This window comes from Pseudomonas sp. R28(2017), assembly GCF_002112505.1.
In the GTDB taxonomy this organism is placed as follows: domain Bacteria; phylum Pseudomonadota; class Gammaproteobacteria; order Pseudomonadales; family Pseudomonadaceae; genus Aquipseudomonas.
This window is the reverse complement of sequence record NZ_NEHW01000006.1, coordinates 55,624-111,842: the sequence shown is the minus strand read 5'-3', so window position 1 is coordinate 111,842 and position 56,219 is coordinate 55,624. Positions and strand designations below refer to the sequence as shown.

Here is a 56,219-nt window from a genome sequence, read left to right as displayed (position 1 = left end):
AATGCCCAGCATGCGGTCGTGGTCGCCCCACACCAGCTCGACCGGGTCGGTGATCCATTCCAGCAGCGGCAGCGCGGTGTCGGCACGCAGCTGGTCCCAGGAGGGCACGAAGGCCCGGCAACGGGCGTAGCCGGCGCCCATGCGCTGGTACTGCGCCGGCGTCCAGCGCTGGCTGGAAAACCGGCCGGCGAACCAGTGCGGCTTATGGCTAAGCAGCCCGTGGATGGCCTTGCGCAGCGGCAGCGGCGACATCAGTGCCGGCAGGCGCCGCTGCCAGAGGAAGGCGCCGACCGGGGCCAGCAGCACGCTGCGGCTGAAATGCCCGGGGCGACGCTGCAGCGCATGCAGCACGATCAGCGCGCTGACGCCAACGGCCATGATCGCGTGGCCGCGTTCGGTCAGGCCGAGCAGGGCTTGCGCGTATTCGTCCAGGCTGGTGCAGGGCGGCGCGGGGTTGTCGCCGAAGCCGGGCAGTTCCAGGGCCTGCACCCGGTAGTGGCGAAAGTGCGGCACGGCATCGTCCCACCAGTCGGCGGCGCTGCCGTTGCCGGCCAGCAGGTACAGCAGTGGCTTGCTCATCGATGCTCCTCAGGCCAGGTCACGCAGTGCGCTGTCCAGGGTCGGGTAGCGGAAGCGGTAGCCGGCCTGCTCCAGGCGGCTTGGCAGCACGCGCTGGCCGTCGAAGAACAGCTCGGCCATTTCACCGGCCAGGGCCCGCACCGGTGCTGCCGGGATATGCAGCCACACCGGGCGCTTGAGCAGTTGACCAGCAGTGTGGGCGAAGGTGGCCTGGCTGACCGGCTCGGGCGCGACCAGGTTGTAGGTGCCCTGCATGTCGCTGTCGGCCATGGCGCGCGCCATCACTGCCAGCACATCGTCACGGTGCACCCAGCTCATGATCTGCTGGCCATCGCCCATGCGCCCGCCCAGGCCCAGGCGAAACGGCATCAGCAGGGGCGTCAGCGCACCGCCCGGGCCGAACACCACGCCCAGGCGCAGCACCACCTGGCGGGCGCCCAGGGCGCTGGCCGGGCTGGCCGAGGCTTCCCAGCGATCGCACAATTCGGCCATGAAGCCATCGCCTTTGCTGGCGCCTTCGTCCAATGGCTGGCTACCGTCGCGCACGCCGTAATAACCGATGGCCGAGGCCTGGATCCACAGCGCCGGCTTGTGCCGGGCCTGGCGCATCCAGCGCAGCAAGGCCTCGGTGGTGCCGACCCGGCTGGCGAGCAGCTGGGCCTGGCGGCGTGGCGTCCAGCGTGGCCCGGCGACCGGGGCGCCAGCGAGGTTGATGACCACATCGAAGCGTTCGTCATGGCCGAGTTTGTCGAGGCTGCGCAGGCAGCGGGCGCGGCCGTCGAACAGGTAGGCGGCGCGCAGTGGGTCGCGGGCCAGCACGCTGACGCTGTGGCCGGCATCGAGCAGCTGGTTGACCAGGGTTTCGCCGATGAAACCCGTGCCGCCGGTGACCAGCACCTGCTGGTAGGCCCCGCCGGCAAACGGGTTGGCCGGCTGCCCCTGGCGTTGCATGCGCAAGGTTGCCAGCGCATCGCGAATGCCCGACGCGGTCACGCCGATAGCGAACAGGGTCAGCAACCAGCCGCGCCAGCCGAGGTCGATGGCCACCAGGCCGCTGGGCAGGCTCGACCACTGCAGCAGCTGCAGGCCGTACAAGGCGAAGAAGGCGCCAGCATTGATCGCCAGCACGGTATGCATGATGCGCTCGATGGCCGGCAGCTTGCGGCTGCGGTCCTCGACCACGAAGTCCCACAGGGTCAGGCCGATTTCCAGGGTGAAGACCAGCGCCACGATGACCGCCCAGACGCCCTGGAAGGCCACATGGGCGATGCCCAGGAACAGGATGCCGTAGCAGCACGAGCGCACCGCGTGGATCGCCAACTCCAGCCGCGCGCTGTAGCGCTGGGGCAGGGCCACGGTCAGTTCATGGTGGTAAATAGTGTCCAGCGCGCCAAGCAAGCCTTGGATCAGCAGCAGGTTCAGGGCCCAGGTCAGGATCGGCAGTTCAGCCACGTTCAAGTCCTTTCAAAGTGGGGGTGGGGCGGTCGTGGCGATACAGCCACAGCAGCGGCGGCAGCAGGGCGAGCAGGGCCAGGCCATCGATGACCAGGTGCGACCACATCCCGGCCTGCAACGACACCAGCATGTCCTGCGGTGCCCACAGCACGATGCCGAATGCCAGCCAGGCCCAGGCGCTGTGGCTGCGCAGACGGTCGCCCAGATGGATCAGGCCGAGCATGTACAGTGAGTAGCTTTGCAAGGTGGCGCCGAACAGCGCCAGCCACCACACCTGCTGCTCACGGGCAGGCGCTGGCGCTGCCTGGCCCCAGAAGGCCTGCTCGATGCTCAGTTGGTAGGTGCCCAGCAGCGGGCTATGGCCGGCCCAGGTCAGGCCCAGGCCTATCAGCAGATGCATCAGCGCTGCGGCTTGCACCCAGCGCACCCAGGCGCGGCGCACCTGCGCTGTAGAAGAGAAGAGCATTCCTTGTCCTGTCGGCTTCCATGACGGCGGGCAGTGTAACCCGTTTCGCGCAATTGTTTGCCTCAACACCTTCAGCGCCTGTGAGATCGAGCGCCGCGCGGGCGGCGCTCGATCTCACAGGCGCTGAAGGTGTTGAGGCAAACACCCCTGATCGACCCCATCTATCAACCCATCCACCCTATCAATTTGACTGCGACATTCTGCCTCAGTAACGTGCGCGGCTCTTCGTAGCAGCCCCAGAGACCCCCTGTTTTGCCTACCCCCTGAACCCCCTCTGTCGCACCCCCGCAATCCGTAAATTCCCGACTTCCGGCATGCCCCTGGGCGTGGTCCGTCGTCCCTGCGTTCGAGTTACCGAAATGTCTGTCAATGCCCCCTCCCGGATCACCGAGCTCGTCATCGAGGCCGGTACCAAGAAAGCCCAATTGCCCACCCGCGCGCTGCTCATCCTCGGTTTCCTCGCCGGCGGCTTCATCTCCATGGGCTTCATCCTGGCCATCCATGTCAGCGCGATGATTCCCGGGCAGTGGGCTTCGCTGGGCAACCTGCTCGGTGCCGCGGTGTTTCCCATCGGCCTGATCCTGGTGATCCTTGCAGGCGGCGAGCTGCTCACCGGCAACATGATGAGCCTGCCCTTGGCCATGTTCGCCGGGCGCATCCGCCTGGCGGCCGTGGCGCGCAACTGGCTGCTGGTGACCCTGGCCAACCTGCTGGGTGCGCTGTTCGTGGCCTACTTCTTCGGCCACCTGCTCGGCCTGACCGAAGGCGCCTACCTGGACAAGACCGTGGCCGCCGCCACCAGCAAGGCCAGCGCCGATTTCGTCCATGCCTTCGTCTCCGGCATCGGCTGCAACTGGCTGGTGTGCCTGGCGGTATGGCTGGCCTATGCCAGCCGTGAAATGAGCGGCAAGATCCTCGGCATCTGGTTCCCGATCATGGCGTTCGTCGCCATCGGCTTCCAGCACGTGGTGGCCAACATGTTCCTGATCCCGGCCGCGATCTTTGCCGGCTACCTGAGCTGGGAGGCGCTGGTGCACAACCTGGTCGCGGTGTTCCTGGGCAATGCGGTGGGCGGGGCGATCTTCGTCGGCCTGGCGTACTACGTGTCGTTCGGTGCCGCCGCTCAGGAGCAGGCGCCAGCGCAGTAACCCGCTTTACCGGCAAGGCCAGGCGCATCGATAATCCTGCATCGGACCAATCAGGAAGCGTTCATGATCATTCGCCAAGCCATCGCTGCCGACCACCCAATGCTGATCGACATCTGGCTGCGCGCTGTGCGCGCGACGCATCACTTCCTGCAGGCATCCGACATCGACGCGCTGCTGCCGCAACTGCGCGATGTCTACCTGCCTGCCGTCGAGCTATGGGTGGCGGTCGTCCCCGACGACAAGCCGCTGGGCTTTATCGGACTCAATGAAAACCATGTGGAAATGCTCTTCATCGACCCCGACCGGCGCGGTCAGGGCATTGGTCGTGCGTTGCTGGATTTCTGCCGTGATACGCGCGATACCCTGAGTGTTGACGTGAACGAGCAGAATCCGCAGGCAGTGGGCTTCTACCGCCATTACGGCTTCGTGCAGACCGGGCGTTCGCCGCTGGACGGCGAAGGGCGGCCGTTCCCGTTGTTGCATATGGCCTTGCCTGACAAGGCCTGAGCCGTGCCAACCCTTAGAACGTGCCTTGCAGGGTGACCATGAAGTTGCGCGGTTCGCCATAGAAGTTACCCCACGCGGGTGCACCGATGGTGGCGTAGTACTTCTTGTCGAACAGGTTGTTGCCGTTGAGCGCGACGGTCCAGTGCGGGTCGATGCGGTACTGCACGCGGCCGTTCCACACGGTGTAGCCCGGCTGGACCACCTGGGTACTGCCGGTCTTGCGGAAGTTCTCGCTCTGGCTGTTCAGCCCGGCGCCCAGCGTCCAGCGTTCCAGTGCGCCGTCCAGCTGGTAATCCCCCCAGACCTTGAGCATGTGCCGCGGAATGAAACTGGAGGTGAAGGTCAGCTCGGTCGGGTCGGTGTCGTTGAGGGTCTTCAGGTACTTGGTCTGGGTGTAGGTGTACCCGGCCAGCAGTTGCAGGCGTTCGACCGGCGCGCCGCTGATCTCGGCCTCGAAGCCCTGGGCGCGCACCTTGCCGCTGTCGGTGTAGCAATAGCCGTCGCCCGAGCCCAGGCAGGTGTCGTTGTAGTCGGTTTCGGCGCGGTGTTCTTCGACGGTGCGGAACAGGTTGAACGAGGTGTTCAGAGCGCCATCGAGCAGTTCTCCCTTGATGCCGATTTCGTAGTTGGCGCCGGTCTTCGGCTGCAGGGCCTGGCCCTGGGCGTCTACCAGGTTGCTCTGTGGCTGGAAGATGTCGGCGTAGCTGGCGTAGGCGGTCCATTGCGGGTTGAGGTCGTAGAGTACGGCGGCGAACGGCGTGACCTGGCCGTTTTCCTCGCTGCGATTGTGCACCCAGTAATCGTAGGCCTGGGTGTACGAGTCGCTCTTGTTGCGGTACCCGCTCACCCGCGCACCGAGCACCAAGGTCAACGGCTCTGCCAGTTTCAGGCGCAGGTTGGCGTAGGTGCCGTATTGGGTGGTGGTGGAGTCGGTCGGCTCGCTGCCACCGCGGATCGGGTTGACCCGATAATCTGCCGAGGACGGGTGGGGGAAGTTCGCCGACGGATCGAAGGGGTTCTGGCTGCCGCTCAGTGACATCAGGGCGAAATAGTCGTGGGTCTTCTGGCGGCTGGCGTTGGCACCGATGATCACCTCGTGCTGCAGGCCGAAGGCTTCGAATTTGCCATCGACATAGCTATCGAAGCCGTAATCGGTCTGGTCGTAGTCGAAGTTGCCGGCGTAGCGTTTCATGCTGGCGCTGCCGGCACCGACCGGGACCGTACCTTCGGCATAGCCGTACTCGATGTCCTGGTCGTTATGGGTGTAGACCGAGGCGAAGTTCAACGACCAGTCATCGTTGAAATAATGCTTGAGGTCGGCGAAGCCGGTGACGCGCTGGCTTTGCAGGCTGTTCCAGCTGGCACCCAGGCAGGTGGAGCGCGACAGCTTGAGGTCGCTGCCGTCGGCGTAGCGCGGCAGGCCGTGGTAGCAGGGCGAGGCATCGACATCTTCATAGGCCAGGCCTACGCCCAGGGTGGTGTCGGGTGTCACATCCCAGTCGAGGGCGCCGTAGTACACCTGATCCTGGCGGTTGGCATGGTCGTAGAAGTACTGGCGATCCTGCACGGCTGCCACGGCGCGGCCGCGCACGCTGCCCGAATCGTTCAGCGGGCCGCCGACGTCGACCTGGCTGCGGTAGTTGTCCCAGGTGCCGGCGGACAGGGTCAGGCTGGTGGTGGCCTGTTCCTGGCCGCGCTTGCGTACAAAGTTCACGCCGCCAGCGGATGATCCGGAGCCTTTCATCATGCCGGCCGCCCCCTTGAGCACTTCGACCCGGTCATAGAACGCCATGTCGCTGGAGAAGCTGTTGGCTTGCACGTAGTTGCCACCCACGTCCAGCGGCACGCCGTCGTACTGGTACTGGCCGTCGAGGTTGAAGCCACGCGAGTAGAAGTACTTGCCGCCCATGGGCGAGTCGTACACGGTGATGCCTGGGGTCTTGTCCAGCACCTGTTCGAGGGTGTTGAGGTTCTGGTCGTCAAGCATCTTGCGGGTCATCACGGTGACCGCCTGTGGCGTTTCCTTCAGCGTATGCACGCCTTTGCCGATGGTCACTGCGCGGGCGGTGTACGACTGGGTGCCTTCACTGGTTGCATCGAGCCGGTTGGCATCGATGTTCAAGGGCCCGAGCTCCATCGCCGCGCCATCGCTGGCCGGTACCAGCACATAACCCACGTTGCCGAGGCGCCGGGCCTGCAGGCCGCTGTTGCCGAGCAAGCGGGCAAGGCCTTCGTCGATGCTGTAGCTGCCCTCCAGGCCATTGCTGGTCAGGTGACGTGCCTGTTCGGTAGCGAACGAAACAGTAACGCCGGCCTGCACCCCGAACTGGGTGATGGCATTGGCCAGTGGCCCGGCGGCCACATGGAAAGTGGTCTGGCTCTGGGCCGTGGCGTTGCCGGGCATCAGCAGCAAACCGGCGGTGCTGGCCAGGGACAGGCCGAGCAGCACCCGGCGCACGGCCTGGCTCAGTGTGCGGGCTGGGGTGGGGTGTACATGGGGCATTGCGTGATCCTTCCGTGTCATGGCAGAAAGTCGCTGTCGTCGCGGCTTGTGTCAGGGACGGACGAGAATCGAAATCAGCAAGTTTCGCAGTGAAGTTTTTTCCACGGGCGGTTCAGGCAGGCTCCACACTCACCCAGAAGCGGCTCAGGTAACGCACCCGCACGGGCAGGGTCCGGTCGAGGTTGGCCAGGGCAATGTCGGTATCGTCGATGCGGAACGCGCCGGAAATGCTCAGCGCGCGAATCGACGGGGCACAGCGCAGCACGCCGGGCCGGTAACGCCCCAGTTCTTCGATGAAGTCGCCCAGGCGCCAGTCATTGACGCTGAGCATGCCGTGCTGCCAGGCCGTCGAGTCCGCGGGCACCGCCTGGACAGTGTCGATGTGATCGCGATCGAAGCTGACCTGTTGCCCTGGCTGCAGTTGCAGCGGGCGCTCGAGGTGGTGCTGCGAGCGCACTTCGACGCCAGCCTGGAGCACGCCGACGCGGGTTTGCTCGGGCAGTTTGCGCACGCTGAATTCAGCGTCCCAGGCAACGATGCTGCCGTCTTGCGTATGCACGATGAAAGGCCGCTGCTGCAGGTCCCGGGATGCGCTGAGCAGCATTTCGCCGCCATACAGCTGGATCGTGCGCAGTTTCGTGTCAAAGCGCACGTCCAGCGCGGTATCGACGTTCAAGGCCAACCTGGACCCGTCCTCCAGCTGTAGCGAACGCCGTTCGCCCGTGCCCGTGCGTTGCTGGGCGAGCAAGGCGCGATAAGGCACCTGCTCGGCCGCCAGCCAGCTGCCGCCGCCCATGGCCAGCAGCAGGCCGAGCACCTTGAGCACGTCACGGCGTTGTGCCTGGGCGGCCCCCAGGCCTTTGAGTGCCGCCTGTGCAGGTAGCAGGGCCCATTGTTGCTGCAGTTTCTCGACCCGCGCCCAGGCCGCGGCATGCTCTGGGCTGGCTTCCAGCCACTGGCGCCAGGCGCGGGCACGGGCGAGGTCGGCGGCGCCATCGTTGAGCTGCACGTACCAGGTGGCGGCGGCTTCGAGGGTTTCGAGCCTCAAGGGTTCAGGCCTCGACCAGCAGCAGGCAGCGGGTCATGGCGCGGATAAGGTGGTTCTTCACCGTGGTCACCGACACGCCGAAACGGTCCGCCGCCGCCGCATAGGTCAGCCCTTCCAGTTGCACGGCAAGGAAGATGTCGCGGGTGCGCGCACCCAGTTCATCGAGCACGCTGTCGATCGTGACCAGCATTTCGATGATGGACAGGCGGATTTCCGGCGACACTTCGACCGGTTCCGGGCGCAGTGCCAGCGCTTGCAGGTAGGCCTGCTCGATGGCGCGGCGGCGTACCTTGTCGATCAGCAGCGAGCGGGCGATGGCGCTCAGGTAGCTGCGCGGCTCACGGATGGGCAGTTGGCTGCGTGCCGTCATCACCCGCAGGAAGGTGTCGTGGGCCAGGTCGGCCGCATCGGCGGCATTGCCCAGGCGCATGCGAAGCCAGTGCTTCAGCCAGCCGCTGTTTTCGCTGTACAGCCGGTGCATAGCCGCGTCATCGAGCGCCGACATAGAGATCAATCCATAACCTAACTGGGAATTGTTCGCATTGTTGCGGCGTGGGTGTGTAATTGCAAGTGCTGTCAGCGAGGCACGTGCAAGGCGCTCGGATTGGCCACGTTCTTCGGCGCGCCCTGGGTAAATGCCAGCACATTGTCGAAGGCATCACCGAAGTACAGCTCGTAGCCGTTCTTTTCTACATACCCCAGATGAGGGGTACACAGCACACGCGGATGCCTGAGCAGGGGATGACTCGGGTCCAGAACGGGTTCTTGCTCGAACACATCCACCGCTGCGAAGCCCGGCCTTCCCGCATCCAGTGCCTGGAGCAGGGCCCCCGGAGCAACCAGTTCGGCGCGGCTGACGTTCACCAGCAGGGCATCGGGCTTCATCCGTGAAAGGTCCTCGAAGGTCACCCGGTGGCGGGTGAGCTCGGACAGCCGCAGGTTCAGGCTGACGATGTCCGCCTCGGCAAAGAACGCCTCGCGCGCTGTCGCCGCCCGGTGCCCATCCGCCTCGGCCGCCGCCCGGCTGCCTTCGCTGCCCCACACCAGCACCGGCATGTCGAACGCCTGGGCATAGCGTGCCAGGCGCTGGCCGATCTTGCCGTAGCCCCAGATCCCCAGCACCTGGCCGGCCACGGCCTGGCCCAGGTTGACCTGCCACTGGCCTTGCCTGAACGCATCGATCGCCGGCACCAGCTGGCGCCGGGCATTGAGGATCAGTGTCCAGGCCAGTTCGGCCGGCGCCACCGGCGAGCCGCGGCCCTCGGTGACGACGATGCCGCGGGCGGTGCAGGCTTCAAGGTCCAGATGGCCGGCGACCTTGCCGGTCTGGCTGATCAGCTTGAGGTTCGGCAGCCGGTCGAGCAGGGCAGCATCGATGCGCGTGCGTTCACGGGTGAGGACCAGGGCGTCGGCGTCGGCGAAGCGTGCGGCCAGCGCGTCCAGCGAGGCGGGCTGCTTGTCGTGAAACACGCTGACGTCATGCCCCGCCAGGCGCTTGAAGCAGTCCAGTGAGCGGATCACGTTCTGGTAGTCATCGGGAATGGCAATGCGCATGTCGGTCGGCCCTGGCAGTTACTGTGGGAAGGGGTTGGCAGGCCGACTGTGTCGGCGTTGCGCTACCCCAGCCATACACTTGAGCACAACCCCCAGCACCACCGCCACCCCGGCACTGACAAAGATCGCCTCGTGCCCAGGGCTCTGCTGCTGCAAGGCCACGAACGCCGGGGCCAGCGCCGCCGCCGCCACCTGCAGGATGCTCACCCAGGGCGTCAACGTGCCGCGCGGGTCGTTGGTGGCAATGGCGCCCATGTAGTAGGTCAGCGCCAGCACCCAGCCAAAGTTCATCAGGAACAGCGCCACGCACAGCTGCCCGGCATTCGCTGCATGGCGCGCCAGCAACACGATCGACAGCAGCACCAGCAGTGAGCCGAAGCCGATCATCGGCCCACGCCGCACCCGTGCCCCCAGCACGCTGGGCAAGGCCCCGCCGGGCAAGCCGCCGAGGATCCCCAGGCCGAATGCCCAGCCGACATCCAGCGGGCTGATGCCACGCCCGCGGGCCAGTTGGTCGACAAAGCCCCAGATGCAATAGATCGCCAGTTGCAGGCACAGCATCCCCAGCAGGGCATAGCGCCCGAGGGTGGCACAGCCTGCGCCACGCTGGGTCACCGGCACCGGTGCCTCGCGGTGCAGCCGTTGCGGAATGGCCAGCGCGACCAGGGCGATCAGCACGAACCAGAAGCCGATGCTGGCCACGGCGCCTTGATTGCCGATCATCTGCGCCAGCTGTGGCATGCAGGTGGCGTACAGGGCGAACACGGCCGTCTGGATCAGCAACGACAATCCATATGAGCGATCCTGCCCGGGCAAGCGCCCCAGCCCGCTGATGGCGCCGGCATACAGCACGCCGGTGGCAACGCCGCACGCCAGCCGGCACAGCACCAGCGCTGCCAGTGAATCCAGCGCGGCACTGAGCAGGTTGAGCGCCAGCGCGGCGCAGGCGCCCGCCAGGTACAGGCCGCGGCCACCGAAGCGCCGGCCCAGCAACGGCAGCAACAGGCTGCCGAGCAAGGTGCCGGTCATTTCGCTGGACAGGATCCAGCCTTGCTGGCTCAGGTCGAGGTTCAGCCGTTCGGCCAGCAGGCCGATGAAGATCGGCTGCACGCCAATGATGATCAGCGCCGTGGCGGCGATGTAGATCAGGGCGGCACGCAGCAGCAGGTTTTTCTTGTTGTTGTGCATTGGAGTTTCCCGGGTGGCGCAGCGGTTCAGGCGTGGGGGAGGGTGCCTGCGTCGTGGGTGATGCGGCCGTTCATCAGGGTCAGCGCCACATCGGTCTTGCCGATCTCATAGCGGTCGAGCTCGAACAGGTCCTGCTCGAGGATGATGATGTCGGCGCGCTTGCCGGCGGTGATCGAGCCAATCTCCTTTTCCAGCCCGAGCTGGTAGGCGCCGTTGAGGGTGTAGGCGGCGATCAGTTGCGGAATGCTCAGGCGCTCGTCGGCATCGGGCATCACCGGCGCATTCGGCTCGCCACTGAGCTGGCGGGTGTGGCCCGATTCGATGTGCTCCACCGGCTTGTGCTGGCAACGGCACTGGCAGACCAGGCCGTCCATGCCGATCGACACGGTCACGCCCTGGTCGATGAAGGTGCGGAACTTGTACATCGAGGCCCAGCGCTTGAAGCCGTACGACTGCTGGATCGCCTCGGCGTAGGCATCGACCACGCCCCATTGCAGCTGGGTGTTGGCCATGACCCCGATACGGCGAAAACGCGGGATGTCGTCGGGGTGGGTGAGGAAGGCGTGGGTGATCACATGGCGGCGGTCGCGTGGCGGGTTGCTGGCGAAGGTCCGTTCGAACACGTCCAGCGCCATGCGCACGGCCGCATCGCCCACGGCGTGCACCATCACGTCGATACCGGCGGCATCGGCCTGGCGCACGTGCTGTTCGAACACCGCTTCGGGCATGGTCGTCGAGCCGCAGTGCGGCTTGTCGCAGTAGGGTTCGAGCAAGAACGCGGTGTGGTTCAGCTCGGTGCCGTCGAGCATCAGTTTCAGGGTCTGCGCTTTCACCAGCGGCGAGTCGTAGCGGCGGCGCATGCCTTGCAGGATGGCCACCGGGTCATCCTCGGTGCCCATGTTGATGTAGCTGCCGACCACGCGCAGTTTCAGGCGCTCTTCGCGCTCCAGTTGCTGCAAGGTTTCGTAGAGCAAGGTCTGGTCGCCGGCCGGGTCGAGGAAGCCGGCATCGAACACGGTGGTGATGCCGGCGGCGACCAGTTTCTCTTGCCAGAACGGGATCGAGCGCAGGTACAGGTCGATGCCGGTTGGCAGGTAGCCGGCTTCGCTCAGCCGTTGCATCAGCAACGAATAGGCCGCGCAGTCGATGATCACGCCCGTGGGCTCGCCGCTGACCGGGTCCTTTTCGAACCAGCTGGCGCCTTCTTCCACGGCCGGGGTGTCGCGGTCGATGCCGGCGGCCTTGAGCGCGTAGGTGTTGACCCACATGGTGTGGTAGTCGGTGGACAGCAGGCACACCGGCTTGTCCGGGCAGATGGCGTCGAGCACTTCGCGGCGCAGCATGTCGGCCGGCATCAGCGGCTGGATCCAGCCCATGCCGGTGATGGCCTTTTCGCCGGGGTTGGCTGCCACGTAGCGCTTGAGCAGCGCCAGCACCTCATGCGGGTCTTCGTGGTTGACCAGTGCCTGGAAGGCGAAGGCGGTGCTGGAGAAGTGCCAGTGCGACTCGACGAAGCCTGGCAGCACCAGCTTGCCGGCGGCGTCCAGCAAGCGTGTGGCGGGGCCGGCATGGGCCATGACGCTGGCGTGGTCGCCCACGCAGAGGATGCGCTCGCCCTGCACGGCCACGGCGCTGGCCCATGGCTGGTGCGGGTCGACGGTGTAGAGGCGGGCGTTGTGGATGATGAGATCGGCGGCGGTGGTCATGGCGGCTCCCTGGGGCAAAATGCCGCGCTAGTTTTGTGTCGGTTAAAAGTTTTAGTCAATAAAATATTTTTGCGGATTGGCTTTGCTGTATGCTGGCCACCGGTTTTGACAAAGGGTTGCCAAGTGAGCGGATTGCGCGAGCAGCAGAAGGCGCTGCGCCGGGAGACCATCAGCCGTACGGCGCTGGGCCTGTTCGAGCGCCAGGGCTTCCAGACCACCACCATGGAGCAGATCGCCCGGTTGGCGGCGGTGTCGGTGCCCACGGTGTTCGCCTATTTCGGCAGCAAGCAGGAGATCCTGCTGGAGAAGCTGCGCGAAGCCGACCACCGCGCGGTGGCCGAGGCGCGCAGGCGCCTGGGGGAGTTCGACCAGGCGCTGGATGCGTTGTGCTGCTACGAAACGCACCTGACCGACTACGCCTTCGAGGTACTGCCGGCGCCGCTGTGGCGGGAGATCCTGCCGCCCTTGCTGCCATTGCTGGGCAGCCATCAGCGCGAGGTGCCCGAAGCCTACAAGCGGGTCAACGACGCGCTGGTCGAGGAGCTCAAGCACCTGCTCCAGGATTTGTGCGACAGCGGCAAGCTGCGCGCCGACCTCGACGTGGGCTATGCGGCGTTTCTGATCAACGACTACGGGCATCTGCAGCTGCTGCGGTTGTGCAGCTGCGAGCCGCTGGACCTGGTGGCGCACCGCGAGGATGTGCGCCGGTTCATGGGCTTCTTGCTGGCTGGCATGCAACAACCTTGAGATCGTGGGGCCTCTTTGCGGCCCATCGCCGGCAAGCGCGGCTCCCACAAGGGAACAGTGTCAGGGCTGGTTGAGCGGCCAGCCCTGGTGATGCGCCACCAGAAAGTCGACAAACACCCGCACCCGCGCCGGCATTGCCGGCCCGCCGACGAACACCGCATGCAGCGGCTCGCGGTCGCCCGGGTTGTAGTCTTCCAACAGCGCCACCAGTTGACCGTTTTTCAGCTCATCGGCTACGGTAAAGGTCCCGATCCGGGCAATCCCCGCCCCCAGCCTGGCCAGTTGCGCCAGCGCCTCGCCACTGCTGCACTCGATATTCCCCGTCACCTTCAGTGAAAAATCCTCCCCCGCCCGGCGAAACGGCCAGTCCGGCGCTGCCCGCCGGAAGTTGAAGCGCAGGCAATTATGCTGCGCCAGGTCCTCCGGCACCTGCGGCGTACCACAGCGCGCAAGGTATTCGGGCGAAGCCACCACCACCTGGCCGGTATGGCCGATGCAGCGCGCGCTCAGCGAGCTGTCGGGCAGCAGGCCAAAGCGCAGCGCCACATCGGCCTGACCGCCATGGATGTCGGCTATTTCGTCACTCAGCGTCAGGTCGACCAGCACCTGCGGATACTGCGCGCTGAACGCCGTCAGCAATGGCACCACCGTCAGCCGCCCATGCCCCAGCGCAGCGCTCACCCGCAACCGCCCGCGCGGCACGCCCTGGTCGGTGATCGCCTCTTCGACCTCCAGCAGGTCCGCCAGGATGCGCCGCGCCCCGCGCAGGTACGCCTCGCCCTCGGTGGTGAGGGTGATCGCCCGGGTGGTGCGCAGCAGCAGGCGCGTGCCCAGGCGCTGTTCGGCGCGGGCGATGATGCGGCTCACCGCCGAGGGCGTCAGGCCCAGCTCGCGGGCAGCGGCAGACAGGCTGCCGGCATCCACCACCCTGGCAAACACCTCCATCTCCCCGGATCGCCCGTTGTAGTCCATCTGTGCCTCCAGCGCAAAGGTGGTTGCCGCAAAAGCGGCCTAGTGCATTGAAAGCGCTGATCGTAGCATTTGCGGCATAGATAAGGAGCCTTCCCCATGCGTATCAATCCACCCCTCGTGGCACTTGCCATCGGTGCCTTCGGCATCGGTGTCACCGAGTTCGCCCCCATGGGCATGCTGCCCGGCATCGCCGCCGACCTCGGCGTGTCGATCCCGGCTGCAGGCCTGCTGGTCAGTGCCTACGCGCTAGGCGTGCTGATCGGTGCCCCGTTGATGACCCTGGCCACCGGCAAGATCCCGCGGCGCTACCTGCTGATCGGGCTGATGGCGATCTTCACCTTGGGCAACGTGATGTCGGCGATGGCCACTGATTATCAAAGCCTGATGGTCGCACGCATCGTCACCTCGCTTAACCATGGTGCGTTTTTTGGCGTCGGCTCGGTAGTCGCGGCCAGCGTGGTGCCACCCGAAAAACGGGCTGGCGCGGTGGCGGCGATGTTCATGGGGTTGACCCTGGCGACCATCGGCGGCGTGCCGCTGGCTACCTGGTTCGGTGAGCTGCTGGGCTGGCGCACGGCGTTCTGGGGTATTGCCGGCCTGGGCCTGGTCGCGATGGTCTCGCTGTGGTTCGCGCTGCCCAACCTGCCGCTGCCGAAAAGTGGCGGTGCGATGGCCGAAATCCGTGTGCTTGGCCGAGGGCCGGTATTGTCGGCGTTGGCGCTGACCGTGGTCGGCTCCAGTGCGATGTTCACCGTGTTCACCTACATCGCGCCGATCCTGCACGCCCAGGCACAGGCGTCGACGACCTTCATCACGGCCATGCTGGTGCTGTTCGGCATCGGTTTGACCCTGGGCAACATGTGGGGTGGCAAGGCGGCGGACCGCTCGATCGAGCGAACCTTGATGGTGTCGCTGGCGGTACTGATCGCCGTGCTGCTGGTGTTTCCGGCCACCTTGGGCTGGTCGCTGCCGACCGCGGTGGCGATCCTGGTGTGGGGTATCGCCAGCTTCGCCCTGGTACCACCGCTACAGATGCGCGTGATGGAAGCGGCCAAGGACGCGCCGAACCTGGCGTCGGCGGTGAACATCGGCGCGTTCAACCTGGGCAACGCGATTGGCGCGGCGCTGGGTGGCGCAGTGATCAATGCGGGGCTGGGGTATCCGGCGGTGTCGTATGCCGGGGCAGGGATGGCGGTGCTGGGGTTGCTGCTGACCATCGCCTGGCGGACGCGGCCAGTGGTGCCGGTGTCGCGGGCAGTGGCGTGACCTTGCAGCGCCGGCCTGTTCAAGGCAGGCCGTTGCGCCCGTGGGCAAGGTAGCCAGGGCGCTGGCTGAGGCGCTCGTAGTAGGCGCTAACGGCAGGTAACCGGGGGTGGTCTATCGGCGTGGCGAACCAACGATGCACCGACAGGCCGATGGGGATGTCGGCCAAGGTGAAGTGCTCACCAGCGACGAACGCGCCGGTCGCAGCCAGTTGCCGATCGAGGATGCCCATGTAGCGCGCCCATTCTGCGCAACCGGCAGCCAGCGCCTGGGCATCCTGGTGCGCGGGCGAGTGGCGCACCCGCGACATGAACGGGTAGCTCCACGCCCGGTTCAGGTCCGAGGCCTGCCAGTCGATCCATTGGTCGATGCGCGCGCGTGCCTGCGCTTCGCTCGGGTAGCAGGCCGCATCGCCGTAACGGTTCGCCAGGTAGCGGATGATGCTGTTGGATTCCCACAGCGTGAAGTCGCCGTCCTGGATCACCGGGACCATGGCGTTGGGGTTGAGCGCAAGGAACTCCGGCGCGTCGGTGGGCTGGAAGCCGCTGCCCCAGTCTTCGCGCTCGAAGGGGATGTTGAATTCGGCACAGGCCCACAGCACCTTGCGCACGTTGATCGAAGAGGCCCTGCCCAGTATCCGTAACATGGCGTCATCCTTGATGGAGGGAGCGCTGATCGTCGACCAGCCGGCGCCCTCCGGTCAAGCGGATTCTAGCGGCTGGCGAACTGCGCTGCGAGTTTGACCGCAGCCTGTTCGAAGGCCACTTTCATCGCTTCAACCACCGCGTCATCGTGCTCGAACGACAGGTACAGGCGCCCATAATGCGAAGGCATCACCAGCACCCCGGCCTCTCGCAGCGCAAGGTGCAGTGCCTGGCTGAACGCCGCGCTGCCCACGGCCATTGCCTGCGCGTAGGTGGTCGGCGCCTGGCGTGAAGGCCACAGGCTGAAGACATTGCCGTAGCCGCTGGTGCTCACCACGATGCCCTGTGCTTCAAAGATCGCTTCCACAGCCTGGCGCAACTGCTGGCCGCGGGCGATCAGGCCGGGGTAGTCGCACTGGTCGAGTTGCGCCAGGGTGCTCATGACCGCTGCGCAGGCCAGCGGATTGCCGCTGAAGGTGCCGCCACGCAAGACCTTGCCCTGCTCGAAAGCCGCCAGGACCTCCGGTTTGCCGACGATGGCCGACACCGGCACGCCATTGCCGATGGCCTTGCCGACGCTGGCAATGTCCGGGTCGAGCCCGGCCAGTTGGCTGGCCAGCCCGGCGTGCAGGCGAAACCCCATCAGCACCTCGTCGGCGATCACCAGCGCGCCATGGCGGCGCGCGACCTGCTGCACGTGTTGCAGGTACCCAGGCGCCGGCATCAGGCAGCCGGCATTGGCCAGCATCGGTTCGAGGATGACGGCGGCGATGTCCTGGTCTTCGGCGAACAGCCGCTCGACGTCATCGAAGTCGTTGAAGCGCAGCAGCGTGGTGCGGGCGGTGGCGGGGCGCTGGCCATCGATGAAAGCCGCCTCGGCGGAGCCGACATTGCCGAAGCTGACATCGTCGAACCAGCCATCGAAGCCGGCCGCCATCTTGGCGATGCGTCCCCGCCCGGTGTAGGCCCGGGCGGCACGGCAGGCCAGGTGCACGGCTTCGCTGCCGGAGTTGGTGAAGATCACCTTGCTCAGCGCGCCGGTGTGCGCGGCCAGGGCGGTGGCCGCAGCGTGCTCGCGCACATGGGCCCACGACGGCGAGGCGGAGTCGGCGAGGGCGGCGGCTACCTGGGTATTGACCCTGTCGTTGGCGTGGCCGAGCAGCACGGCGCCAAAGCCGAGTGCGGTGTCGATGTAGCGGCGGCCCTGGTCGTCGTGCAGGTAGGGGCCTTTGCCGTTGCGGATGAACAGGGCCTGGCCGTCGAGGTCGGGCAGGATGCGGGCGGCGCTGGACACATCGCCTACGAGATTGGGCATGGGTACCTCTGTGTTCTGTTCGGGTGCTTGGGGACTCAGCGGGTATTCCACGGGCTCTGCGCGAGCTTGTGTTCGAGGAAGTCGCGGAACACGCGGATACGCGGGCTGAGGTGCTTGCGATTGGTGTAGATCAGGTAGATCGGCTCGACGCTGTCGCTGCTGTACGCCTCGAGCAATGGCACCAGGCGGCCTTCCTGAATGTCCTGGCCAATGTGGAACTCCGCCAGGCGCACGATGCCGGCACCGTCGAGCGCCAGGTCGCGCAGCAGGTCGCCCTGGGCGAAGGTGGCCTTGGGCACCACCGGTACCGTCAGGGCCTGGCCATCGACGACGAAGCTCCAGGTGTTCCACACGCTGTTGAAACCGAAGGAGAAGCAGGTGTGTGCGAGCAGTTCGGCGGGTTGCGCCGGCGTGCCATGGCGGGCCAGGTATTCCGGGGCCGCGCAGAGAATCCAGCGGCTCTGGCCGATCTTGCGGGCGATGCGCGTGGAGTCGGGCAGCACGCCGCTGTGGATGGCCACGTCCAGGCCCTGGTCGAACTGGTCGGTGAATTGTGCACCGACCTGGATGTCCACGGTCAGCCCCGGGTAGGCGGCCAGAAATTCCGGCAGCCAGGGGATGATCTGGTGCTTGGCGAAGGTGGTCATGGTGTGCACGCGCAAGGTCCCGCTGACCCGGGTAGGGAAGGCCTCGGCCAGCGAATCGGCCTCGGCCATGGCATTGACCACCGCCCGGGCGCTGACCAGGTAGGCGCTGCCTTCATCGGTCAGCGTCAGGCTGCGCGTGCCACGCTGGAACAGGCGCACCTGCAGGCGATCCTCCAGCCGCGAAATCAGCTTGCTGATGGCCGAGGGCGTCATCCCGCAGGCCCGCGCAGCGGCAGAGAAGTTGCCGTGCTCGGTGGCCCAGAGAAACGCCAGCAGTTGCGAGTAGTTGTCCATGTTCCGCCTCCGGTGATTGAGCAGAAGACTGGCAGCGCGGCTGGGGGCTGGCAACCTGTGGTCAGCGAATGAACTGCTCGATGTAGTCGTCCGCCAGGCCCAGCGCCTTGTAGTGGGCGCGGGCGCTTTCCAGCTTGGTGAACACGTCCTCGTAACCCACCGCCACGCCCTGTGGGTCGACGTAGGTGTAGCCGCCCTGCACATGGAACCAGGTGATCATCTCTTCGACATCTTCCGGCACGAACAGGGTATGCGTCTCGCCCGGTGGCTCGTAGGCGAACGAACCCTCCTCGGCGACCCAGTCGTGCTCCAGGTAGAACCAGCGGCCCTTGAGCACCAGGGCATGCACGCCGCCGGTGTGGCGGTGGCGCGACAGCACGCCGCTCTGGCGTACCCGCAGCAGGTTGATGTAGTAGCCGCCGGAGACGTTCAGCAGCAGGGGCTTGAAGGACACCGAGGCGGTCACCGGGACCCACAGTTGGTCATCTTCGAGCCACTTGCCCAGCACGCCGGGGTGAACCATGTCGGGTGACATGAAGGGGACCTGCGGCAGTTGATAGGGAATGGCCAGTTCGTCGGGTTTACGGGCTACGGTCATGAGGGTTTCCACACAGGGTTTTCTTGGAATGGGCGGGGCTGTCTGGCCCGCGCCGTGGTCAGGGTAGGGGTGTGCCGCAGGCTGAAAAAGGCCCTGGCCGGCACACCCGCTGTGAAGCCGCGTCACAATTCAGGCGTTTGCCGCTTCGTCCAGGCGCAGTGCGGCACGCTGGGCCGAGAGCGCGGGCTGGCGTTTTTGCAGATAGCCACCGATGGCCACCAGCACGCCGGTCAGGCCCAGGGTGGACAGCAGCTCTGCGCGTTGCCCCGGGAACGCCGCCATGACCGCAAACACACCGACGATGAAGGCGATGGTCAGCAGGGTCAGCCAGGGGAACAGCCACATGCGCACATCCAGCCGCTTGCCCAGCGCCACCAGTTTGCGGCGCATGCACAGCTGGGTGACGGCGATCACCAGGTACATCAGCAGGGCCAGTGCGCCGCTGGTGGCCAGCAGAAACTGGAACACCTCGGCAGGCAGCAGGTAGTTGGCCGCCAGGGCCGCCAGCGCGGCGCCTGCGGTAAGGGCGACGGCCAGCAGGGGCACGCCTTGCGCGGTGGTGTGCGATACCGCTTTCGGTGCGTCGCCGCGCCGGGCCAGCGAGTAGGCCATGCGCGAGGCGGTGTAGATCGCCGAGTTCAGGCAGCTGGTCACCGCCACCAGCACCACGATGCTCATGATCCCCGGTGCCCAGGGGATGTTCATGGCATTCAGCACGGCCTGGTAGGAGCCCTGGGCCAGGCCGGGTGCATTCCACGGGATCAGGCACACCACGACGAACATCGAACCGAGGTAGAACAGGCCCAGGCGCCACACCACCGCGCGGATGGCCTTCTTGATGTTGGCTTTCGGGTCACGCGATTCGGCAGCGGCGATGGTCACCACCTCACTGCCCTGGAAGCTGAACATGGCGGTCAGCAACGCGGCGACGATGGCCACGTTACCCTTGGGCGCGAAGCCGCCGTTGGCCCACAGGTTGCTGATGCCGCTGGTCGACGAGCCGGGCATCAGGCCGAAGATCGCCAGTACACCGAGCACGATGAAGGTGACGATCGACACCACCTTGAACAGTGACAGCCAGTATTCCAGGGTGCCGAACGAGCCGACGCTGAGGCTGTTGCAGCCGATCAGCACCAGGCTGATGGCAAAGGCCGTGAAGGCGTGCGGCAAACCCAGCCAGTCGCCGAGGATGTTGCCGGCGACGATGGCTTCGATGGCGATCACCAGCACATAGAACCACCAGTACAGCCAGCCGATCGAGAAGCCGGCCCAGCGGCCGATGGCCTGGTCGGCGTAGGAGGAGAACGAGCCGGTGTCCGGCCGCGCCGTGGCCATCTCGCCGAGCATCTGCATCACCAGCACCACGATCGCCGCCGCGATCACGTAAGCCACCAGCACGGCGGGCCCGGCCGCGGCAATGGCGTTGCTCGAACCCACGAACAGCCCGGCGCCGATGACCCCGCCAATCGAGATCATCGTCACCTGCCGGCCTTTCAGGCCATTCCCCAGCTTGTCGTTCTGCATCTGTTGTTCGCCACGCATCGGCTCGCACCTCGGTTGCACGCTTGTTGTTGTCATGGGCCATCGGCGAGACGGCCTTGGCTGCTACCTTATGCGGCAAGCGTTCGGAGGATTAGGTGCTGCGGCGGCACAGCGGGTGTGACGAACGTTCACAGCGCGGGGTGCCGGGGCAGACATTCGCCCCCGGCTCTGGCAAGGTAGAACGCCGTTCAAGCCAGGCTTGCTTCCCCAAATGGATGCCTTCTACCTCATCGCCCTCGGCGCCATCGTCGCGGGTTTCGTCCAGGGCCTTTCCGGCTTTGCCTTCGGCATGGTCGCCATGTCGTTCTGGGCCTGGGGCCTGGAACCGCGCCTGGCGGCGTCGCTGACCGTGTTCGGCAGCCTCAGCGGCCAACTCATCGCCGTGTTCAGCGTCCGCCGCGGCTTCAGCTGGGCGCTGCTGTGGCCGTTCGTGCTCGGCGGCCTGGCCGGTATCCCGCTGGGGGTGTGGGTGCTGCCTTACCTGGACATGCTCTGGTTCAAGGCCGTGTTCGGCACCCTGCTGGTGCTGTGGTGCCCGCTGATGCTGCTGGCGCCGCGCCTGCCAAGGCTGCCGGGCAACCGCCTGGCCGATGGCGTGGTGGGCCTGGTGGGCGGGGCATTGGGCGGGATCGGTGGCTTTACCGGCACAGTGCCTACACTGTGGTGTACCTTGCGCGGCTTCGAGCGCGACACCCAGCGTGCGGTGATCCAGAACTTCAACCTGTCGATGCTGCTGGTGACCCTGCTCACCTACCTCGGCACCGGGGTAGTGACCCGCGACATGCTGCCCGCGTTCGGCGTGGTGCTGCTGGCCATGGCGTTGCCGGCGCTGCTGGGTACGCGGGTGTACCTGGGGATCAGCGAGCTGGCGTTTCGCCGGGTGGTACTGAGTTTGCTGACGGCCTCCGGGGTGGCCATGCTGACGGCGTCGTTACCGGCATTGTTGAGCCGTTGAGCGCTTGCCTGGCGGCGCTGAACTTGGCACCCTTTGCGCCGCATCGATCTTGCGCGCCGTAACAGAAGGAACCGCACCGTTGAGCTGGGACAAAGTCGGCAAACTCCTGGTAGCCATGTTGCTTGGCCTGATGGTCTTGCTGGTGGCTTTTGTGCTGCTCAAGGACCAGCCTCGGCTCGAGGCGACCCTGACCTACGCCTACCTCACGTATCCCAGCCAGTTCAGCGAACGCATCAGCAAGGCCAACGAGCAGCTCAAGTACGAGCAGTTGCAGCCGCGCATCAACACCATCAGCGGCGGTGCCTTGAGCCAGTATCAGGTAGACAAGCTGATCGAACTGGCCCAGGCACCTTATGCCCAGCTGTTCGCCAAACCCTTCGAGGCCGGGTTGGTGGATCACCGCACGGGTTTGCTCATCGACCTGCACAACCGGGGTGACAGCGATGTTCGGCAGGTGAAGGTGCGCCTGCCGGCCAAGGGCCTGGTGCAGGTGCGTGATGCGGCAGGCAACGACACGCTTTACGAGGCGGCGACGGCGCAGGTGGAGATACCGGCCATCGAGCGGGGCGGGGCGTGCAAGGTCTGGGTCTACTTCGATGCCGACTATTCACAGATTCGCCAGGGTGGCATCGGTGTCAGTTTTGCCGGTGGTGAGGCGGATGTGCGGGTCTATCGCGAATTCACCGGGTTCCCGGCGCTGGTGGCGCGCTACAGCCGTGAGCTGGTAGTGCTGCTGGGGGTGTTGTTGCTTGGCCTGCTGGGCATGGGCTACACCTGCCTTGCCCGGCGGCGCACCCTTGCCTGAGTTTCTTGCTGTACCGGCCTCTTCGCAGGCTTGCGTGCGAAGAGGCCGGTACAGGATGACTCAGGCCGGGACCATCGCAAAGCCTACGCCAAATCGGTTCCAGGCATTGATGGTGGCAATGGCCAAGGTCAGGTTGGCCACCTCGGCCGGCTCGAAGTGCTGCTGCAGCGCTTCATATTCCGCTTGCGGGGCGCCACGCTCGGGCAGCCGGGTCAGGCATTCCACCCAGGCCAGCGCAGCACGTTCGCGCGGGGTGAAGTAGTGGGTCTCCTGCCAGACGCTCAGGGTCTGCAAGCGCGCCTCGGTCTCGCCGGCCTTGCGCGCATCATTGGCATGCATGTTCACGCAATAGGCGCAGCCGTTGATCTGCGAAGCCCGCAGGCGCACCAGTTCCAGCAGTGAGTTCTCCAGGCCACTCTTGGCCAGGGCCTGCTCCAGGCCGACCATCGCCTTGTAGGCTTCCGGCGAGTGTTTGGCCCATTCGATACGGTTGTGCATGACATGCTCCAGGGAATGTGGGGTGGACATGGCACTACCTTAGCGCCCGCCGCCTTTTGCCCCGATAGCCAATCGCGCGCTTTGCCGGGAGGCCAATCGGGCCATTAAGGTGGCCACTGACCTGCATCCAATCTCTTCATTTCTACCCTGACTGCCTGGACAGGATAATGACCGGGTCAAGCTTTGGGAGTATCGATTCGTGATGAGAGGGGCGTTGAACCTGTTGCTGGTGATCTTGCTGGCAGTGAACCTGAGGCCGATCCTGACCAGCATCGGCCCGTTGCTCGAGCCGATGCGTGCCAGCACCGGGCTGGGCTACCAGCAAGCGGCGCTGCTGACGGCGTTGCCGGTGCTGTGCATGGGCCTGGTGCCACTGCTGCAGCCCTGGCTGCGGCGCTGGATCAGCGAACACGGCGGCATGCTCGGCGGCCTTGGCGCCATCGCCTTGGCCTGCCTGTGGCGGCTGCAACTGGACAGCGCCTGGGCGCTGATTGCCAGCGCGGTACTGGCCGGGCTGGGCGTGGCGGTGGTGCAGGGCATGATGCCGGGCCTGGTCAATCGCTGGTTCCCCAGCCGCCTGGCCGGGACCATGGGCCTGTACTCGGCGGCGCTGATGAGTGGCGGTGGCCTGGCAGCCGTGCTCGGCCCGCATATCAGCGGGCACTTTGGCCACTGGCAGGCCGGGCTTGGCCTGTGGGCGATCCCGGCCGTGCTGGCCGTGCTGGCCTGGGCCGCGCTGCGTCCCCGGCACAGTGCACCCGCCCTGGCCGGCGCCAGCGGTGGGCACTGGTTCGGCACGCGCCGGGCCTGGTTGCTGGCGCTGTATTTCGGCCTGATCAATGGCGGCTATACCAGCATGGTGGCGTGGCTGCCGGCCTACCACCTGGAACACGGGGGTACGGCGCAAGGCGGTGGCGACCTGGTCGGCCTGATGACGATCTTCCAGGTCTGCGGCGCCCTGGGCCTGCCGCTGTTGCTGCGCGGTGTTGCCGACCGTCGTCCGGGCTTGTGGCTGGCGCTGTCGATCCAGCTGGCGGGCTTTCTCGGCTTGTTGCTGGCGCCGACCCTGGCCATGGGCGTGTGGGTAGCGATGATCGGCTTTGGCCTGGGTGCCTGCTTCAGCCTGAGCCTGACCTTGACCCTGGAGCACCTCAAATCGCCCGCTGAAGCCGGCAGCCTGGCGGCCTTCGTGCAGGGCATCGGCTTCATCATCACCGGCATCATCCCGTACATCACCGGTTGGCTGCGCGATGTCAGCGGCGACTTCCAGGCCTCGTGGACGTTGCTCACCGTCACCGTGCTGGCGATGCTGCTGGTGACCGCCTGTTTCGCCCCGCGCGGTTATGCGGCGGCCATTGCCCGGCCACGGCAGGGCAGCCCGGCAGCAGTGGTCAACTGAGGCGTTGCAGGGTATCGCGGACCCGGTCCAGCGCCGGGTCGATATCCAGCAGCTCGATGGCGCCGAAGCCCAGCAGCAATCCTGGCCGAACGGGCGCTTCGCTGAAGAACGGCGCCAGGGAATACAGGCCGACCTCCACCTTGCGCGCGAGGTTGGCCAGCAGCTCGACATCCACGCCCGGCCGCGCCAGGGCGCTCAGGTGGAACCCGGCACTGGCGGGCACGGCGCTGAACCAGGGCGCCAGGTCGTCGTCCAGCCGCGCCAGGATACGTGCACGGCGGGCGCTGTAGATGTCGTGGCAGCGACGGATGTGCTTGTTCAGGTGGCCCTCGCCAATGAACCGCGCCAGCGCCCACTGCAGTAGGGGCGGGCTGTGCCAGTCGCTCAGGTGCTTGGCCACGCAGGCGGCGCTGAGCACTGCCGGTGGCAACACCGCGTAACCCAGGCGCAGTTCCGGCAGCAAGGTCTTGGAGAAGGTCCCGACATAGGCCACCAGCCCTTGCCGGTCGAGGCGCTGCAGGGCGTCGGCGGCCGGGCCCTGGTAGCGGAATTCGCAGTCGTAGTCGTCTTCGATGATCAACGCGCCGAGCTCGGCGGCCCGTGCCAGCAGGGCGTGGCGGCGCTGCTCGCTCATTGGCATGCCAAGCGGAAACTGGTGCGAAGGCGTCACGTAGATCAGCCGGGTGCCATCGGCAATGTGCGACACGCACATCCCCTCGTCGTCCACCGGCACCGACTGCAGCGTTGCCCCCAGGGCCAGGAACAGCTGGCGTGCCGGCGGGTAGCCGGGGTCTTCCATGGCCACCTGGCAGCCGGGCTCGACCAGCACCCGGGCGATCAGGTCCAGGGCCTGCTGGGCGCCGTTGCACACCAGCACATCCGCCGCACTGCAATGCACACCGCGGGCGTAGGCGATATGGTGGGCGATGGCCTCGCGCAGTTCGGCCAGGCCCTGGGCGGCAAACTGCCGCTCGGGATGCCGCTGGCTGCGGCGCAGGGCGTAGTTCAGGCAGCTGCGCCACTGGTCGAAGGGGAACTGCGCCTTGCTCGAAGCGCCGCCGACGAAGTCATACCGCGAAGGGGCGTCCTGGGTGCGCCTGGCGAGCACCGTGGCGCGCTGCTGCCAGCGCTGCAGCGAGGCGGCAGCGGCCAGGGGCACGGTTTGTGTATCACGGCTGTGCAGCGGTTGGCGCGGGGTGATGAAGGTGCCACGGCCGACCACACCGCTGAGCAGGTTGTCGTAGGTCAGCCGCGAATAGGCTTCGGCCACGGTCTTGCGCGACACGCCCAGCTGCTCGGCCAGCAGCCGGGTCGGCGGCAGTTGCGTGCCGGCGGCCAGGTGGCCGCTGTCGATGCCGGCGCGCAGTTGCTGATAGAGCTGGTCGGCCAGGCCTTTGCGGCCGTCCAGGCGAATGTGCAGTTCCATGGTCACAGTCCGAAGCACGGGAGTGCTGAGGATAGCGGATCAAAGCCGTGCGGTGCTTACCGTGATGTAACCCTTGTCGTTCAGGTCGATGCGTATCACCGTTTCATCCGCAGGGGCCTTGCGCTTCTGCTTGATGCATACGCCTTTGACGCGGATGGCGCGCATCTGGTGGCTGATGGCGCGCCCGGATGGGTTGAAGAAGATTTCGCTGGCCAGCAGTTCGATGCGCTCGACCAGTTGCCGGGTGCGTTCGTCGGTGGCACAGAAAAACATCACACCGGAGAGGTGCGGGTCGTCGTCCGGGTTGCTGACGTCGTGGGCCATCAATTCGCGCAGGGCACTGCGCAGATCGGCGACGGTACGGGTCTCTGGGTGCATGCGCAGCCTCCTCTGGGTCGAGAGTGCTGAAGCATGTTTTCCCTGGCTGACAGCGACAAGTAAGGCACTTCGGAATGAGCTGTAGGAAGTTTCTGATGCCACAAGTGAGTGCCTGCGCTGCATCGATGCGGCACAATTCTTCGCCTGATTGCTGCGCTGAGCGAGGATACCGATGAACAGCCACTTCCAAACCGTCGACCTGCAAAAGGCCTACCGCCTGCTCAACCATGGGCCGACCGTGCTGGTGTCGGCCAGCCATGCTGGCGTGGACAACGTCATGGCCGCCGCCTGGGCCTGTGCGCTGGACTTCGACCCGCCCAAGGTCACCGTGGTGCTGGACAAGATCGCCCGCACCCGGCAGTTGGTGGAGGGCAGTGGCTGGTTCGTGATCCAGGTGCCCACCGCTGCCCAGGCGCAGCTGACCCACCAGGTGGGTACCCGCAGCCTGTTCGACCAGCCGGACAAGCTGGCCAGCATCGGCGTCGAACTGGCGCGGGTGGAGGGGTATGCGGCGCCGCTGGTCCAGGGCTGTTCGGCCTGGCTGATGTGCCGGGTGATCGACGAGCCGCATAACCAGAGCACCTATGACCTGTTCATAGGTGAAGTGGTGGCGGCGTGGGCGGATGACCGGGTGTTCCGTGAGGGACACTGGGCTTATGAGAATGCCGACCCGCAGTGGCGTAGCCTGCACTATGTGGCGGGTGGGCATTTCTATGCGATTGGCGAGCCGGTGGTGGTCGATCCACAAGATTGAGGTTACCTGCTCCAGCCTCTTCGCGGGCAAGCCCGCTCCCACAGCATAGCGCTTTGCCTGAGCTATCAGTCATCCTGTGGGAGCGGACTTGCCGACGATAGGGCCCTTAAGAACGAACCTCCTGTTTGAATTTCAACCGCCAGCCATGCAGCAACGGCTCTGTGTACCCGCTGGGTTGCTCACGGCCCATGAACACCAGCTCCCGCGCCGCACGGTAGGCATGCGACTGGGTGAAGTGCTCAGCCATCGGCCGGTACGCCGGATCCCCGGCATTCTGCTGGTCCACCACCTTGGCCATGCGCTGCAAGGTCGCCTCGACCTGGTCTGCGCCAACCACCCCGTGGTGCAGCCAGTTGGCGATGTGCTGGGCCGAGATACGCAAGGTGGCGCGGTCCTCCATCAACCCCACGTCATGGATGTCCGGCACCTTCGAGCAGCCAACCCCTTGCTCGACCCAGCGCACCACATACCCCAGGATGCCCTGGCAGTTGTTGTCCAGCTCGGCCTGGATTTCGTCCGCACTCCAGGGCCGGTCCGGGCTTACCGGGACGCTCAGCAGGTCATGCAGCAACGGTTCGCGCTCGGCGCCCAGGTCGACCTTTTCCAGTTGCGCCTGCACGGCAGGCACGTCCACCTGGTGATAGTGCAGGGCATGCAAGGTCGCGGCAGTGGGCGAGGGCACCCAGGCGGTGTTGGCGCCGGCGCGGGGCTGGGCTATCTTCTGTTCGAGCATGGCCGCCATCAGGTCGGGCATGGCCCACATGCCCTTGCCGATCTGGGCCTTGCCGCGCAGGCCGCAGGCCAGGCCGACCAGCACGTTGCTGCGCTCGTAGGCCTGGATCCAGGCGCTGCCTTTCATGTCGCCCTTGCGCAGCATGGCGCCGGCTTCCATGGCGCTGTGCATCTCGTCGCCGGTGCGGTCGAGGAAACCGGTGTTGATGAACACCACCCGCGCCGCCGCGCTGGCGATGCAGGCCGCCAGGTTGACACTGGTGCGCCGCTCCTCGTCCATGATGCCCATCTTCAAGGTGTGCCGCGGCAGGCCCAGCAGGTCCTCGACGCGGCCGAACAGCTGGTCGGCGAAGGCGACTTCGGCGGGGCCGTGCATCTTCGGCTTGACGATGTACAGGCTGCCTTCGCGGGAGTTGCCGCGGCGCTTGAGGTCGTGCAGGCCGATCAGGCTGGTGACCACGGCGTCGAGGATGCCTTCGGGGATCTCCCGGCCATCGCGGTCGTGGACCGCCGGGTTGGTCATCAGGTGGCCGACGTTGCGGATGAACAGCAGCGAGCGCCCGGGCAGGGTCAATTGCCCGCCATCCGCACCGTGGTACTCGCGGTCCTTGGCGAGTGTGCGGGTGAAGGTCTTGCCGCCCTTGTTCACCTGCTCGCTGAGGTCGCCCTTCATCAGGCCCAGCCAGTTGCGGTAGACATTCACCTTGTCTTCGGCGTCCACCGCAGCCACGGAGTCTTCGCAGTCGATGATGGTGGTCAGCGCGGCTTCGACGAGGATGTCCTTGACCCCGGCGCCGTCGGCCTTGCCGATGGTGCTGGCCGGGTCGACCTGGATCTCGAAGTGCAGGCGATGGTGCTGCAGCACAATGGCCGTTGGCTGGGCGGGTTCGCCTTGATAGCCGCGCAATTGCGCGGGGGCTTCGAGGCCGACCTGGCGGCCATCGCTCAAGCTCACCTGCAGCTTGCCCTGGTCGATCACGTAGGCCTGCGCGTCAGCGTGGGAAGCGCCTGCAAGCGGTGCCGCACGGTCGAGAAAGTCCCGGCCGAACGCGATCACCCGGGCGCCGCGCACCGGGTTGTAGCCTTGGCCGCGCTCGGCGCCGTCGGCCTCGGCGATGGCGTCGGTGCCGTACAGCGCATCGTACAGCGAGCCCCAGCGGGCGTTGGCGGCGTTCAGCGCGTAGCGGGCATTGCTCAGCGGGACCACCAGCTGCGGGCCGGCCTGCTCGGCGATTTCGCGGTCGACCTGGGTGGTGCCGATGCGCACCTGCTGCGGGGCTTCGACCAGGTAGCCGATGCTGCGCAGGAAGGCCTGGTAGGCGGGCATGTCGCTGATCGGGCCTGGGTGCGCGCTGTGCCAGCGGTCCAGTTCGGTTTGCAGGCGGTCGCGTTCGGCGAGCAGTTCGCGGTTGCGCGGGGCGAGGTCGTGGACCAGGGTGCTGAAGCCTTGCCAGAAGCTGGCGGCGTCGATGCCGGTGCCGGGCAGCACTTCATCCTCGATGAAGCGTTGCAGGGTCGGGTCGACCTTGAGTGGATGGGTCATTGTCTTCTCGCTTGATGTTCAGTCTTCGGGGAATGCATTGCATGGATCGGCCTCTTCGCGGGCAAGCCCGCTCTCACAGGGACCGCACGGGTATCAAAGGTCGCGCAGCACCTGTGGGAGCGGGCTTGCCCGCGAAGAGGCCGGCGCCGGTTCAAAGGGCTGCGACGCCCGCCTTGGCCACCTGGGCATCCTGTTCGGGCTTGACCCCGGATACGCCGATGGCACCCACCACCTGGCCATCGACCCGCACTGGCACGCCGCCTTCCAGGCTGGTCAGCAGCGGCGCGGTGACGAAGGCGGTGCGCCCGCCATTGACCATCTGTTCGAAGTCGCGGGTCTCCTTGCGCCCCAGTGCGGCACTGCGGGCCTTTTCCATGGCGATGTAGGCGCTGGACGGTGCGCAGCCGTCCATGCGCTCCAGAGCCAGCGGGTGGCCGCCGTCGTCGACCACGGCGATGGTCACGTTCCACTTTTGCGCCTGGGCTTCCTGGCGGGCGGCAGCGAGCAGGCGGGTCACTTCTGCCTGGCCGATCACGGGCTTGCTATGCATGGCTGTTCTCCTGGTTCAAGGCGGCTTCGACGATTTCGATCCAGTGCCGCACCGGCGTGCGCCCGGCCCCGTCGAGGTGGGTCTGGCAGCCAATGTTGGCGGTGGCGATGACCTGCGGTTTGCCGCTTTCCAGCGCATTCAGGCGGTTGTCGCGCAGTTGCCGCGACAGCGCCGGCTGGGTCAGCGAATAGGTGCCGGCCGAGCCGCAGCACAAGTGACCGTCGGGTACCGGGGTGAGGGTGAAGCCCAGGCGCGTCAGCAGGCTTTCCACCTGGCCGCCGAGCTTGAGCGCATGCTGCAGGGTGCACGGGCAATGGAACGCCAGGCGCTGTTCGGCGCACAGGCCGAGCTGTTCGACCGGCTCGTCGCGCAGCACTTCGACCAGGTCCCGCGACAGCGCACTGACCCGTGCGGCCTTGGCGGCGTAGTGCGGGTCTTTTTCCAGCAGGTGGCCGTAGTCGCGCACGAAGGCACCGCAGCCGCTGGCGGTCTGCACGATGGCCTCTGCACCCGCCTCGATGGCGGGCCACCAGGCATCGATGTTACGCCGTGCGCGTTGCAGGCCCTGTTCCTGGGCATTGAGGTGGTAATCCACCGCGCCGCAGCAGCCAGCCTCGCTGGCCGGTTCCACGCTGATCCCCAGGCGGTCGAGCAGGCGCGCGGTGGCGGCATTGGTGTTGGGCGACAAGGCGGCCTGCACGCAGCCTTCGAGCAGCAGGATGCGCCGGGCATGGCGGGGGGCGGGCCGTTCGCCGGCTGGCGCCACCTGGGCCGGCAGCTTGCTCTTGAGGCTGGCTGGCAGCACCGGCCGCAGGGCCTGGCCGGTGCGGGTCAGGGCCTTGAACAGCGCCGGGCGCGGCACCACCGCGCGCAGGCCCTGGCGCAGCAGGCGCTGGCCGAGCGGGCGCGGTACCTGCTGCTCGACCACGGCGCGGCCGATGTCCAGCAGGTCGTGGTACTTCACCCCCGACGGGCAGGTGGTTTCGCAGTTGCGGCAGGTCAGGCAGCGGTCCAGGTGCAGCTGTGTGCTGGCGGTGACCGGCGCGCCTTCAAGTACCTGCTTGATCAGGTAGATGCGCCCACGAGGCCCGTCCAGTTCGTCGCCGAGCAACTGGTAGGTCGGGCAGGTGGCCGTGCAGAAACCGCAATGCACGCACGAACGCAGGATGCTTTCGGCTTCTTCGCCGCGGGGCAGGCGCTTGGCGCTTTCGCTCAGGTTGGTTTGCATGGGCGTGGCCTCACAGGTCCGGGTACAGGCGGCCAGGGTTGAACACGCCCTGGGGATCGAGTTGCTGCTTGAGGGCGTGGTGATAGCGCCTCAGGGCGGCGGGCAGCGGGGCCGTGCTGTCATCCCCCTGCGTGTAGCCGGTGGCGTGGCCGCCGACCTTGGCGGCCTGTTCGCGAATCACCTGTGCCGGTGCTGTCGACTTGAGCCAGCGTTGCGCGCCGCCCCAGTCGATCAGCTGTTGCCCCGGCAGCTCAAGTTCAGCGCAGGCTGTTGGCAGCGATAACCGCCACAGCGGTGCCGGGTCTTTGAAGAAGGCCAGGCGCTGCTCGCGCAGGTCGCCCCAGAAGCGGCTGTCGAGCACCTCGCCGCCCAGGCGCTGGCGGGCCGACTGCACCGAGCCTGCACCGCCTTCCAGTCGCAGGTACAACATTGCCCCATCGTGGCAGGCCGCGCTGATCGGCAACGGCTGCTGGCCCCATTCGGCCAGTTCGGCCAAGGCCTGGTGGCGGTCCATCGGCAGGCACAGGCTCAGGCACTCGCGTGGGCGTGGCAGGACCTTCAGCGACACCTCGGTCAGCAGCCCCAGGCAGCCAAAGCTGCCGGCCATCAGCCGCGAGACGTCGTAGCCGGCGACGTTCTTCATCACTTCGCCGCCAAAACGCAGCAGCTTGCCGTGGCCGGTGATCACCCGCGTGCCGAGCACGTAGTCACGTACCGAACCGGCCCACGGCCGGCGCGGCCCGGACAACCCGGCCGCGACCATGCCGCCCAGGGTTGCCTCGGCGCCCAGGTGCGGGGGTTCGCAGGGCAGCATCTGCCCAGCCTCGTGCAGCGCCGCCTCGATCTCCAGCAACGGCGTGCCGGCGCGGGCGGTGAGCACCAGTTCGGTCGGATCGTAGCTGACAATACCCCGATGGCTGCGGGTATCGAGGACCTCGCCGGCCACCGGGCGGCCGAGCATGGCCTTGCTGTTGCCACCCTGGATGCGCAGCGCTGTGCCCAGGTTCAGGGCCTGGTTGACCTGTTCGAGCAGGTCCTGGCTCATGTCGCGGTCCATGCTCATCAGAAGCGCTCCAGTTCGGGGAAGGGCAGTTGCCCGTGGTGCACATGCAGGGCGCCGAACTCGGCGCAGCGGTGCAGGGTGGGGATGTTCTTGCCCGGGTTGAGCAGCCCTTGCGGGTCGAACGCCGCCTTCACGGCGTGGAACAGGGTGATTTCGTCGTTGTTGAACTGGGCGCACATCTGGTTGATTTTCTCGCGTCCCACGCCGTGTTCGCCGGTGATGCTGCCGCCCACTGCCACGCACAGTTCGAGGATGCGCCCGCCGATGGCTTCGGCGCGCTCCAGTTCGCCAGGCAGGTTGGCATCGAACAGGATCAGCGGGTGCATGTTGCCGTCACCGGCGTGGAACACATTGGCCACGCGCAGGCCGTATTCCTCGCTCAATTCACTGATGCCCTTGAGCACACGGGGCAGTTCGCGGCGCGGGATGGTGCCGTCCATGCAGTAGTAATCCGGGGAAATCCGCCCCACCGCCGGGAAGGCATTCTTGCGCCCGGCCCAGAAGCGCACGCGCTCGGCTTCGTCGCAGGCCAGGCGTACGTCGCGGGCGCCGGCTTGCTTGAGCACGGCGGCGACCCGCTCGCAGTCCTCCTGGACATCGGCTTCGACACCATCCAGCTCGCACAGCAGGATGGCGGCCGCGTTCACCGGGTAACCGGCGTGGATGAAGTCCTCGGCAGCGCGGATCGCCAGGTTGTCCATCATCTCCAGGCCGCCGGGGATGATGCCGGCGGCGATGATCTCGGCCACGGCGCGGCCAGCGTCCTCGACGCTGTCGAAGCTGGCCAGCAGTACCCGCGCCACCTGGGGTTTGGGCAGCAGCTTGACGGTCACTTCGGTGACGATGCCGAGCATGCCCTCGGAACCGGTGAACAGCGCCAGCAGGTCGAAGCCCGGGCTGTCGAGGGCGTCACTGCCCAGGGTCAGGCGTTCACCTTCGACGGTGAGGATCTCGACCTTGAGCAGGTTGTGCACGGTCAGGCCGTATTTCAGGCAATGCACGCCACCGGCGTTTTCCGCGACATTGCCGCCGATCGAGCAGGCGATCTGCGAAGACGGGTCGGGGGCGTAGTACAGGCCATGGGGCGCGGCGGCCTGGGAGATGGCCAGGTTGCGCACGCCGGGCTGCACCCGGGCGAAGCGCCCTTGTGGGTTGACCTCGAGAATGCGGTTGAAGCGCGCCATCACCAGCAGGATGCCCTTGGCCAGCGGCAGTGCGCCGCCCGACAAGCCGGTGCCGGCACCGCGTGCCACCACCGGCACGCCGCGCTGGTGGCAGAGCTTGAGCAAGGTCTGCACCTGTTCCAGGCGTTCGGGCAGCACCACCAGCAGCGGCACGGTGCGGTAGGCCGACAGGCCGTCGCATTCATAAGGCTTGAGATCTTCCGCGCGGTGCAGGATCTCCAGGTCGGGGAGGGCATCACCCAACGCCTGCAGCAGCGCGGGCAGGTCCACGGCGGGCAGCGCGCCGTCGACACGTTCGTCGTAGAGGATGTTCATCAGGCTCACTCAGCGGCAGTTATTGTTGTTGTGGGCAAACCGATCACCCTTGCAGCCTGCGCGTTCGGGCAGGGGGTGGTCGAGGGTGCAGGTAACTGGTCCTACCAGTTTTTCCGCGAAGTACTGGTTATCCATGGGTTTGAGCGGCTAGATTGGAAGCGTCGGCGGCAGTGGTCCTACCAGTTGGAGGCTGTACATGGGGATTGAAGGCAAGGCCAAGGTCGCGGACCAGGTGGTCGAGCGGGTCGAGCGGCTGATCGTCGAGGGCGTGCTCAAGGTCGGCCAGGCCTTGCCCTCGGAGCGGCGCCTGGTGGAGAAACTCGGTTGCTCGCGTTCGGCGCTGCGTGAAGGCCTGCGCATCCTGCGCGGGCGCGGCATCATCGATACCGAGCAGGGGCGCGGTTCGTTCGTCGCCGACCTCACCGGGCAGGCCAGCGCCACGCCGCTGATGCATCTGTTCAGCTCGCAGCCGCGTACGCTGTTCGACCTGCTGGAGGTGCGTGCCTTGCTGGAGGCCGAGTCGGCACGCCTGGCGGCCCTGCGCGCCACCGATATCGACCGCCTGCTGATCCGCCGGCGCTACGAAGACATGCTCGACGCCCATGCCGCTGCCGAAGCGCTCGACCCTCGTGAACACGCACGGCGAGACCATGCGTTTCACCGGGCGATCAGCGAGGCGTCGCACAACCCGGTGCTGGTGCATACCTTGCAGTCGCTGAGCGACCTGACCTTGAGCACGGTGTTCGCCTCGGTCAACAACCTCTACTGCCGCCCGGCGCAGAAGCGCCAGATCGACCGCCAGCATGCGCGTCTGTATCACGCGGTGATGGAGCAGTTGCCCGAGCAAGCGCAGCGGGCAGCACGCGAACATATCAACGGGATTCGCGACAGCCTGCGTGAGATCGAGCAAGAGGAGCAGCGCTTGGTCCGGGCGACGATGCGCATGGATGGGTGGGGCTAAGGTGATCCTGTACCGGCCTCTCGCGGCTTTAGCCGCGAGAGGCCGGTACAGGCAGCTGTTCACTGTGCCAGGTGCCTGATCATCGCCACGGTCAAATAGAGCCGAGGCGCGATGCTGCCCAGTTCGATGTATTCATCGTCCCCATGCAACCCGGCCCCGACCACCCCCAGTGTTTCCAGAACCGCCGGCTTTTCGCTGCCCGGTACATAGGCATACCCGGCATCGGTGCCGAAGCGCATGGCAATCGGTTCGAGCTTGTATCCCGCCTCCCCATACAATTGCTGTGCTGTCTCGGCCAACGTGTTCGAAGCCAGGTTACGTGCCAGCGGCGGTCGACCTTTCTCGACCACGACACTGACCTGGGTGTCGGCGACCAGTTGCTTCTTCACGATGCGCTGGGCGTCGGCCTGCACCCGGTCAGTCTCGCCCAGGTCCGAATAGCGCATGTCCGCTTCGGCGGTGGCCAGTGCCGGAATGATATTGGCCTTTTCGCCCGCCTTGGCCAACGTCCAGTTCACCGTAGTGCCTTTGCTGGCGTCGCCGAGCTCCTTGAGCTGGAGCAACTGGTGCGCGAGTTCGGTCAGTGCGTTGCGGCCCTGTTCTGGCGCGGAACCGGCGTGGGATGCTCGGCCTGTGACTTCAAGCTTGAGGCGGTTGATGCCGTTGGTGGCGACGGTGACTGCATCTTTGTCCGGCGGCTCGTAGGAGAACACGTAGTCATGCTTGCGGGCCAGTTCGGCGATGATCTGCCTGGACCCGGCAGAGCCCATTTCTTCGTCCGGGTTGAACAGCACGGTGAGCGTGCGGTAACCCTTGAACTGCTGATCGTTGAGCAACTTCAGCGCGTGCAGGATCATCGCCACACCCCCCTTGGCATCGGCGACGCCCGGGCCATAGGCGCGTGGCCCATCGACCCGGAACGGGCGTTTGGCGACGGTGCCAGGGACGAACACGGTGTCGTAATGCACCATGAGCAGGAAGTCCTTGCTGCCGGTGCCTTTGAATGTCCCGACGATATTGTCGCCGACCGAAGGTTTGGCGGGACGCGTCTGCACCTCGGCGCCCAAGGCTTTGAGCCGTTTGACCAGCTCAGCGCTGACCTGGGTCAGGCCCGCTTCGGTACCGGTGCCGGTGTCTACCGAGACGAGGCTCTTGAGGGTTTGCAGGTACGCTGGCTGTTCGTTTTCGGCCTGCTTGAGCAGGTCCTTGGGGGCGGGCTCAGCGGCAGGTGCCTGGGTACAGGCGATCAGCAGCGCCAAGGCGATGGCGTGGGGAGGGCGAGGCAATGGCATGGGGTCTTCCTTGTTGTCGTGAACCTTCTAGCGTAGTGCCTGAACTCGGCACCGCGAACATATCAACGGGATTCGCGACAACTTGCGCGAGATCGAGCAAGAGGAGCAGCCCTTGGTCAGGGCGACGATGCGCATGGACGGCTGGGGCTAGGTCATGCGAGTACCGGCCTCTTCGCGGGCAAGCCCGCTCCCACAGGTACGGCACAGACTTTGAGTACTGTGCATTACCTGTGGGAGCGGGCTTGCCCGCGAAGAGGCCGGTACTGGCGATAGATTGAATCATCAATGCTGGGCGATCGGGTCGTCCTGGGAGAGGATTGCCCGGGCCAGTTCTTCGTCACTGGCCTGCAGGCCAGGGTGGTCCTTGCGGGCCTGTTCCAGCGCCGATTCCACGTAGGCGCCACGAATGGCACCGCCACTGGCAACGAATGCAGACAGCTCGTCACGGGCGGGGATGATCCGTTTGTCGTCTTTGAAGGTCGAGTACAGCGAAGCTGAAACACCGGCCGAGGTGGCGACGTCGCCCGCATCGACGCGGGCCAGGGCAGCACCGGCAGGCAGCAGGAGCAGCAGCGCAGGGGCGAGGAGTAGGTGGCGCATGTCGTGTTCTCCAGTAACGTGAAGCACAAGGAAATAAACCACTCACTGTTTAAGAGGACGGGCGAGTGGCGGGAGTTCCCTGTTTTCTGCCAGAGCGTTGTTACGCCTTACACCTTGCTGCCCAGCAAGCGCTGCAGCGAAGCGTCGAAATCGCGCAGGGCATCGGCCTTGGCGGCCTGTTCGTCATCCAGCATCCGCGCCACATTGCTCACATCCTTGCGCGCACGGCCTTCGGCGCGGCCGATGTAGCTCAGCTGGGCGTCGAAGAAGCGCGCCACCACCCGGCTCTCGACGTCCGCCGTGGCCAGGCGGCTTTCGCTGTCCAGCAGCACGATCACGTCCGGATGGTCGGCCAGCAGGCTGTCCAGGTCTTCATAGAAGGTCACCTCGGCGAACTGCTGGGCCAACGAATGCGCCAGCCAGTCGTAGGCCTGGCTGCCTCCGCGCAGGGTGGCCACCGGAATGCTGCGCGGCTGTGATTTGGCGGCCGCCTCGCCACGGTGCTGCTGCAGGTAGCTGAGGGTGCTGTCGGCATTGCGCCCGAGCAGTACGGCCACGTGTTGCCCCGGCGCCAGGGCGACGCTGGAAATGGCGGTGGCCGAGTAGAAGTGCCCGTAGGGCTGGGCAGTCTGCTGGCCAGCCGGCGCGGCACAACCGCCAAGGGCAGCGAACAGGGCGAGCAGGGCAGCGAGCATGCCGGTTTTCATGGGTTGAGCCTCATCGATCAGTGAATGGGGCCATCTTCCGCTCACCGCGGCGGCGGCGGAACTTGATGGCATTCATGGTGGCTATCGATGAGGTCGATGAATCAGCTCGGGCGGGCCATGTACTGCAGGATGCGCTCGCGCAGCCAGCGTTCGGCCGGGTCGTTGTCGTGGGCGCCGCTCCAGACCATCGACAGCTCGGCCTCGGTGATCTCGAACGGCGCCGGGTCGGCGCGCAGGCTGCCATCGTCGGCCAGGGCGCAGGCGGCGTAGTCTGGCACGGTGGCGATCATTTCGGTGTTGCGCAGCAGGGCGCGCAGGCTGCCGAACTGCGGCACGGCCAGCACCACCTTGCGGCAGCGGCCGATGCGGGCGAGGTCGAGGTCGATGTTGCCGCTCATGTCGCCGGAGAACGACACCATCACATGGGGCCGGGCACAGTACTCGTCGAGGGTCAGCGGGCCCGGGCGGTCGTCGGCGCGCAGCACGCGCACGCCGATGTCGCGCAGTTTGCGGCGTTTGGCCGTGGCCGGCAGGTCGGTGGTGTAGCTCACGCCCACGGAGATCTCGCCGCTGGCCAGCAGCCCCGGCATCAGCAGGAAGTTGGCGCGGCGCACCACCACGCTGATGTCGGGCGCTTCTTCGCGCAAGGCCTGCAGCAGGGCGGGGAACAGGCCGAACTCGGCATCGTCCGACAGGCCCAGGCGGAACTGGTTGCAACTGTTGGCCGGGTCGAAGTCGCGGGCGCGGCTGATGGCCGACGAAATCACGTCCATGGCCGGGCCCAGCTCGGCGAAGATCTGCATGGCCCGCGGGGTCGGCTCCATGGCCCGGCCGCTGCGGATCAGCAGCGGGTCGTCGAACAGCTCGCGCAGGCGGGCGAGGGCGGCGCTGACGGTGGACTGGGTGATGAACAGCTTTTCGCCGACGCGGGTCAGGTTGCGTTCGATCATCAGGGCTTCGAACAGCACCAGCAGGTTCATGTCGACGCGGCGCAGGTCGTTGCGGTTCATGGGCTTGGCTCACCGGGGCTAGAGGGGTTGGCGGTGTATTGAAGCACGGCGGCGGCCATCGCGCCTTGTATGGATGTGCCGGGGCTATCAGCCTGCAAGAGCCACTCTATTAGACCTCTGCCCAAGCTCGGCTAGTCTTTCCCCTGGCCCTGCGAATTGCACGTGCGGGCGGCGTCTCAGCACTTGGGTGCAAGACCGCGCCGCACGAGGCGTGAGAGCTTCGCAAGCCCCGTGTCGGCACCTGTCCGACCAGACCTGATGAGGGGTAGGCATGAGCCCATGTGCTCGGCTGAAAGAACACCTGGCATAGACCGGAAATCTGGATAACCGACCCAAAGGTAACAGCAGATGTCGAACGAATCGAAATGCCCGTTCCATCAAACCGCAGGTGGCGGCACCACCAACCGTGACTGGTGGCCTGACCAGCTCAACCTCAGGATCCTCCACCAACACTCGTCGAAGTCCAGCCCTGATCCGGACTTCGACTATGCCAAGGCGTTCAAGAGCCTCGACTTCCAGGCCCTGAAAAAAGACCTGACCGCCTTGATGACCGACTCCCAGGACTGGTGGCCAGCCGACTTCGGCCACTATGGCCCGCTGTTCATCCGCATGGCCTGGCACAGCGCCGGCACCTACCGCATCGGTGATGGCCGTGGTGGCGCCGGCTCCGGCCAGCAGCGCTTCGCCCCGCTCAACAGCTGGCCGGACAACGTCAGCCTGGACAAGGCCCGGCGCCTGCTGTGGCCGATCAAGCAGAAATACGGCAACAAGATCTCCTGGGCCGACCTGATCGTGCTCACCGGCAACGTCGCCCTGGAATCCATGGGCTTCAAGACCTTCGGTTTCTCCGGCGGCCGCGCCGATGTGTGGGAGCCGGACGAAGACGTGTACTGGGGCTCGGAAAAGGTCTGGCTGGGTGGCGATACCCGCTACGGCAAGGACCAGGTCAAGGCTCAGCCGCCCGGCAAAGGCGACCTGGTGGCGGAACCTGCCAAGCACCCGGAGGAAGAAAGCCGCGACCTGTCTGGGGAGCGCAACCTTGAGAACCCGTTGGCAGCGGTACAGATGGGCCTTATCTATGTCAACCCGGAAGGCCCGGAAGGTAACCCGGACCCGGTGGCCTCGGGCAAGGACATCCGCGAAACCTTCGGCCGCATGGCCATGAACGATGAAGAAACCGTGGCGCTGATCGCCGGCGGCCACGCCTTCGGCAAGACCCACGGTGCCGGCCCGGCCGACAACGTCGGCCCCGAGCCCGAAGCGGCAGGCCTGGAACTGCAGGGCCTGGGCTGGCCCAACAAGTTCGGCAGCGGCAAGGGTGGCGATACCATCACCAGCGGCCTGGAAGTGACCTGGACCTCGACGCCGACAAAATGGAGCAACGAGTACCTCAACAACCTGTTCAACTTCGAGTGGGAGCTGACCAAGAGCCCGGCCGGTGCCCATCAGTGGCGGCCGAAGGAGGGCAAGGGGGCGGGCACCGTGCCGGACGCCCACGATCCGGCCAAAAAGCATGCGCCGTCGATGCTCACCTCTGACCTGGCCCTGCGCTTCGACCCGATCTACGAGCCGATCGCCCGTCGCTTCAAGGACAACCCCGACCAGCTGGCAGACGCCTTCGCCCGCGCCTGGTACAAGCTGATCCACCGCGACATGGGCCCGCTGGCGCGCTACCTGGGCCCGGAAATGCCCAATGAAGAGCTGCTCTGGCAAGACCCGCTGCCCAAGGCCGACCAGCCCGCATTGGGTGAACAGGATATCGCCGCCCTCAAGGCCAAGATCCTTGCGTCGGGCCTGAGTGTTGGCGAGCTGGTGTCCACGGCCTGGGCTGCCGCTTCGACCTTCCGTGGCTCGGACAAGCGCGGTGGCGCCAACGGTGGCCGCCTGCGCCTGGCACCGCAGAAGGACTGGGTGGCTAACCAGGGTACCGACAAGGTGCTGGCGGCGCTGGAGAAAATCCGCGCCGAGTCCGGCAACAAGGTCTCGTTGGCCGACCTGATCGTGCTGGGCGGTACCGCCGCTGTGGAAAAAGCCGCCAAGGATGCCGGCTTCAGTGGCAGCGTGGGCTTCCGCCCAGGGCGGGTGGATGCTTCCCAGGCGCAGACCGACGTCGAGTCGTTCGCCGTGCTGGAACCGCTGGCCGATGGCTTCCGCAACTTCACCAAGGCCCGCTACAGCGTCAAGGCCGAGAAGCTGTTGCTGGACAAGGCCCAGCTGCTGACCCTCACCGCCCCGGAACTGACCGTGCTGATCGGCGGCCTGCGCGTGCTTGGCGCCAACCATGGCGGCAGCAAGCAGGGCGTGTTCACCGACAAGCCAGGCACCCTGAGCAACGACTTCTTCCGCAACCTGCTGGACATGGGCGTGGAGTGGAAGCCGACTTCGGCAGACAACGAAAGCTTCGAAGGCCGCGACCGCAAGACCGGGCAGGTGAAGTGGACCGGCAGCCGGGTCGACCTGGTGTTCGGCTCGCATGCGCAGCTGCGGGCGCTGAGCGAGGTGTATGGCAGCAGTGATGGCAATGACAAGTTCGTCAAGGACTTCGTGGCGGCTTGGGTGAAGGTCATGGAGCTGGATCGCTTCGACCTGAAGTAAATAGAGGGCGCTTTGCGCCCTTTCGCGGGCACGCCCGCTCCCACAGGTTCTGGGCATCGTTGAAGGGTGCACAGGCCTCTGTGGGAGCGGGCGTGTCGGGGCGCCGAACCGCCGCGAATGGGCTGCACTGCAGCCCCCTGGCCAGTGGCGATAACGCCAATTCCAGGTCGGATAGATACAAAAGCGTCCTCGTTCGTTCTGTTGCAATGCTTTCCAGGCGGCCGGCCTGAACAGCGTGCTCACAACGACAAGGAACACCGACCATGCAAATGCCCCAGACCCTGAAAATCCGCAATGGCGACAAGGTCAAGCCGACCTTCTCCGCACAGGAGTACGCCGCCCGTCATGCCCGCCTGCGGGCCTACATGGCCGAGCAGGACATCGAGGCGGCCATCTTCACCTCGTACCACAACGTCAACTACTACAGCGACTTCCTCTACTGCTCGTTCGGTCGCCCTTACGCGCTGGTGGTCACTCAGGACAAGGTGGTGTCGATCAGTGCCAACATCGACGGCGGCCAGCCCTGGCGGCGCACGGTGGGCACCGACAACATCGTCTACACCGACTGGCAGCGCGACAACTACTTCGTCGCCATCCAGCAGGCCCTGCCGCTGGCCTCGCGCATCGGCGTCGAATACGACCACCTCAACCTGCAGAACCACGCCAAGCTCGCCGCCTGCTACCCCAGGGCCGAGCTGCTGGACATCGGTGCACCGTGCATGCGCATGCGCATGATCAAGTCGGCCGAGGAGCAGGCGCTGATTCGCCACGGCGCACGGGTTGCCGACATCGGCGGGGCGGCGGTGGTCGAGGCGCTGCGTGACCAGGTGCCGGAGCACGAAGTGGCGCTGCATGCCACCCAGGCGATGGTCCGCGAGATCGCCAGGAGCTTCCCGGACGGCGAGCTGATGGACACCTGGACCTGGTTCCAGTCCGGGCTCAACACCGACGGCGCGCATAACCCGGTCACCAGCCGCAAGGTCAACAAGGGCGACATCCTCAGCCTCAACTGCTTCCCGATGATCGCCGGTTACTACACCGCGCTGGAGCGCACCCTGTTCCTCGACCATTGCCCGGACGATCACCTGCGCCTGTGGCAGGCCAACGTCGAAGTGCATGAAGCAGGCCTGAAGCTGGTGCGCCCGGGCATGCGTTGCTGCGACATCGCCCGTGAACTGAACGAGATCTTCCTGCGCCACGATCTGCTGCAGTACCGCACCTTTGGCTATGGCCACTCGTTCGGCACGCTCAGCCACTACTACGGCCGGGAAGCAGGGCTGGAACTGCGCGAAGACATCGACACGGTGCTGGAGCCGGGCATGGTGGTGTCGATCGAGCCGATGATCATGCTGCCCGAAGGGCGGCCAGGGGCGGGTGGCTACCGCGAGCATGACATCCTGATCGTCAACGAGCATGGTGCCGAGAACATCACCCGATTCCCGTACGGCCCGGAGCACAACATCATTCGCAAATAAGCACCGGCGTCGCCTGCTTCGCGGCTGAAGCCGCTCCCACAGAGGTACCACCACCCCGACGGCCAGTGAAACACCTGTGGGAGCGGCTTCAGCCGCGAAGAGGCCGATCCGGGCAACAAAAAAACAACTGTATGACCACCAGACCCTGCCGCCAATTAGAAGAATCAGAGGGTACCCGTCATGTCCAGCACCACCTTCAACGCTCCCTCCCTCGACGGCGCCGCAACCGACGCCGAACGCCAGGCCCTGCGCAAGGCCGCGCGCGCCAGTTTCATGGGCAATTTCGTCGAATGGTTCGACTACGCCGCCTACGGTTACCTCGCCACCATCATTGCCGCCACCTTCTTCCCACAGGCCGACAAGACCAGCGGCCTGCTGGCGACCTTCGCCGTCTTTGCCCTGTCATTTCTGGTTCGCCCCCTGGGCGGCGTGGTCTGGGGGCACTTCGGTGACCGCCACGGCCGGCGCAACGCCCTGTCCTGGTCGATCCTGATCATGTCGATTTCCACGTTCTGCATCGGTCTGCTGCCAGGTTACGCGCAGATCGGCCTGTGGGCGCCGGGCCTGCTGTTGCTGATCCGCCTGGTCCAGGGGTTTTCCGCCTCGGGCGAATATGCCGGTGCCGCGGCGTTTCTTGCCGAGTATGCACCGCCCGGCCGGCGTGGCCTGTACACCAGCATCGTCCCGGCCAGCACGGCGGCCGGGCTGCTGTTTGGTGCGGCATTCGTCGCGGTGCTGCATGAACTGCTGAGCAGCGAAGACCTGCACAGCTGGGGGTGGCGCCTGCCTTTCCTGCTGGCCGCACCGTTCGGCCTGGTCGGCCGCTACATCCGCATGAGCTTGCAGGACACTCCGAAGTTCCTGGAGATGGAGCAGCGCCTTGAACACAAAACCTGCATGACCCCGGCACCGATCCGCGAGCTGTTGGCACGGCACCGTCGCAGCCTGGCCATCGGCCTGGGGGTCACCTGCCTCAATGCCGTGGCGTTCTACCTGCTGCTCAGCTACATGCCGACCTACCTGTCCAACGAGATGGGCATGAGCGAGCGCGATTCGTTCATTGCTTCCACGGTATCGCTGGCCACCTATATCGGCCTGATCTTCCTGATGGGGCGGCTGTCCGACCAGTTCGGCCGCAAGACCATGCTGGTGGTGGCTTCGTTGCTGTTTCTCGGCCTGACCGTACCTTTGTTCAAACTGCTCGACGGGCAGCCGTTGCTGGTGATCCTGGCCATCCAGATTGTCTTCGGCGCGATGCTGGCCATGAACGACGGCACCTTGCCGTGCCTGCTGGCTGAGATATTCCCGACCCAGGTGCGCTTCAGCGGCTTCGCCTTGAGCTTCAACCTGGCCAATGCGCTGTTCGGCGGGACCGCGCCGTTCATCGCCACCTGGTTGATCCAGGCCACGGGTAACAAGCTGGCCCCGGCGGGCTACCTGCTGGCCGCGGCGCTGGTCGCGTTGCTGGCCATGTTGATGTGCCGGGAAACGGCGCATTCGGCCCTGCAGGACTGAGCAGGCCCCGGCACGTCAGCATGCCTTCAATGCAACGAGGCCTGCCGCCGTTCGCCCAACGGTGACAGGCCAAAGAAGCGACTGTAGCTCTTGGAAAAGTGTGCCGGTGAACTGAACCCACAGGCCAGCGCCACCTCGCGCACCTGCACATCGCTGCGCAGCAGCAGTTCCCGTGCCCGTGACAGGCGCAACTCCAGGTAATACTGGCTGGGCGTGCGTTGCAGGTACTTGTGGAACAGGCGCTCCAGCTGGCGCACGGTCACTTCGTTGAGGCTGGCCAGCTCGTCCAGCCCCAGCGGCTCCTCCAGGTTCGCCTCCATGATTGCCACCACCTGGCTCAGCTTGGGCTGGCTGCTGCCGAGCAAGGTGCGCAACGGCACACGCTGGCGCTCGCGCTCACCCCGCACACGGTCACACAGCAACAGCTCGGCGGCCTTGGCGGCGATGTCCTGGCCGCCGGCCTGGCGGGCGACCAGTTGCAGCATCATGTCCATGGCCGCCACGCCACCGGAACAGGTGAAACGGTCGCGGTCCAGCTCGAACAGCTGGCTGGAGATGACAATGTCGGGGAAGTGTTCCTGCAGGGCCTGCAGGTCTTCCCAGTGAATGGTGCAGCGGTAGCCGTCGAGCAGCTCGGCCTTGGCCAGCAGGTAGCTGCCGGTGCAGATGCCGCCCAGCGGCAGGCGCTGGCGGGCCAGTTGGCGCAGCCAGTCGATCAGTGGCCGGGTGCCGCCACGGCTGCGGTCGATCGGGTTGGCGCCGACCACGAACAGGGCGTCCAGCGCCGGGGCGTCTGCGATACTGTGGTCGGGCAGCACGCGCATGCCGTTGCTGGCCACCACCGGTTCCGGGCTGGCGGCAATCAACACGGTACGGTACAAGGGGTGGCGCGCTGCCAGGTTGGCCATGCGCAGGGTTTCCACCGCCGACGCCAGGCCAATGGTGGTGAAGTTGGGCAACACCAGAAAACCGAAGGTTCTGGTCGGGCAGGGCGTTACGCTGATGGAAGCGGGGTGGACCATTGCGATCTTCCTGTGCAAGCTGAGGCGTGGTTCGTCAGGGGCAGTGGAAAACAAGCCTCGCGTGTTTCTTGTTGTTATGGGTCGTTGCCGGGCTGATCTTACACCCCCGGCGCAACGGCCAGGAATGGACCTGATTGCAGAGAGAAGGTGATCGTACGTGAACCCCGAATCCATGCTGGCGGCACTGCCAGGTTTCGCCATCGCGCCTGAGGCGATCCAGGTGTTGCCCGATGCCGCGGCCTACCGCACCTGCCTGCTCGAGCGCATCGCCACGGCGACCCGGCGTATCGTCATCGTGGCCCTGTACCTGCAGGAAGACGAGGCCGGCCAGGAGGTGCTCGATGCCCTGTACCAGGCCAAGGCCGAGCGGCCGGGCCTGGAGATCGTCATCGTGGTCGACTGGTTCCGTGCCCGCCGTGGCCTGCTGGGGGCCGGGCGCCAGCCGGGCAATGCGGCCTGGTACCAGGCCCAGCGCCAGCTGCGCGGGCTCGACGTGGTGATCCATGGCGTGCCGGTGCAGACCCGCGAGCTGTTCGGCGTGCTGCACCTGAAGGGCAGCGTGATCGACGATTGCGTGATCTATACCGGCGCCAGCCTGAACAACGTCTACCTGCACCGGTTCGACCGGTACCGGCTGGACCGTTACCACCTGTTCCAGTCGCCGGCATTGGCCGACGCCATGGTCGACCTGGTCCGGCGCCTGTTGCACCACACCGCCACGCCGCGCCTGGACCTGCCTGCGCCACCCGCTACCCGCACGCTGCGCGGCGATATCCGGCGCCTGCGCGCACGCCTGCGGCGCATGGCCTATGAGGCACCGGCCGCGATGGCGGGGCAGGGGCTGCGCGTGATCCCGCTGCTGGGCGTCGGCCGGGGCAACCCGCTCAACCGCACGCTGTGCGCGCTGCTGGCGGCGGCACATACGCAGATCATCATCAGCACGCCGTACTTCAACCCGCCACGGGTGGTGATGCGCGAAATCGACCATGCCCTGGACCGCGGCGTGCGCATCGAGCTGATCGTCGGCCACCGCACCGCCAACGACTTCTACATCGCCCCGGGCGAGCCGTTCAGCGCCAGCGGTGCCTTGCCGTACCTGTACGAAGACAACCTGCGCGCCTTTGCCCGGCGCCGCCAGGCCGCCATTGCCAGTGGCCAGTTGCAGATCCGCATCTGGAACGATCCGGGCCATACCTTCCACGCCAAGGGGGTGTGGGTCGACCAGCGCTATTCGTTGCTGACCGGCAACAACCTCAACCCGCGCGGGTTCAACCTGGACCTTGAAAACGGGCTGCTGATCGACGACCCACACGGGCAGTGGCTGGTGCCGCGGGCGGTGGAGCTGGAGGGCATTCGCCGGCATGCACCGCAGATCGGCGCGGCGGATGAGCTGGGCGAGAAGGCCGAGCACCCCAAGGAAGTACGCAAGTTCCTGCGGCGCCTGCGCTACAGCCGGCTGGAGCCACTGATCAAACGGGTACTGTGACGTCGCCCGGCCCGCGCAGCGGCCAGTCGTCAGTTGCACCGATCATCGCCCGCCGTTGCCAGTCCATTCAGATGAACCCTGGCAGAAGGTTTTCTCTGAATGGATGCGCTCCTAGGCAATGGCTCGCCACGTAGCCGTGTGGTCCGCCAGCTGACCCTGGCATTTTCTGGCTTGCTGATCCTGGTCCTGATACTCGGCCTGGTGTCGCTGTACCGCATCGCCCAGACCCTGAATGACCGGGAGCAGGCGCAAAGCCGCTTTCTTGCCGAATCGGCCCTGACCCAGTTGCAGAAGAACGAGCGCAGCTACTTGCTGACCCATGCCTTCTGGCAAGCGGCCTACGACCACCTGGCCGTCCCGGTGAACAGCCACTGGGCCTACGATGAAGACAATGTCGGCCAGACCCTCTACAGCGAAGACGGTTATGAAGGGGTGTTCGTGCTCGACGACGATGGCACCCATTACGCGGTGCTCGACGGGCAACTGAGCGACCAGGCCTTCGAGCGCCTGAGCGCGAGCAGCGCCAGGGTGCTGCAACAGGCACGCCAGGCGGCTGAGCATGAGCACGCTGCCTCGGGCTACCTGCTGTTCCGCGGCCAGCCAGCAATGTTCACCGCAGCGGTCATTCGGCCGCCTTCGATGCCGCATCATCTGCCCGCGCCCAAGGCGGTCCTGCTGTTCGTCCGCGTGCTCGACCCGGCCATGCTCGACACGCTGGGCAAAACCGTGGGCCTGGCGGATTTCGCCATCTCCGGCGGCGAGGGCCTGGCATCGGACCGGGGCTCGCTGCCGCTGGAGGGCAGTGGGCACAACCTGACCTGGCATATCGAGCAGCCCGGCAATGAACTGATCGGCAAAGTGCTGCTGCCCCTGGCCCTGGCCTTGCTGGTGATTGCCCTGCTAATGGCCGGGTTCGCCCGCCATGCGATGCGCACCAGTGCCGGTATCGATCGCAGCCACCGCCAGCTGGCGGCGTCCAAGAATGCCCTGGAAACCAGCGAGGCGCGTTTCAAGGCGGTCGCCGAAGCGGCGTCGGACTGGATCTGGGAAACCGATGCCCAGCAGCACCTGACCTACCTGTCCGCCCGCTTTGCCGAGCTGACGGGCCATAGCGTCGAACACTGGCTGCAGCGCTCCCTCAAGCAACTGCTGGCCTGTGATACCAGCCATATCGAGACCTGGCTGCATGGCCTGGCTGCCAGCGAATCCACCGGTAGCCTGCGCTGCCAGTACCGCGACCGGCTCGGCCAACAGCGTGAATGCCGCATCGCGGCGCGGGCGATCATCGAGCAGGGCATCTGCAAGGGTTTTCGCGGCACGTGCAGCGACATCACTGACGAAGTGGCCGCCCATGCGCAGATCCAGCACCTTTCCCTGCACGATGCCCTCACAGGCCTGCCCAATCGCAACAAACTGTTCCGTTTTCTCGAATTGGATGAAAGCGCTCCGGTGGCCTTGCTGATGCTCGACCTGGATAACTTCAAGCCGATCAACGACAGCCTCGGCCACCCGGCGGGCGACACGGTGCTGATCGAGGTGGCCCGGCGCCTGGGCGAGCAGACCCGCGACAGCGACCTGGTGGCGCGCCTGGGTGGCGACGAATTCATCGTGGTGCTGGCCCGGCCAGGCCAGCGCGAGGAAATGGACCGCTTCTGCAGACGGCTGATCGAAACCTTGCGCCAGCCGATCAAGCTCGATGGCCATACCGTGCAGGTCGGTGCCAGCCTGGGCGTGGTGCTCTCGGCGCAGTACCCCGGCACGCCGGGCGAGCTGATCCGTTATGCCGACGTTGCCCTGTACAGTGCCAAACAGGCCGGCAAGAACACCTGGCGCTACTTCTCGACGCAGATGAATGCCGCGCTGCTGGAAAAACGCACGCTCGAAGGCGAGCTGCGCGAGGGCATCCCACGGGGTGAGCTGGTACTGCATTACCAGCCACGCTTCAAGGTCGACGGTACCACCGTGGCGTCCGCCGAGGCGCTGGTGCGCTGGCGCCACCCACGCCTCGGCCTGCTGCGCCCGGACCGTTTCATCCCGCTGGCCGAAGAGTCGGACCTGATCGTACAGCTGGGCAACTGGGTGCTGCATGAAGCCTGCCGTTGCGCCCGCAGCTGGCCGCTGGCGGTGATGGTCTCGGTTAACATGTCGCCGGCGCAGTTCCGCCGCAGTGATGTGGTGCGTGATGTGGCTGACGCCCTCAGGCAAACCGGCCTGCCGGCGCACCGCCTGGAGCTGGAGATTACCGAAAACGTCATGCTCAACGATGTCGAGGGCGCGCTGCATACCATGAATGCGCTGAAGGAACTGGGTGTGCGCCTGAACATGGACGATTTCGGCACCGGCTATTCGTCGCTCGGTTACCTGCGTACCTACCCGTTCGACAGCATCAAGATCGACAAGCGCTTCGTGCAGTCGCTGGGCAAGAGTGACAGTGACCGTAGCGTGGTACAGGCTATCATCAACCTGGGCAACGCCATGGGCATGACGGTCACCGCCGAAGGCGTCGAAACCCAGGAACAACTGGCGCTGCTCAGCGACGACCAGTGCCATGAAGTGCAGGGGTTCTTGCTCAGCAAACCCGTGGAAAACCCGCTATTGGTGCGTTTGATGCAGGCAACGATGGCTACGGATCACGTTGCGCCTTGAAGGGTTGTATTCATTTGCGTGCAACGCGACGGTTCGCCCCTCTGAAAAGTCATGCCAAGCGCTTACAATCGGGCCTTTTCCACGTTAACCAGACAGGCCAATCCGTTTATGGCGCTTGATCCACCCACGATGCTGACGATCACCATCGCCCTGGCCGCTGCGGCCGCGCTGTACCTGGCGATCGAGTGGCGCAGTGTCCGCGAACCTTCGCTGCTGTTCTGGAGCGCCGGTTTCGCCACCATCACGGTCGGTTCGACCCTGGCCCTGCTGCGCGGGATCGGCCTGCTGCTGATCGGCATCTGGTTCGCCAATGGCTTGCTGGTGGTCGCCCACGCCTGCTTTCTGCTGGGTGTGGTGCGTTTCACCCAGGCCCGGTTGTCGCGGGCGTGGCTACTGATCGTGCTGGTATGGTTCGGCTTGCTGCTGCTGCCGGTGGGGCCGCAGTGGTCGAAAGTGATGCTGATGGTCAACTCGCTGCTGGTGGCGTTGCTCACGCTCAAGGCCAGCTACCTGCTGCGCCCGCATGGCAAGTCGTTGAGCGTGGGGGCGGTGCAGCTGCGTTACGTGCTGCTGATCCATGGCCTGTTCTATGTGGCCAAGGCGATCGTGGCGGTGACGCCCGGTACGCTGATCGACCTGGCGACCTTTGGCGGCCTGATCATCCAGATTTCCCTGGTCGAAGGGGCGATGGCGATCATGCTGATCGCGCTGTCGATGACCGGTACGGTGAGGTATCGCCGTGAAGAACGCATCGCCCGGCTGGCCGCACGCGACCCGCTGACCGCGCTGTACAACCGTCGGGCCCTGGAAGTCCGCGCCACGCACCTGTTCAAGGTGGTCAGCCCGGCGCAGCCCGGGGCGTTGCTGCTGATCGACATCGACAACTTCAAGCTGGTCAACGACCTGCATGGCCATGCGGCAGGAGACCGCCTGCTGATTGCCTTGAGCGAAATGATCCGGGCGGTGCTGCCGGAGCGCTCGCTGGCCGCGCGGCTGGGTGGCGATGAGTTCGTCATCCTGCTCAGCGAGGCCAGTAGCGAGAAAGTGGTGGAACTGGGCAGCCAGCTGCGCGAGCAGTTCCAGCAGTTTGCCAGGGAGGCGGTGCCGACCCCGCAGGCGGTGACCTTGAGTATCGGTGCCAACCTGTTCGACCAGCCGCCGGCCAGCCTGGCGGCGTTGATCGAGCAAGGGGATGTGGCGTTGTACCAGTCCAAGCGTGGTGGGCGTGACAGCATTCGCCTGGTGGACCGGACCGTGGCGAGTCCAGTTAGATAGATGGCTGCGGCCCATTCGCGGGCTTGCCCGCGAATGGGCCGCAGAGCGGCCCCGGCGATCTCAGGTCACAACTTGGTAGCAAGGCACATACGCCGCGCCACCCGGCAATTTCATCCGGTGCTGGTCGACAAACGCCTGCAACAGGCGCCCCAATGGCTCCAGCACCGCGGCATCACCGCGAATCTGATACGGCCCGTGCTCCTCGATCAGTCGTATCCCCTTGTCCTTGACGTTCCCCGCCACGATCCCGGAAAACGCCCGGCGCAAGTTGGCCGCCAGTTCATGGGCCGGCAAATCGCGGCGCAGGGCCAGTTCGGCCATGTTGGCGTGGGTCGGGTCGAACGGGTGCTGGAAGCCCCCGTCGATCTTCAGCAGCCAGTTGAAGTGGAAGGCGTCGTTGCGCTCGCGGCGGAACTGCTTGACCTCCTTGAGCCCCTCGACCATGTGCCGGGCCACTTCGGCCGGGTCATCGATGATGATCTGGTAGTGGCGCTGCGCCGCCTCGCCAAGGGTGGCGCCGACGAAGGCATGCAGCTGTTGCAGGAACGGTTCGGCGCTGCGTGGCCCGGTGAGCACCACCGGGAAGGGCAGGGCGTGGTTGTCCGGGTGCATGAGGATGCCGAGCAGGTAGAGGAATTCCTCGGCGGTACCGGCGCCGCCGGGGAAGATGATGATGCCGTGGCCGACACGGACGAAGGCCTCCAGGCGCTTCTCGATGTCCGGCAGGATCACCAGCTCGTTGACGATCGGGTTCGGCGCCTCGGCGGCGATGATGCCCGGCTCGGTCAGGCCCAGGTAGCGGCTGCCGTGCATGCGCTGCTTGGCATGGGCGATGGTCGCGCCCTTCATCGGGCCCTTCATCACCCCCGGGCCGCAGCCGGTGCAGATGTCCAGCTTGCGCAGGCCCAGCTCATGGCCGACCTTCTTGGTGTACTGGTACTCCTCGCTGCTGATCGAGTGGCCGCCCCAGCACACCACCATCTTCGGCTCCACGCCGGGGCGCAGGGTGCGGGCGTTGCGCAGCAGGTGGAAGACGTAGTCGGTGATGCCCTGGGAGCTTTCCAGGTCGATGCGCTGGCTGGCCAGCTCGCTTTCGGTGTAGACGATGTCGCGCAGGGCGCTGAACAGCATTTCGCGGGTGCTGGCGATCATTTCGCCATCGACGAAGGCGTCGGCCGGCGCGTTCAGCAGCTCCAGGCGCACGCCGCGGTCTTGCTGGTGAATGCGGACTTCGAAGTCCTTGTACGCCTCGAGGATGGTCTTGGCGTTGTCGACATGGGCGCCGGTGTTGAGGATGGCCAGGGCGCACTGGCGGAACAAGGTGTAGAGGGTGCCGGTACCGACTTCACTCAGTTGCTGGACTTCACGTTGCGACAGCGTCTCCAGGCTGCCTTTGGGGCTGACGGATGCATTGATGACATGGCGTTGAGGCATCTAAGTCGTTCCTGTGCAGGTAAAAACATCCTTGCAAGACAACACCATACCGATCAATGCACGTCAACCTAAAAGGCGTTGCACGCCCAGGGTAATCGCCAGGCCGCCACCCACCAGCCACAGGTTGAGGAGCGCGCCGGTGATCAGCGCCCGTGGCCCGGCCTGGCGGATCTGGCTCCAGCGGGTTTCCATGCCCAGCGCGGTCATGGCCATGGTCAGGGCGAAGGTGTCCAGGCTGTTGACTGCCTGGGTCACGCTACCTGGCAGCACCTGCAGCGAGTTCACCAGCACCAGGGCGAGGAAGCCGAAGGCGAACCAGGGCATGGCGATGCGGCCATTGCCTTGCGCCTGGCCGGGTTGGCGCGAGCGGCTGATCCACACGCCGACTACCAGAAGCACCGGCACCAGCAGCATCACCCGGGTCATCTTGACGATGGTGGCGATGTGCGTGGCTTCGGGGCTGACGTTGCTGGCCGCGCCCACCACCTGGGCCACTTCGTGAATCGTCCCGCCGAGGAACAGGCCGGCGCCCAGTGTGTCCAGGTGCAGCCAGCCGGCGTTGATCGCCAGCGGGTAAAGGAACATCGACAGGGTGCCGAACAGCACCACGCTGCCGACCGCCATGGCACTTTTGTGCGGGGCGCTGCGCAGGGCCGATTCGAACGCCAGCACGGCGGCGGCGCCACAGATCGCGCTGCCGGCGGCAGTGAGCAGGGCGGTGTCGCGGTCCAGCTTGAACAGCCGGGTGCCGCACCACAGGCCGATCAGTAAGGTGCTGGTCACGACCAGCAGCGATACGCTCAAGCCGGACCAGCCGACTTCGGCGATCTCCTGCAGGCTGACGCGCAGGCCGAAGAAGGCCACGGCGATGCGCAACAGCCCACGCGCCGAGAAGTTGATACCGGCTGCCCAGCTGGCCGGTACGCCGTCGCGCAGGGCGTTGCCGTACAAGGCACCGGCGACGATGCCGACGATCAGCGGGCTGATGCCCAGGCTGGCGATGGCAGGCAGGGCCGCCAGCTGGGTGACGGCGAGCGCGAACAGCGCGACGAACAGAATGCCGTTGAGCCGCCCTCGGGTGGAGAGGGTAGGCGCCAACGCGGGGTTGGAATTTGCCGTGGCCATGTGAGTCCTCCGGGAAAGTGTTTCGACATGGCCTACGTTAATCTGGTTATAAGCTTATAAAAAATCGTAATTTAGAATGGCAAATATCCGCTGAACTGATATTTTTACCGAATGACCCCAGAACAACTGATAACCTTCGCCACCGTGGCCGAGCACGGCAACATCAGCCATGCGGCCCAGGCCCTGCATCTGTCGCAACCGGCGGTGTCCGGCCAGCTCAAGTTGCTGCAGGAGGACTTTGGCGAGCCCCTGTACCAGCGCGCCGGCCGTGGCGTGCGCCTGACCGCTGCCGGCGAGCAACTGCTGGCCCATGCCCAGCGCCTGCGGGACACCTTTCGCCAGGCCCAGGCATTGTGCCAGGCCATGCGCGGGCTGGAGCGCGGCACCTTGCTCATCGGTGCCAGCACCACGCCGGCCAGTTACCTGCTGCCGTACCTGATCGCCGATTTCCATGGGCGCTACCCGGAGGTGCTGGTGACCACGACCCATGGCAACACGGCGGAAATCGTCGCCGCGCTGGACAGCGTCGATATCGCCCTGATCGAAGGCCCGCCAGGGCAGGAGTTGCCGCTGGGTACCGAAGTGACGGCGTGGCGCGAGGACGAGATCGTCGCCATCGTGCCGGGTGGCCATCCTTTGGCAGGTGCCGAACAGCAAAACTTGCAGGCGTTGGGGGCTTACCCGCTGGTGCTGCGTGAAAGTGGTTCGGGGGTGCGCCAGATCGTCGAGCGGGCGTTTGCCCGGCATGGCGTGGCCATGCGCGTGGCGCTGGAGATCGCCGGGGTGGAAGGGGTGAAGGAGGCGGTGCGGGCCGGGATGGGCATTGGCTTTGTCTCGGCCATGTCGATCCGTCATGAAGATGGCGTGTTGCGCCAACTGAGGATTGCCCCTGAACCGTTGCTGCGGCGGTTTTCCATCCTCTTGCCCCATGCCGCCACGCCGTCGCGGGCCGCCGCGCGGTTCATGGAACTGTGCGTGGGCCAAGTGACCGAGGCCACGTAACCCGCCCTTGCTGCCGGGAGCTGCGGCAGCAGGGGCGGGCAAGGGCGCTACTGGATGTTGGCCTTGGCCGGTGTGGCCTGGTTGTACTTGATCGACGCTACGCTGTTGCACAGCCCGACCAGTGTCTGCCAGTCCTGGTTGGCCAGGTTCAGGTTGCGTTGCAGCTCGGGCAGGTTGAGATTGTCGACATTGCCCTTGCAGTTGTTGAGGTCGGTCAGAACGGTATTCAGTTCACCCTCAAGTTCCTCCCACACGTTCAATAGCAGGCCGATCAGCGAACCCGCAGCCTGGGACAGTTGGATCAGCTTGTTCAGTTGATCATTCAAGGCCGCCAGGCTGGCAGATTGCTGGGTAACTGCATTCATGCGCGTTGTATCGGCCTCGATCTCGCTGCGCAGCTGCTTGATCTTGACCTCGGCGGCGACCATGGTCGCAATCCCCGCAGCTGCCCCGACGATGCCGAAGGCCAGGCCGAAACCGAGGCTGAAGATCGCAATCACGGCCCCGGCGAAGAACGCCACGCCAGCACCAATGGCTGAAGCCGTTTCCACCACCTGCCAGGTCTTGATCTGCTTGCGCATGTCTTCGATCTTGGCCTGATACTGCCGGACCTGGTCGCGGTTTACGTCCTGCTGCTGGGTGGAGTCACTGACAGCCTTGGAGAGTATCTGGCTGTCCTGGATCAGGTTGTTGGAATAGTCGGTAATCGACTGGTGCACCGATACGGCACTTTGGCTGAACGCACGAAGCTGCGAAATCAACCCGTTGAACTGCTGCTTGAGCGAGTTGATGGCCTGCGTATTGCCTGGGTCGTTCTGCAGTACGCCGATCAGCGAGTTGATCGTCGACATGCTGACGTTGAAGGCAATGCCATATCCGGCAATGGCGTTGGGAATGCTCACCAGGTTCGCGGATATCCCGTACCAGGCGTTGGCGTGGATCTGGGCGTTGCTGAAGGCAGTCTGGAACGTGCTGTACCAGGAGGGCGCCGGGGTGATGGTCGGCAGTTGAGTGTTGGTGATGCCAAGCACATAGGCCATTACATCGTTGTTGGCATTGAAGGCATCTGCCAGTTGCTGATCGATGGGCAAGTCATTGGACGCCCTCAGCGCAGCGGGAACGCTGCCGAGTGCGGCAATGCTGACGACGTTTGACAGCGGGTTGAGGGTGAACGGGAAAAACTGTTTCTTCAGTGCATCCATGACACTTCTCCTTGAACAGTGACCGATCGACCGGTGCTGATAGTCGGGGCGTTGAGTGTGCGGCAGGTTCCTTGCGCAGGCGCGGGGCGCGCCTGCAATCCACTAAGCAGAGGCCCGAAGAGGCTTGGATAGCGAACTCATTTAAGCAGCGCCAAGGGGCAAGGCAAGGGGCTACCCGGTGTGTTTTTCGCTCTCGAACGGTGAGCGAAAAAGCACAAGCAGACAGAACAGCGTCTTAGGTGCGGTGCAGGCGACAAGCAGGCGAAGCGGTGCTTTTTCGACGCATTCCACGGGCCTGCCCAGGCGGGGTCAATTCACCTTGAACACATGCTTCATGTAGGCCACGAAGTTGTCATCGCGGCACTGGGTCTTGCCTGGGCTGTCGGAGATCTTCGCCACCGGCGCGCCATTGCAGTCGGTCATCTTGATCACGATGTTCATCGGCTCCACCCCCGGGATATCGCAGGTCAGCCGGGTACCGATGCCAAAGCTCACGTTGATCCGCGCGTGCAGCGCCCGGTACAGGCCCAGCGCCTTGGCGAAATCCAGCCCGTCGGAGAAGATCAGCGTCTTGCCCTTCGGGTCGATGCCCAGCCGCTCATAGTGGGCGATGGCCTTCTCCGCCCACACCAGCGGGTCCCCGGAGTCGTGCCGCAGCCCATCGAACAGCTTGGCGAAGTACAGGTCGAAATCACCCAGGAAGGCATCCATGGTGATGCAGTCGGTCAAGGCGATGCCTAGCAGGCCTCGGTACTCGCGCACCCAGGCTTCCAGCGCGGCGGCCTGGCTGTCGACCAGCCGTGGGCCAAGTTGCTGGTGCGCCATGAACCATTCGTGGGCCATGGTGCCGAGTGGCTTGAGTTCGAGCTCGCGGGCCAGGTGCACGTTGCTGGTGCCGACGAAGCGGCCGGGGAAGTCGTGCTTGAGCAGGTACACCACTTCTTCCTGCACCCGGTAGGAAAAGCGCCGCCGTGTACCGAAGTCGGCCAGCTGGAAGCCGGCCAGCTCGTCGGCACTGGCCTCGGCCTTGAGCCAGTCCATTTTCTGGTACAGGCGCTCGCCCACCTGTTCGATCGTCACGTCGCGATAACGGTAGCGGTTGCGCACTTCGCTGATGATCGCCAGCAACGGGATCTCGTAGAGGATCACATGCAGCCACGGCCCGCGCACGCGGATCGCCAACTGCCCGGCGGCGTCCAACCCGACTTGCACATAGCGCAGGTTGAAGCGGAACAGGCTGAGGAAGCGGATGAAGTCCGGTTTGAGGAACGGGATCTTTTCCAGGTAGGCCAGTTGGTCGTGGGTGACGGTGACCTCGCTCAACTGCTCAATCTGGTAGCGGATTTCCGCCAGATAAGGGGAGAGGTCTTCACCGTTGCGACAGCGAAACTCCCACTCCACCTCGGCGTTGGGGTAGTTGTGCAGCACCGCCTGCATCATGGTGATTTTGTAGAAGTCGGTGTCCAGCAGGTTCTGGATGATCCGTGGGCCGAAAACGCTTTCGCTCATGGGCGGTCTTCCTTGATCAGAGAGAGCTGGTAGTCGAGCGCGGCCTCATCGCCGCACAGGATCACGCCCTCGGCAGCCAGTGCGCCGCAGGCGCTGATGGCGCCTTCCTGGGTCAGCGCGCGGCAGGCCGGCAGGTACAGCAGCACCTGGAAGCCGGCCTGGCGCAGTTGCCGGGCAGTGGTCTTGACGCAGTACTCCAGGGCCAGGCCGCCGACGATCACCGCACCGACCTGCTGCACCTTGAGAAACTCGATGACCCCGGTGGAACGGCGCTCGGCGAGGTCGTGGTAGCAGGCGCCATAGGGGTGCAGGTCGGGTTCGACGCCTTTCCAGACGAAGTAGTCGTAGTCGATCGGG

At 65.7% G+C, this 56,219-nt stretch carries 49 protein-coding genes and 1 pseudogene (2 of these 50 only partly in view); 17 read left to right on the top strand and 33 right to left on the bottom strand.

Annotated features, from left to right (window positions below; all coding sequences use genetic code 11):
• The 3 genes in view from CAF78_RS12540 to CAF78_RS12530 are tightly spaced (at most 9 nt apart) and all read right to left on the bottom strand, a layout consistent with a single transcriptional unit that may run on beyond the window.
• Window positions 1-579, bottom strand: the 5' portion of a protein-coding gene (locus CAF78_RS12540) for a PEP-utilizing enzyme (protein WP_085676017.1). 1,863 nt of this gene lie to the left of the window's left edge; 579 of the gene's 2,442 nt are visible here — the first part of the coding sequence; the start codon lies at window positions 577-579; the stop codon falls past the left edge of the window.
• A 9-nt stretch (window positions 580-588) separates the two neighbouring features.
• Window positions 589-2,031 carry a TIGR01777 family oxidoreductase gene (locus CAF78_RS12535; protein ID WP_085676016.1) on the bottom strand — a complete coding sequence of 481 codons (1,443 nt, stop codon included), beginning with the start codon at window positions 2,029-2,031 and terminating at the stop codon, window positions 589-591.
• Window positions 2,024-2,500 carry a cell division protein gene (locus CAF78_RS12530; RefSeq protein ID WP_085676015.1) on the bottom strand — a complete coding sequence of 159 codons (477 nt, stop codon included), beginning with the start codon at window positions 2,498-2,500 and terminating at the stop codon, window positions 2,024-2,026. Before CAF78_RS12530 ends, CAF78_RS12535 begins: the two co-directional genes overlap by 8 nt.
• A gap of 359 nt (window positions 2,501-2,859) precedes the next feature.
• Here CAF78_RS12530 and CAF78_RS12525 point away from each other — a divergent pair, with 359 nt between their 5' ends.
• Both CAF78_RS12525 and CAF78_RS12520 read left to right on the top strand, forming a co-directional pair.
• Window positions 2,860-3,648 (top strand): formate/nitrite transporter family protein, encoded by a 789-nt coding sequence (locus CAF78_RS12525; RefSeq protein WP_085676014.1) that lies wholly within the window; start codon window positions 2,860-2,862, stop codon window positions 3,646-3,648.
• Between the two features lie 63 nt (window positions 3,649-3,711).
• Window positions 3,712-4,155: an acetyltransferase gene (locus CAF78_RS12520; protein WP_085676013.1), complete on the top strand. Its 444-nt coding sequence runs from the start codon at window positions 3,712-3,714 to the stop codon at window positions 4,153-4,155.
• A gap of 13 nt (window positions 4,156-4,168) precedes the next feature.
• Here the strand turns inward: CAF78_RS12520 and CAF78_RS12515 are convergent, their stop codons facing one another.
• From CAF78_RS12515 to CAF78_RS12490, 6 genes are all read right to left on the bottom strand, one after another.
• Window positions 4,169-6,658, bottom strand: a complete 2,490-nt coding sequence (locus tag CAF78_RS12515; protein ID WP_085676012.1) for a TonB-dependent siderophore receptor — start codon at window positions 6,656-6,658, stop codon at window positions 4,169-4,171.
• 112 nt (window positions 6,659-6,770) lie between these two features.
• A complete protein-coding gene (locus CAF78_RS12510; RefSeq protein ID WP_085676011.1) occupies window positions 6,771-7,706 on the bottom strand; it encodes a FecR domain-containing protein in 936 nt (311 codons plus the stop codon).
• 4 nt (window positions 7,707-7,710) lie between these two features.
• Entirely contained in the window at window positions 7,711-8,211 is a 501-nt protein-coding gene (locus tag CAF78_RS12505; protein ID WP_085676010.1) for a sigma-70 family RNA polymerase sigma factor, read from the bottom strand.
• Between the two features lie 71 nt (window positions 8,212-8,282).
• The gene (locus tag CAF78_RS12500) at window positions 8,283-9,260 is read right to left on the bottom strand and encodes a D-2-hydroxyacid dehydrogenase family protein (protein WP_085676009.1); all 978 of its coding nucleotides are present in this window, start codon (window positions 9,258-9,260) and stop codon (window positions 8,283-8,285) included.
• 18 nt (window positions 9,261-9,278) lie between these two features.
• Window positions 9,279-10,448: an MFS transporter gene (locus tag CAF78_RS12495; RefSeq protein WP_085676008.1), complete on the bottom strand. Its 1,170-nt coding sequence runs from the start codon at window positions 10,446-10,448 to the stop codon at window positions 9,279-9,281.
• 26 nt (window positions 10,449-10,474) lie between these two features.
• Window positions 10,475-12,154, bottom strand: coding sequence for an amidohydrolase (locus CAF78_RS12490; protein ID WP_085676007.1), 1,680 nt, complete (start codon window positions 12,152-12,154; stop codon window positions 10,475-10,477).
• A gap of 123 nt (window positions 12,155-12,277) precedes the next feature.
• Here CAF78_RS12490 and CAF78_RS12485 point away from each other — a divergent pair, with 123 nt between their 5' ends.
• Window positions 12,278-12,901: a TetR/AcrR family transcriptional regulator gene (locus CAF78_RS12485; protein WP_085676006.1), complete on the top strand. Its 624-nt coding sequence runs from the start codon at window positions 12,278-12,280 to the stop codon at window positions 12,899-12,901.
• A gap of 60 nt (window positions 12,902-12,961) precedes the next feature.
• Here CAF78_RS12485 and CAF78_RS12480 read toward each other — a convergent pair whose 3' ends face one another.
• Entirely contained in the window at window positions 12,962-13,873 is a 912-nt protein-coding gene (locus CAF78_RS12480; RefSeq protein ID WP_085676005.1) for a LysR family transcriptional regulator, read from the bottom strand.
• Window positions 13,874-13,969: 96 nt separating this feature from the next.
• Here CAF78_RS12480 and CAF78_RS12475 point away from each other — a divergent pair, with 96 nt between their 5' ends.
• The gene (locus CAF78_RS12475; RefSeq protein WP_085676004.1) at window positions 13,970-15,139 is read left to right on the top strand and encodes an MFS transporter; all 1,170 of its coding nucleotides are present in this window, start codon (window positions 13,970-13,972) and stop codon (window positions 15,137-15,139) included.
• Window positions 15,140-15,158: 19 nt separating this feature from the next.
• Here the strand turns inward: CAF78_RS12475 and CAF78_RS12470 are convergent, their stop codons facing one another.
• The 5 genes from CAF78_RS12470 to CAF78_RS12450 all read right to left on the bottom strand — a co-directional run bounded on the left by CAF78_RS12470 (window position 15,159) and on the right by CAF78_RS12450 (window position 20,176).
• Entirely contained in the window at window positions 15,159-15,782 is a 624-nt protein-coding gene (locus CAF78_RS12470) for a glutathione S-transferase family protein (RefSeq protein WP_085676003.1), read from the bottom strand.
• Window positions 15,783-15,847: 65 nt separating this feature from the next.
• Window positions 15,848-17,095 (bottom strand): aspartate aminotransferase family protein, encoded by a 1,248-nt coding sequence (locus CAF78_RS12465; protein ID WP_085676002.1) that lies wholly within the window; start codon window positions 17,093-17,095, stop codon window positions 15,848-15,850.
• 35 nt (window positions 17,096-17,130) lie between these two features.
• A complete protein-coding gene (locus CAF78_RS12460; RefSeq protein ID WP_085676001.1) occupies window positions 17,131-18,036 on the bottom strand; it encodes a LysR family transcriptional regulator in 906 nt (301 codons plus the stop codon).
• A 61-nt stretch (window positions 18,037-18,097) separates the two neighbouring features.
• The gene (locus tag CAF78_RS12455; RefSeq protein ID WP_085676000.1) at window positions 18,098-18,634 is read right to left on the bottom strand and encodes a 2,4'-dihydroxyacetophenone dioxygenase family protein; all 537 of its coding nucleotides are present in this window, start codon (window positions 18,632-18,634) and stop codon (window positions 18,098-18,100) included.
• 129 nt (window positions 18,635-18,763) lie between these two features.
• A complete protein-coding gene (locus CAF78_RS12450; protein WP_177408532.1) occupies window positions 18,764-20,176 on the bottom strand; it encodes an amino acid permease in 1,413 nt (470 codons plus the stop codon).
• A 211-nt stretch (window positions 20,177-20,387) separates the two neighbouring features.
• On the opposite strand from CAF78_RS12450, the gene CAF78_RS12445 reads away from it, so the two are divergent.
• On the top strand, window positions 20,388-21,131 hold the full coding sequence (locus CAF78_RS12445) for a sulfite exporter TauE/SafE family protein (protein ID WP_085675999.1): 744 nt from the start codon (window positions 20,388-20,390) through the stop codon (window positions 21,129-21,131).
• 79 nt (window positions 21,132-21,210) lie between these two features.
• Window positions 21,211-21,936 (top strand): hypothetical protein, encoded by a 726-nt coding sequence (locus tag CAF78_RS12440; protein WP_085675998.1) that lies wholly within the window; start codon window positions 21,211-21,213, stop codon window positions 21,934-21,936.
• A gap of 60 nt (window positions 21,937-21,996) precedes the next feature.
• Here the strand turns inward: CAF78_RS12440 and CAF78_RS12435 are convergent, their stop codons facing one another.
• Window positions 21,997-22,434 carry a carboxymuconolactone decarboxylase family protein gene (locus CAF78_RS12435; protein WP_085675997.1) on the bottom strand — a complete coding sequence of 146 codons (438 nt, stop codon included), beginning with the start codon at window positions 22,432-22,434 and terminating at the stop codon, window positions 21,997-21,999.
• Window positions 22,435-22,636: 202 nt separating this feature from the next.
• Between CAF78_RS12435 and CAF78_RS12430 the strand changes: the two genes are divergently transcribed.
• A complete protein-coding gene (locus tag CAF78_RS12430; protein WP_085675996.1) occupies window positions 22,637-23,833 on the top strand; it encodes a cyanate transporter in 1,197 nt (398 codons plus the stop codon).
• Here CAF78_RS12430 and CAF78_RS12425 read toward each other — a convergent pair.
• Window positions 23,826-25,259 carry a PLP-dependent aminotransferase family protein gene (locus tag CAF78_RS12425; RefSeq protein WP_085675995.1) on the bottom strand — a complete coding sequence of 478 codons (1,434 nt, stop codon included), beginning with the start codon at window positions 25,257-25,259 and terminating at the stop codon, window positions 23,826-23,828. The two genes, CAF78_RS12430 and CAF78_RS12425, sit on opposite strands and share 8 nt — an antisense overlap.
• 39 nt (window positions 25,260-25,298) lie before the next feature.
• Entirely contained in the window at window positions 25,299-25,637 is a 339-nt protein-coding gene (locus CAF78_RS12420) for a hypothetical protein (RefSeq protein ID WP_085675994.1), read from the bottom strand.
• 172 nt (window positions 25,638-25,809) lie between these two features.
• Here CAF78_RS12420 and CAF78_RS12415 point away from each other — a divergent pair, with 172 nt between their 5' ends.
• Entirely contained in the window at window positions 25,810-26,391 is a 582-nt protein-coding gene (locus CAF78_RS12415; protein ID WP_085675993.1) for a flavin reductase family protein, read from the top strand.
• A 106-nt stretch (window positions 26,392-26,497) separates the two neighbouring features.
• Here the strand turns inward: CAF78_RS12415 and CAF78_RS12410 are convergent, their stop codons facing one another.
• The 5 genes from CAF78_RS12410 to glcD all read right to left on the bottom strand — a co-directional run bounded on the left by CAF78_RS12410 (window position 26,498) and on the right by glcD (window position 33,006).
• Window positions 26,498-28,666 carry a malate synthase G gene (locus CAF78_RS12410; RefSeq protein ID WP_085675992.1) on the bottom strand — a complete coding sequence of 723 codons (2,169 nt, stop codon included), beginning with the start codon at window positions 28,664-28,666 and terminating at the stop codon, window positions 26,498-26,500.
• Window positions 28,667-28,817: 151 nt separating this feature from the next.
• Window positions 28,818-29,216 carry a heme-binding protein gene (locus CAF78_RS12405; RefSeq protein ID WP_085675991.1) on the bottom strand — a complete coding sequence of 133 codons (399 nt, stop codon included), beginning with the start codon at window positions 29,214-29,216 and terminating at the stop codon, window positions 28,818-28,820.
• Window positions 29,209-30,444 (bottom strand): glycolate oxidase subunit GlcF, encoded by a 1,236-nt coding sequence (glcF, locus tag CAF78_RS12400; RefSeq protein WP_085675990.1) that lies wholly within the window; start codon window positions 30,442-30,444, stop codon window positions 29,209-29,211. The genes CAF78_RS12405 and glcF overlap by 8 nt, the downstream gene beginning before the upstream one ends.
• Window positions 30,445-30,454: 10 nt before the next feature.
• Window positions 30,455-31,507: a glycolate oxidase subunit GlcE gene (gene glcE, locus CAF78_RS12395; protein ID WP_085675989.1), complete on the bottom strand. Its 1,053-nt coding sequence runs from the start codon at window positions 31,505-31,507 to the stop codon at window positions 30,455-30,457.
• Window positions 31,507-33,006 carry a glycolate oxidase subunit GlcD gene (gene glcD / locus CAF78_RS12390; RefSeq protein ID WP_085675988.1) on the bottom strand — a complete coding sequence of 500 codons (1,500 nt, stop codon included), beginning with the start codon at window positions 33,004-33,006 and terminating at the stop codon, window positions 31,507-31,509. Before glcD ends, glcE begins: the two co-directional genes overlap by 1 nt.
• Window positions 33,007-33,202: 196 nt before the next feature.
• Between glcD and glcC the strand changes: the two genes are divergently transcribed.
• Window positions 33,203-33,967, top strand: a complete 765-nt coding sequence (glcC, locus tag CAF78_RS12385; protein WP_085675987.1) for a transcriptional regulator GlcC — start codon at window positions 33,203-33,205, stop codon at window positions 33,965-33,967.
• 59 nt (window positions 33,968-34,026) lie between these two features.
• On the opposite strand, the gene CAF78_RS12380 is transcribed toward glcC, so the two are convergent.
• Window positions 34,027-35,259 carry a M20/M25/M40 family metallo-hydrolase gene (locus CAF78_RS12380; RefSeq protein WP_085675986.1) on the bottom strand — a complete coding sequence of 411 codons (1,233 nt, stop codon included), beginning with the start codon at window positions 35,257-35,259 and terminating at the stop codon, window positions 34,027-34,029.
• Between the two features lie 52 nt (window positions 35,260-35,311).
• Between CAF78_RS12380 and CAF78_RS27935 the strand changes: the two are divergent.
• Window positions 35,312-35,410: pseudogene (locus CAF78_RS27935) on the top strand (transcriptional regulator GlcC); the annotation flags it as partial.
• Between the two features lie 131 nt (window positions 35,411-35,541).
• Here CAF78_RS27935 and CAF78_RS12375 read toward each other — a convergent pair.
• From CAF78_RS12375 to CAF78_RS12365, 3 genes are all read right to left on the bottom strand, one after another.
• Complete coding sequence (locus tag CAF78_RS12375; protein ID WP_085675985.1) at window positions 35,542-35,859, bottom strand: DUF2388 domain-containing protein; 318 nt, start codon at window positions 35,857-35,859, stop codon at window positions 35,542-35,544.
• Window positions 35,860-35,966: 107 nt separating this feature from the next.
• Complete coding sequence (locus CAF78_RS12370) at window positions 35,967-36,554, bottom strand: hypothetical protein (protein ID WP_177408531.1); 588 nt, start codon at window positions 36,552-36,554, stop codon at window positions 35,967-35,969.
• Between the two features lie 113 nt (window positions 36,555-36,667).
• Window positions 36,668-37,576 (bottom strand): LysR family transcriptional regulator, encoded by a 909-nt coding sequence (locus CAF78_RS12365; RefSeq protein WP_085675983.1) that lies wholly within the window; start codon window positions 37,574-37,576, stop codon window positions 36,668-36,670.
• A gap of 348 nt (window positions 37,577-37,924) precedes the next feature.
• Here CAF78_RS12365 and katG point away from each other — a divergent pair, with 348 nt between their 5' ends.
• The 3 genes from katG (at window position 37,925) to CAF78_RS12350 (ending at window position 43,161) form a co-directional block, all read left to right on the top strand.
• Window positions 37,925-40,171 (top strand): catalase/peroxidase HPI, encoded by a 2,247-nt coding sequence (katG, locus tag CAF78_RS12360; RefSeq protein ID WP_085675982.1) that lies wholly within the window; start codon window positions 37,925-37,927, stop codon window positions 40,169-40,171.
• A 263-nt stretch (window positions 40,172-40,434) separates the two neighbouring features.
• A complete protein-coding gene (locus CAF78_RS12355; protein ID WP_085675981.1) occupies window positions 40,435-41,646 on the top strand; it encodes a M24 family metallopeptidase in 1,212 nt (403 codons plus the stop codon).
• Window positions 41,647-41,826: 180 nt separating this feature from the next.
• Window positions 41,827-43,161, top strand: coding sequence for an MFS transporter (locus CAF78_RS12350; protein ID WP_085675980.1), 1,335 nt, complete (start codon window positions 41,827-41,829; stop codon window positions 43,159-43,161).
• A 26-nt stretch (window positions 43,162-43,187) separates the two neighbouring features.
• Here the strand turns inward: CAF78_RS12350 and CAF78_RS12345 are convergent, their stop codons facing one another.
• Window positions 43,188-44,183 carry a GlxA family transcriptional regulator gene (locus CAF78_RS12345; protein ID WP_085675979.1) on the bottom strand — a complete coding sequence of 332 codons (996 nt, stop codon included), beginning with the start codon at window positions 44,181-44,183 and terminating at the stop codon, window positions 43,188-43,190.
• Between the two features lie 157 nt (window positions 44,184-44,340).
• On the opposite strand from CAF78_RS12345, the gene pssA reads away from it, so the two are divergent.
• From pssA to CAF78_RS12330, 3 genes are all read left to right on the top strand, one after another.
• Complete coding sequence (gene pssA, locus CAF78_RS12340; RefSeq protein ID WP_085675978.1) at window positions 44,341-45,669, top strand: CDP-diacylglycerol--serine O-phosphatidyltransferase; 1,329 nt, start codon at window positions 44,341-44,343, stop codon at window positions 45,667-45,669.
• Between the two features lie 99 nt (window positions 45,670-45,768).
• Window positions 45,769-48,315: an EAL domain-containing protein gene (locus tag CAF78_RS12335; RefSeq protein WP_085675977.1), complete on the top strand. Its 2,547-nt coding sequence runs from the start codon at window positions 45,769-45,771 to the stop codon at window positions 48,313-48,315.
• Between the two features lie 108 nt (window positions 48,316-48,423).
• Complete coding sequence (locus tag CAF78_RS12330; protein WP_085675976.1) at window positions 48,424-49,590, top strand: GGDEF domain-containing protein; 1,167 nt, start codon at window positions 48,424-48,426, stop codon at window positions 49,588-49,590.
• A gap of 60 nt (window positions 49,591-49,650) precedes the next feature.
• On the opposite strand, the gene ppnN is transcribed toward CAF78_RS12330, so the two are convergent.
• Together ppnN and CAF78_RS12320 are read right to left on the bottom strand one after the other, a co-directional pair.
• A complete protein-coding gene (gene ppnN / locus CAF78_RS12325; RefSeq protein WP_085675975.1) occupies window positions 49,651-51,024 on the bottom strand; it encodes a nucleotide 5'-monophosphate nucleosidase PpnN in 1,374 nt (457 codons plus the stop codon).
• A gap of 63 nt (window positions 51,025-51,087) precedes the next feature.
• A complete protein-coding gene (locus CAF78_RS12320; protein WP_085675974.1) occupies window positions 51,088-52,149 on the bottom strand; it encodes a YeiH family protein in 1,062 nt (353 codons plus the stop codon).
• Window positions 52,150-52,260: 111 nt separating this feature from the next.
• On the opposite strand from CAF78_RS12320, the gene CAF78_RS12315 reads away from it, so the two are divergent.
• A complete protein-coding gene (locus tag CAF78_RS12315) occupies window positions 52,261-53,151 on the top strand; it encodes a LysR family transcriptional regulator (RefSeq protein WP_085675973.1) in 891 nt (296 codons plus the stop codon).
• A gap of 47 nt (window positions 53,152-53,198) precedes the next feature.
• On the opposite strand, the gene CAF78_RS12310 is transcribed toward CAF78_RS12315, so the two are convergent.
• The 3 genes from CAF78_RS12310 to CAF78_RS12300 form a co-directional block, all read right to left on the bottom strand.
• A complete protein-coding gene (locus CAF78_RS12310; RefSeq protein WP_085675972.1) occupies window positions 53,199-54,353 on the bottom strand; it encodes an HBL/NHE enterotoxin family protein in 1,155 nt (384 codons plus the stop codon).
• A gap of 309 nt (window positions 54,354-54,662) precedes the next feature.
• The gene (pncB, locus tag CAF78_RS12305) at window positions 54,663-55,862 is read right to left on the bottom strand and encodes a nicotinate phosphoribosyltransferase (RefSeq protein ID WP_085675971.1); all 1,200 of its coding nucleotides are present in this window, start codon (window positions 55,860-55,862) and stop codon (window positions 54,663-54,665) included.
• Window positions 55,859-56,219 carry the 3' portion of a nicotinamidase gene (locus CAF78_RS12300; RefSeq protein WP_085675970.1) on the bottom strand. 290 nt of this gene lie beyond the right edge of the window, so only the last 361 of its 651 coding nucleotides appear in the window; the start codon falls outside the window, past its right edge; it ends in the stop codon at window positions 55,859-55,861. Before CAF78_RS12300 ends, pncB begins: the two co-directional genes overlap by 4 nt.

Bases quoted from the DNA above. Each gene is read 5' to 3' on its own strand.
- CAF78_RS12475 (WP_085676004.1), top strand. From the start codon at position 13,970: ATGCGTATCAATCCACCCCTCGTGGCACTTGCCATCGGTGCCTTCGGC.
- CAF78_RS12520 (WP_085676013.1), top strand. From the start codon at position 3,712: ATGATCATTCGCCAAGCCATCGCTGCCGACCACCCAATGCTGATCGAC.
- CAF78_RS12415 (WP_085675993.1), top strand. From the start codon at position 25,810: ATGAACAGCCACTTCCAAACCGTCGACCTGCAAAAGGCCTACCGCCTG.
- CAF78_RS12465 (WP_085676002.1), bottom strand. From the start codon at position 17,095: ATGCCCAATCTCGTAGGCGATGTGTCCAGCGCCGCCCGCATCCTGCCC.
- CAF78_RS12435 (WP_085675997.1), bottom strand. From the start codon at position 22,434: ATGCACAACCGTATCGAATGGGCCAAACACTCGCCGGAAGCCTACAAG.
- CAF78_RS12420 (WP_085675994.1), bottom strand. From the start codon at position 25,637: ATGCACCCAGAGACCCGTACCGTCGCCGATCTGCGCAGTGCCCTGCGC.
- katG (WP_085675982.1), top strand. From the start codon at position 37,925: ATGTCGAACGAATCGAAATGCCCGTTCCATCAAACCGCAGGTGGCGGC.
- CAF78_RS12495 (WP_085676008.1), bottom strand. From the start codon at position 10,448: ATGCACAACAACAAGAAAAACCTGCTGCTGCGTGCCGCCCTGATCTAC.
- CAF78_RS12310 (WP_085675972.1), bottom strand. From the start codon at position 54,353: ATGGATGCACTGAAGAAACAGTTTTTCCCGTTCACCCTCAACCCGCTG.
- CAF78_RS12505 (WP_085676010.1), bottom strand. From the start codon at position 8,211: ATGTCGGCGCTCGATGACGCGGCTATGCACCGGCTGTACAGCGAAAAC.
- CAF78_RS12355 (WP_085675981.1), top strand. From the start codon at position 40,435: ATGCAAATGCCCCAGACCCTGAAAATCCGCAATGGCGACAAGGTCAAG.
- CAF78_RS12470 (WP_085676003.1), bottom strand. From the start codon at position 15,782: ATGTTACGGATACTGGGCAGGGCCTCTTCGATCAACGTGCGCAAGGTG.
- CAF78_RS12525 (WP_085676014.1), top strand. From the start codon at position 2,860: ATGTCTGTCAATGCCCCCTCCCGGATCACCGAGCTCGTCATCGAGGCC.
- CAF78_RS12350 (WP_085675980.1), top strand. From the start codon at position 41,827: ATGTCCAGCACCACCTTCAACGCTCCCTCCCTCGACGGCGCCGCAACC.
- CAF78_RS12330 (WP_085675976.1), top strand. From the start codon at position 48,424: ATGGCGCTTGATCCACCCACGATGCTGACGATCACCATCGCCCTGGCC.
- glcE (WP_085675989.1), bottom strand. From the start codon at position 31,507: ATGAGCATGGACCGCGACATGAGCCAGGACCTGCTCGAACAGGTCAAC.
- CAF78_RS12335 (WP_085675977.1), top strand. From the start codon at position 45,769: ATGGATGCGCTCCTAGGCAATGGCTCGCCACGTAGCCGTGTGGTCCGC.
- glcF (WP_085675990.1), bottom strand. From the start codon at position 30,444: ATGCAAACCAACCTGAGCGAAAGCGCCAAGCGCCTGCCCCGCGGCGAA.
- pncB (WP_085675971.1), bottom strand. From the start codon at position 55,862: ATGAGCGAAAGCGTTTTCGGCCCACGGATCATCCAGAACCTGCTGGAC.
- CAF78_RS12500 (WP_085676009.1), bottom strand. From the start codon at position 9,260: ATGCGCATTGCCATTCCCGATGACTACCAGAACGTGATCCGCTCACTG.
- CAF78_RS12450 (WP_177408532.1), bottom strand. From the start codon at position 20,176: ATGCGTGGCGAACAACAGATGCAGAACGACAAGCTGGGGAATGGCCTG.
- CAF78_RS12455 (WP_085676000.1), bottom strand. From the start codon at position 18,634: ATGACCGTAGCCCGTAAACCCGACGAACTGGCCATTCCCTATCAACTG.
- CAF78_RS12405 (WP_085675991.1), bottom strand. From the start codon at position 29,216: ATGCATAGCAAGCCCGTGATCGGCCAGGCAGAAGTGACCCGCCTGCTC.
- CAF78_RS12430 (WP_085675996.1), top strand. From the start codon at position 22,637: ATGAGAGGGGCGTTGAACCTGTTGCTGGTGATCTTGCTGGCAGTGAAC.
- CAF78_RS12345 (WP_085675979.1), bottom strand. From the start codon at position 44,183: ATGGTCCACCCCGCTTCCATCAGCGTAACGCCCTGCCCGACCAGAACC.
- CAF78_RS12425 (WP_085675995.1), bottom strand. From the start codon at position 25,259: ATGGAACTGCACATTCGCCTGGACGGCCGCAAAGGCCTGGCCGACCAG.
- CAF78_RS12460 (WP_085676001.1), bottom strand. From the start codon at position 18,036: ATGGACAACTACTCGCAACTGCTGGCGTTTCTCTGGGCCACCGAGCAC.
- CAF78_RS12380 (WP_085675986.1), bottom strand. From the start codon at position 35,259: ATGCCATTGCCTCGCCCTCCCCACGCCATCGCCTTGGCGCTGCTGATC.
- CAF78_RS12370 (WP_177408531.1), bottom strand. From the start codon at position 36,554: ATGCTCGCTGCCCTGCTCGCCCTGTTCGCTGCCCTTGGCGGTTGTGCC.
- CAF78_RS12365 (WP_085675983.1), bottom strand. From the start codon at position 37,576: ATGAACCGCAACGACCTGCGCCGCGTCGACATGAACCTGCTGGTGCTG.
- CAF78_RS12445 (WP_085675999.1), top strand. From the start codon at position 20,388: ATGGATGCCTTCTACCTCATCGCCCTCGGCGCCATCGTCGCGGGTTTC.
- CAF78_RS12480 (WP_085676005.1), bottom strand. From the start codon at position 13,873: ATGGACTACAACGGGCGATCCGGGGAGATGGAGGTGTTTGCCAGGGTG.
- CAF78_RS12320 (WP_085675974.1), bottom strand. From the start codon at position 52,149: ATGGCCACGGCAAATTCCAACCCCGCGTTGGCGCCTACCCTCTCCACC.
- CAF78_RS12530 (WP_085676015.1), bottom strand. From the start codon at position 2,500: ATGCTCTTCTCTTCTACAGCGCAGGTGCGCCGCGCCTGGGTGCGCTGG.
- CAF78_RS12490 (WP_085676007.1), bottom strand. From the start codon at position 12,154: ATGACCACCGCCGCCGATCTCATCATCCACAACGCCCGCCTCTACACC.
- CAF78_RS12515 (WP_085676012.1), bottom strand. From the start codon at position 6,658: ATGCCCCATGTACACCCCACCCCAGCCCGCACACTGAGCCAGGCCGTG.
- CAF78_RS12375 (WP_085675985.1), bottom strand. From the start codon at position 35,859: ATGCGCCACCTACTCCTCGCCCCTGCGCTGCTGCTCCTGCTGCCTGCC.
- CAF78_RS12315 (WP_085675973.1), top strand. From the start codon at position 52,261: ATGACCCCAGAACAACTGATAACCTTCGCCACCGTGGCCGAGCACGGC.
- CAF78_RS12410 (WP_085675992.1), bottom strand. From the start codon at position 28,666: ATGACCCATCCACTCAAGGTCGACCCGACCCTGCAACGCTTCATCGAG.
- ppnN (WP_085675975.1), bottom strand. From the start codon at position 51,024: ATGCCTCAACGCCATGTCATCAATGCATCCGTCAGCCCCAAAGGCAGC.
- glcD (WP_085675988.1), bottom strand. From the start codon at position 33,006: ATGAACATCCTCTACGACGAACGTGTCGACGGCGCGCTGCCCGCCGTG.
- glcC (WP_085675987.1), top strand. From the start codon at position 33,203: ATGGGGATTGAAGGCAAGGCCAAGGTCGCGGACCAGGTGGTCGAGCGG.